At 68.7% G+C, this 54,626-nt stretch carries 58 protein-coding genes, 1 tRNA gene, 1 pseudogene and 1 riboswitch (1 of these 61 running past the window's edge); of the genes and pseudogenes, 29 read left to right on the top strand and 31 right to left on the bottom strand.

Going from position 1 to position 54,626, the window contains the following annotated elements; genetic code table 11:
- The 12 genes and pseudogenes from cobS to HQN59_RS13465 form a co-directional block, all read right to left on the bottom strand.
- A protein-coding gene (gene cobS, locus HQN59_RS13520; protein ID WP_176069642.1) for an adenosylcobinamide-GDP ribazoletransferase crosses the window boundary here: on the bottom strand, positions 1 to 778 show its 5' portion. 53 nt of this gene lie to the left of the window's left edge; 778 of the gene's 831 nt are visible here — the first part of the coding sequence; it begins with the start codon at positions 776 to 778; its stop codon lies off the left edge, out of view.
- Positions 775 to 1,830 carry a nicotinate-nucleotide--dimethylbenzimidazole phosphoribosyltransferase gene (gene cobT, locus HQN59_RS13515; protein WP_176069641.1) on the bottom strand — a complete coding sequence of 352 codons (1,056 nt, stop codon included), beginning with the start codon at positions 1,828 to 1,830 and terminating at the stop codon, positions 775 to 777. Before cobT ends, cobS begins: the two co-directional genes overlap by 4 nt.
- Positions 1,831 to 1,833: 3 nt before the next feature.
- Positions 1,834 to 3,312: a cobyric acid synthase gene (locus tag HQN59_RS13510; protein WP_176069640.1), complete on the bottom strand. Its 1,479-nt coding sequence runs from the start codon at positions 3,310 to 3,312 to the stop codon at positions 1,834 to 1,836.
- Positions 3,309 to 3,842, bottom strand: coding sequence for an aminotransferase class I/II-fold pyridoxal phosphate-dependent enzyme (locus HQN59_RS26820; RefSeq protein ID WP_342451203.1), 534 nt, complete (start codon positions 3,840 to 3,842; stop codon positions 3,309 to 3,311). The genes HQN59_RS13510 and HQN59_RS26820 overlap by 4 nt, the downstream gene beginning before the upstream one ends.
- Before the next feature lie 476 nt (positions 3,843 to 4,318).
- On the bottom strand, positions 4,319 to 5,215 hold the full coding sequence (gene cbiB / locus HQN59_RS13500) for an adenosylcobinamide-phosphate synthase CbiB (RefSeq protein WP_176069639.1): 897 nt from the start codon (positions 5,213 to 5,215) through the stop codon (positions 4,319 to 4,321).
- 4 nt (positions 5,216 to 5,219) lie between these two features.
- The gene (gene cobO, locus HQN59_RS13495) at positions 5,220 to 5,786 is read right to left on the bottom strand and encodes a cob(I)yrinic acid a,c-diamide adenosyltransferase (protein ID WP_176069638.1); all 567 of its coding nucleotides are present in this window, start codon (positions 5,784 to 5,786) and stop codon (positions 5,220 to 5,222) included.
- A gap of 16 nt (positions 5,787 to 5,802) precedes the next feature.
- Entirely contained in the window at positions 5,803 to 6,594 is a 792-nt protein-coding gene (locus HQN59_RS13490; protein WP_176069637.1) for an ATP-binding cassette domain-containing protein, read from the bottom strand.
- Positions 6,591 to 7,637: a FecCD family ABC transporter permease gene (locus HQN59_RS13485; protein WP_176069636.1), complete on the bottom strand. Its 1,047-nt coding sequence runs from the start codon at positions 7,635 to 7,637 to the stop codon at positions 6,591 to 6,593. The genes HQN59_RS13490 and HQN59_RS13485 overlap by 4 nt, the downstream gene beginning before the upstream one ends.
- Before the next feature lie 11 nt (positions 7,638 to 7,648).
- Positions 7,649 to 8,557, bottom strand: coding sequence for an ABC transporter substrate-binding protein (locus HQN59_RS13480; RefSeq protein ID WP_176069635.1), 909 nt, complete (start codon positions 8,555 to 8,557; stop codon positions 7,649 to 7,651).
- Positions 8,554 to 9,120 (bottom strand): bifunctional adenosylcobinamide kinase/adenosylcobinamide-phosphate guanylyltransferase, encoded by a 567-nt coding sequence (locus tag HQN59_RS13475; RefSeq protein ID WP_176069634.1) that lies wholly within the window; start codon positions 9,118 to 9,120, stop codon positions 8,554 to 8,556. Before HQN59_RS13475 ends, HQN59_RS13480 begins: the two co-directional genes overlap by 4 nt.
- Positions 9,117 to 10,435 (bottom strand): annotated as a pseudogene (locus tag HQN59_RS27025) (cobyrinic acid a,c-diamide synthase CobB). The gene HQN59_RS13475 and the pseudogene HQN59_RS27025 overlap by 4 nt, the downstream one beginning before the upstream one ends.
- A 29-nt stretch (positions 10,436 to 10,464) precedes the next feature.
- Positions 10,465 to 12,327 carry a TonB-dependent receptor domain-containing protein gene (locus tag HQN59_RS13465; RefSeq protein ID WP_176069633.1) on the bottom strand — a complete coding sequence of 621 codons (1,863 nt, stop codon included), beginning with the start codon at positions 12,325 to 12,327 and terminating at the stop codon, positions 10,465 to 10,467.
- Positions 12,328 to 12,394: 67 nt separating this feature from the next.
- Positions 12,395 to 12,653, bottom strand: a riboswitch (cobalamin riboswitch).
- A gap of 96 nt (positions 12,654 to 12,749) precedes the next feature.
- On the opposite strand from HQN59_RS13465, the gene HQN59_RS25805 reads away from it, so the two are divergent.
- On the top strand, positions 12,750 to 12,872 hold the full coding sequence (locus tag HQN59_RS25805) for an AbrB/MazE/SpoVT family DNA-binding domain-containing protein (protein WP_217704123.1): 123 nt from the start codon (positions 12,750 to 12,752) through the stop codon (positions 12,870 to 12,872).
- A 179-nt stretch (positions 12,873 to 13,051) separates the two neighbouring features.
- Positions 13,052 to 13,990, top strand: a complete 939-nt coding sequence (locus HQN59_RS13455) for a DMT family transporter (protein WP_176069632.1) — start codon at positions 13,052 to 13,054, stop codon at positions 13,988 to 13,990.
- A 410-nt stretch (positions 13,991 to 14,400) separates the two neighbouring features.
- Here the strand turns inward: HQN59_RS13455 and HQN59_RS13450 are convergent.
- From HQN59_RS13450 to HQN59_RS13440, 3 genes are all read right to left on the bottom strand, one after another.
- Positions 14,401 to 14,490: transfer RNA gene (locus tag HQN59_RS13450), tRNA-Ser, on the bottom strand.
- Between the two features lie 82 nt (positions 14,491 to 14,572).
- Positions 14,573 to 14,938, bottom strand: a complete 366-nt coding sequence (locus tag HQN59_RS13445) for a DMT family protein (RefSeq protein ID WP_425342731.1) — start codon at positions 14,936 to 14,938, stop codon at positions 14,573 to 14,575.
- Between the two features lie 41 nt (positions 14,939 to 14,979).
- On the bottom strand, positions 14,980 to 15,801 hold the full coding sequence (locus tag HQN59_RS13440) for a symmetrical bis(5'-nucleosyl)-tetraphosphatase (protein WP_176069630.1): 822 nt from the start codon (positions 15,799 to 15,801) through the stop codon (positions 14,980 to 14,982).
- A gap of 47 nt (positions 15,802 to 15,848) precedes the next feature.
- Between HQN59_RS13440 and HQN59_RS13435 the strand changes: the two genes are divergently transcribed.
- The 5 genes from HQN59_RS13435 (at position 15,849) to HQN59_RS13415 (ending at position 21,432) form a co-directional block, all read left to right on the top strand.
- Positions 15,849 to 17,156 (top strand): hemolysin family protein, encoded by a 1,308-nt coding sequence (locus HQN59_RS13435; protein ID WP_176069629.1) that lies wholly within the window; start codon positions 15,849 to 15,851, stop codon positions 17,154 to 17,156.
- A 61-nt stretch (positions 17,157 to 17,217) separates the two neighbouring features.
- Complete coding sequence (pcaB, locus tag HQN59_RS13430) at positions 17,218 to 18,624, top strand: 3-carboxy-cis,cis-muconate cycloisomerase (RefSeq protein ID WP_176069628.1); 1,407 nt, start codon at positions 17,218 to 17,220, stop codon at positions 18,622 to 18,624.
- Complete coding sequence (gene pcaCD / locus HQN59_RS13425; protein WP_176069627.1) at positions 18,624 to 20,012, top strand: bifunctional 4-carboxymuconolactone decarboxylase/3-oxoadipate enol-lactonase PcaCD; 1,389 nt, start codon at positions 18,624 to 18,626, stop codon at positions 20,010 to 20,012. Before pcaB ends, pcaCD begins: the two co-directional genes overlap by 1 nt.
- Positions 20,013 to 20,098: 86 nt before the next feature.
- Positions 20,099 to 21,049, top strand: a complete 951-nt coding sequence (locus HQN59_RS13420; RefSeq protein ID WP_176069626.1) for an MBL fold metallo-hydrolase — start codon at positions 20,099 to 20,101, stop codon at positions 21,047 to 21,049.
- 125 nt (positions 21,050 to 21,174) lie between these two features.
- Positions 21,175 to 21,432, top strand: coding sequence for a hypothetical protein (locus HQN59_RS13415; RefSeq protein ID WP_176069625.1), 258 nt, complete (start codon positions 21,175 to 21,177; stop codon positions 21,430 to 21,432).
- Positions 21,433 to 21,526: 94 nt separating this feature from the next.
- On the opposite strand, the gene HQN59_RS26130 is transcribed toward HQN59_RS13415, so the two are convergent.
- Positions 21,527 to 22,525 (bottom strand): hypothetical protein, encoded by a 999-nt coding sequence (locus HQN59_RS26130; protein ID WP_246294907.1) that lies wholly within the window; start codon positions 22,523 to 22,525, stop codon positions 21,527 to 21,529.
- A gap of 338 nt (positions 22,526 to 22,863) precedes the next feature.
- Between HQN59_RS26130 and HQN59_RS13405 the strand changes: the two genes are divergently transcribed.
- Positions 22,864 to 23,742 carry a cytochrome c oxidase assembly protein gene (locus tag HQN59_RS13405; RefSeq protein WP_342451200.1) on the top strand — a complete coding sequence of 293 codons (879 nt, stop codon included), beginning with the start codon at positions 22,864 to 22,866 and terminating at the stop codon, positions 23,740 to 23,742.
- A gap of 47 nt (positions 23,743 to 23,789) precedes the next feature.
- Here the strand turns inward: HQN59_RS13405 and HQN59_RS13400 are convergent, their stop codons facing one another.
- The 8 genes from HQN59_RS13400 to HQN59_RS13365 all read right to left on the bottom strand — a co-directional run bounded on the left by HQN59_RS13400 (position 23,790) and on the right by HQN59_RS13365 (position 31,388).
- Positions 23,790 to 24,167, bottom strand: coding sequence for a hypothetical protein (locus HQN59_RS13400; protein ID WP_176069624.1), 378 nt, complete (start codon positions 24,165 to 24,167; stop codon positions 23,790 to 23,792).
- A gap of 3 nt (positions 24,168 to 24,170) precedes the next feature.
- Positions 24,171 to 24,836 (bottom strand): cytochrome c oxidase subunit 3, encoded by a 666-nt coding sequence (locus HQN59_RS13395; RefSeq protein WP_176069623.1) that lies wholly within the window; start codon positions 24,834 to 24,836, stop codon positions 24,171 to 24,173.
- Positions 24,833 to 26,737 (bottom strand): cytochrome c oxidase subunit I, encoded by a 1,905-nt coding sequence (gene ctaD / locus HQN59_RS13390; protein ID WP_342451214.1) that lies wholly within the window; start codon positions 26,735 to 26,737, stop codon positions 24,833 to 24,835. Before ctaD ends, HQN59_RS13395 begins: the two co-directional genes overlap by 4 nt.
- A gap of 29 nt (positions 26,738 to 26,766) precedes the next feature.
- Positions 26,767 to 27,822: a cytochrome c oxidase subunit II gene (coxB, locus tag HQN59_RS13385; protein WP_342451199.1), complete on the bottom strand. Its 1,056-nt coding sequence runs from the start codon at positions 27,820 to 27,822 to the stop codon at positions 26,767 to 26,769.
- Complete coding sequence (locus HQN59_RS13380; RefSeq protein WP_176069621.1) at positions 27,819 to 28,382, bottom strand: c-type cytochrome; 564 nt, start codon at positions 28,380 to 28,382, stop codon at positions 27,819 to 27,821. Before HQN59_RS13380 ends, coxB begins: the two co-directional genes overlap by 4 nt.
- A complete protein-coding gene (locus HQN59_RS13375; protein WP_176069620.1) occupies positions 28,379 to 29,296 on the bottom strand; it encodes a substrate-binding domain-containing protein in 918 nt (305 codons plus the stop codon). The genes HQN59_RS13380 and HQN59_RS13375 overlap by 4 nt, the downstream gene beginning before the upstream one ends.
- Complete coding sequence (locus HQN59_RS13370) at positions 29,277 to 31,037, bottom strand: methanol/ethanol family PQQ-dependent dehydrogenase (RefSeq protein WP_342451198.1); 1,761 nt, start codon at positions 31,035 to 31,037, stop codon at positions 29,277 to 29,279. The genes HQN59_RS13375 and HQN59_RS13370 overlap by 20 nt, the downstream gene beginning before the upstream one ends.
- A gap of 117 nt (positions 31,038 to 31,154) precedes the next feature.
- Positions 31,155 to 31,388: a hypothetical protein gene (locus HQN59_RS13365; RefSeq protein WP_176069618.1), complete on the bottom strand. Its 234-nt coding sequence runs from the start codon at positions 31,386 to 31,388 to the stop codon at positions 31,155 to 31,157.
- Positions 31,389 to 31,917: 529 nt separating this feature from the next.
- On the opposite strand from HQN59_RS13365, the gene HQN59_RS13360 reads away from it, so the two are divergent.
- The 10 genes from HQN59_RS13360 (at position 31,918) to HQN59_RS13315 (ending at position 39,392) form a co-directional block, all read left to right on the top strand.
- Positions 31,918 to 33,267, top strand: a complete 1,350-nt coding sequence (locus HQN59_RS13360; protein ID WP_176069617.1) for a tyrosine-type recombinase/integrase — start codon at positions 31,918 to 31,920, stop codon at positions 33,265 to 33,267.
- A gap of 332 nt (positions 33,268 to 33,599) precedes the next feature.
- On the top strand, positions 33,600 to 33,917 hold the full coding sequence (locus tag HQN59_RS13355) for a hypothetical protein (RefSeq protein WP_176069616.1): 318 nt from the start codon (positions 33,600 to 33,602) through the stop codon (positions 33,915 to 33,917).
- Positions 33,918 to 33,930: 13 nt separating this feature from the next.
- Positions 33,931 to 34,605, top strand: a complete 675-nt coding sequence (locus HQN59_RS13350; RefSeq protein WP_176069615.1) for a hypothetical protein — start codon at positions 33,931 to 33,933, stop codon at positions 34,603 to 34,605.
- Positions 34,606 to 34,721: 116 nt separating this feature from the next.
- On the top strand, positions 34,722 to 35,141 hold the full coding sequence (locus HQN59_RS27020) for an HNH endonuclease (protein WP_425342730.1): 420 nt from the start codon (positions 34,722 to 34,724) through the stop codon (positions 35,139 to 35,141).
- Complete coding sequence (locus HQN59_RS13340) at positions 35,131 to 36,003, top strand: hypothetical protein (RefSeq protein ID WP_176069613.1); 873 nt, start codon at positions 35,131 to 35,133, stop codon at positions 36,001 to 36,003. Before HQN59_RS27020 ends, HQN59_RS13340 begins: the two co-directional genes overlap by 11 nt.
- Before the next feature lie 424 nt (positions 36,004 to 36,427).
- Entirely contained in the window at positions 36,428 to 36,670 is a 243-nt protein-coding gene (locus tag HQN59_RS13335) for a hypothetical protein (protein WP_176069612.1), read from the top strand.
- Positions 36,667 to 36,858, top strand: a complete 192-nt coding sequence (locus HQN59_RS13330) for a hypothetical protein (RefSeq protein WP_176069611.1) — start codon at positions 36,667 to 36,669, stop codon at positions 36,856 to 36,858. The genes HQN59_RS13335 and HQN59_RS13330 overlap by 4 nt, the downstream gene beginning before the upstream one ends.
- Positions 36,851 to 37,786, top strand: a complete 936-nt coding sequence (locus HQN59_RS13325) for a DUF7146 domain-containing protein (RefSeq protein WP_176069610.1) — start codon at positions 36,851 to 36,853, stop codon at positions 37,784 to 37,786. The genes HQN59_RS13330 and HQN59_RS13325 overlap by 8 nt, the downstream gene beginning before the upstream one ends.
- Entirely contained in the window at positions 37,783 to 38,943 is a 1,161-nt protein-coding gene (locus HQN59_RS13320; RefSeq protein ID WP_176069609.1) for an AAA family ATPase, read from the top strand. The genes HQN59_RS13325 and HQN59_RS13320 overlap by 4 nt, the downstream gene beginning before the upstream one ends.
- The gene (locus HQN59_RS13315) at positions 38,943 to 39,392 is read left to right on the top strand and encodes a hypothetical protein (RefSeq protein ID WP_176069608.1); all 450 of its coding nucleotides are present in this window, start codon (positions 38,943 to 38,945) and stop codon (positions 39,390 to 39,392) included. Before HQN59_RS13320 ends, HQN59_RS13315 begins: the two co-directional genes overlap by 1 nt.
- 243 nt (positions 39,393 to 39,635) lie before the next feature.
- Here the strand turns inward: HQN59_RS13315 and HQN59_RS13310 are convergent, their stop codons facing one another.
- Together HQN59_RS13310 and HQN59_RS13305 are read right to left on the bottom strand one after the other, a co-directional pair.
- Positions 39,636 to 40,604 (bottom strand): hypothetical protein, encoded by a 969-nt coding sequence (locus tag HQN59_RS13310; RefSeq protein WP_176069607.1) that lies wholly within the window; start codon positions 40,602 to 40,604, stop codon positions 39,636 to 39,638.
- Positions 40,605 to 40,621: 17 nt separating this feature from the next.
- Complete coding sequence (locus tag HQN59_RS13305; RefSeq protein ID WP_176069606.1) at positions 40,622 to 40,939, bottom strand: hypothetical protein; 318 nt, start codon at positions 40,937 to 40,939, stop codon at positions 40,622 to 40,624.
- A 254-nt stretch (positions 40,940 to 41,193) separates the two neighbouring features.
- On the opposite strand from HQN59_RS13305, the gene HQN59_RS13300 reads away from it, so the two are divergent.
- The 8 genes from HQN59_RS13300 to HQN59_RS26120 all read left to right on the top strand — a co-directional run bounded on the left by HQN59_RS13300 (position 41,194) and on the right by HQN59_RS26120 (position 47,841).
- Complete coding sequence (locus HQN59_RS13300) at positions 41,194 to 41,406, top strand: helix-turn-helix domain-containing protein (protein WP_176069605.1); 213 nt, start codon at positions 41,194 to 41,196, stop codon at positions 41,404 to 41,406.
- Positions 41,394 to 41,702, top strand: a complete 309-nt coding sequence (locus tag HQN59_RS13295; RefSeq protein WP_176069604.1) for a hypothetical protein — start codon at positions 41,394 to 41,396, stop codon at positions 41,700 to 41,702. Before HQN59_RS13300 ends, HQN59_RS13295 begins: the two co-directional genes overlap by 13 nt.
- Positions 41,703 to 41,763: 61 nt before the next feature.
- Positions 41,764 to 43,173: a hypothetical protein gene (locus HQN59_RS13290; protein WP_176069603.1), complete on the top strand. Its 1,410-nt coding sequence runs from the start codon at positions 41,764 to 41,766 to the stop codon at positions 43,171 to 43,173.
- A complete protein-coding gene (locus HQN59_RS13285) occupies positions 43,170 to 44,816 on the top strand; it encodes a hypothetical protein (protein WP_176069602.1) in 1,647 nt (548 codons plus the stop codon). Before HQN59_RS13290 ends, HQN59_RS13285 begins: the two co-directional genes overlap by 4 nt.
- On the top strand, positions 44,816 to 46,504 hold the full coding sequence (locus HQN59_RS13280; RefSeq protein ID WP_176069601.1) for a hypothetical protein: 1,689 nt from the start codon (positions 44,816 to 44,818) through the stop codon (positions 46,502 to 46,504). Before HQN59_RS13285 ends, HQN59_RS13280 begins: the two co-directional genes overlap by 1 nt.
- A gap of 113 nt (positions 46,505 to 46,617) precedes the next feature.
- On the top strand, positions 46,618 to 46,791 hold the full coding sequence (locus HQN59_RS13275) for a hypothetical protein (protein ID WP_176069600.1): 174 nt from the start codon (positions 46,618 to 46,620) through the stop codon (positions 46,789 to 46,791).
- 101 nt (positions 46,792 to 46,892) lie between these two features.
- Positions 46,893 to 47,411, top strand: coding sequence for a restriction endonuclease (locus HQN59_RS13270; protein WP_176069599.1), 519 nt, complete (start codon positions 46,893 to 46,895; stop codon positions 47,409 to 47,411).
- Positions 47,412 to 47,427: 16 nt separating this feature from the next.
- Positions 47,428 to 47,841, top strand: coding sequence for a DUF5681 domain-containing protein (locus HQN59_RS26120; RefSeq protein ID WP_176069598.1), 414 nt, complete (start codon positions 47,428 to 47,430; stop codon positions 47,839 to 47,841).
- A 279-nt stretch (positions 47,842 to 48,120) separates the two neighbouring features.
- Here HQN59_RS26120 and HQN59_RS13260 read toward each other — a convergent pair whose 3' ends face one another.
- The 4 genes from HQN59_RS13260 to HQN59_RS13245 all read right to left on the bottom strand — a co-directional run bounded on the left by HQN59_RS13260 (position 48,121) and on the right by HQN59_RS13245 (position 49,860).
- Complete coding sequence (locus HQN59_RS13260) at positions 48,121 to 48,420, bottom strand: hypothetical protein (RefSeq protein WP_176069597.1); 300 nt, start codon at positions 48,418 to 48,420, stop codon at positions 48,121 to 48,123.
- A 16-nt stretch (positions 48,421 to 48,436) separates the two neighbouring features.
- Positions 48,437 to 48,739: a YHYH domain-containing protein gene (locus HQN59_RS13255; RefSeq protein ID WP_176069596.1), complete on the bottom strand. Its 303-nt coding sequence runs from the start codon at positions 48,737 to 48,739 to the stop codon at positions 48,437 to 48,439.
- A 145-nt stretch (positions 48,740 to 48,884) separates the two neighbouring features.
- On the bottom strand, positions 48,885 to 49,421 hold the full coding sequence (locus tag HQN59_RS13250; RefSeq protein ID WP_176069595.1) for a hypothetical protein: 537 nt from the start codon (positions 49,419 to 49,421) through the stop codon (positions 48,885 to 48,887).
- Between the two features lie 10 nt (positions 49,422 to 49,431).
- Positions 49,432 to 49,860, bottom strand: a complete 429-nt coding sequence (locus HQN59_RS13245; protein ID WP_176069594.1) for a hypothetical protein — start codon at positions 49,858 to 49,860, stop codon at positions 49,432 to 49,434.
- Between the two features lie 325 nt (positions 49,861 to 50,185).
- On the opposite strand from HQN59_RS13245, the gene HQN59_RS13240 reads away from it, so the two are divergent.
- The 3 genes from HQN59_RS13240 (at position 50,186) to HQN59_RS26530 (ending at position 54,181) form a co-directional block, all read left to right on the top strand.
- The gene (locus HQN59_RS13240) at positions 50,186 to 50,674 is read left to right on the top strand and encodes a hypothetical protein (RefSeq protein WP_176069593.1); all 489 of its coding nucleotides are present in this window, start codon (positions 50,186 to 50,188) and stop codon (positions 50,672 to 50,674) included.
- 189 nt (positions 50,675 to 50,863) lie between these two features.
- A complete protein-coding gene (locus HQN59_RS13235) occupies positions 50,864 to 52,375 on the top strand; it encodes a recombinase family protein (RefSeq protein WP_176069592.1) in 1,512 nt (503 codons plus the stop codon).
- A gap of 1,677 nt (positions 52,376 to 54,052) precedes the next feature.
- Positions 54,053 to 54,181 (top strand): hypothetical protein, encoded by a 129-nt coding sequence (locus HQN59_RS26530; protein WP_259372728.1) that lies wholly within the window; start codon positions 54,053 to 54,055, stop codon positions 54,179 to 54,181.
- Positions 54,182 to 54,420: 239 nt separating this feature from the next.
- On the opposite strand, the gene HQN59_RS25795 is transcribed toward HQN59_RS26530, so the two are convergent.
- A partial coding sequence (locus HQN59_RS25795; protein WP_217704119.1) for a hypothetical protein occupies positions 54,421 to 54,626 on the bottom strand: 206 nt, incomplete at its 5' end.

Here is a 54,626-nt window from a genome sequence, read left to right as displayed (position 1 = left end):
GGGCGGCCGCGCCCAGTGTGTCGCCGGTGTACCCACCCAGACGTCGACGCAGCCAGGCGCGCAGTCCGAGCACGAGGGCGGCGAGCGCGGCGGTCAGGCTCGCGACCCGGAGCAGCGCCGCGATCGGTCCCGACGTCGCTGCCGCGGCGGCGGGCCACAGCCACGCGACGCCGGCGACGGCGGCGGCGACGGCGTCGATCCGTCGCGCATGGCGGGCCAGCGGCTTGGCCTTGGCGTGCGCCTCCTCGCCGGCATACGGCACGCTCGCCATCAGCACGACGGCCGCGGCCCGCCCGCCGGCGTGGGATGCCACCACGGCCAGCGCGGCGACCAGCGGATCCCGCGCGACGAGTTCGGCGACCAGCAGCACCCGCAGCAACAGCGTCACGACCAGCGCGGAGGCGCCGTAGGTGCCGATGCGCGAGTCCTTCATGATCGCCAGCGCCTTCTCGCGCGAAGCCGCCCCCAGCAGCGCGTCGAAGGTATCCGCGAGGCCGTCCTCGTGAAAGGCAGCGGTGAGCCAGACCGTGGCGGTCACCGCCAGGACGGCGGCGACACCGGGCGTCCACAGCTGCTGGGCGACGAAAACCACGCTGCCGCCGACGAAGCCGACGAGTGCGCCGACCTGCGGGAACTGCCGAACGGCGCGGTTCAGCAGCGCGGGCTCGAAGCCGACCCATCCCGGAATCGGGATGCGCGTGAGGAACTGCAGCGCGATGAAGAAGAGCCGCCGCTCGTGCCGCGCAGCGGCCCCGACGCGCCGCAGGGGGCGCGTCATGACACGCGTCGGCTGATGCCGGCCGACTCGAAGCTCGCCATCTGCGCCAGGATGTTCACCGCCGAGACCAGCAACGGCCAGGCGAGCGCCGCGCCCGAGCCTTCGCCCAGGCGCAAGTCCAGGTCGAGCAGCGGCTGCACGCCCAGCGCCTCGAGCCAGCGCCCGTGTGCGGCCTCGCCCGAGCGATGCGAGAACACGCAGCACGCCAGCAGCGCGGGCTGCAGCGCGGCCGCCACCGCCACCGCGGCGGTGCTGATGAAGCCGTCGACGACGATCACGCGGCGCTCGGCGGCCGCCTGCTGCACGGCACCGACCATCGACGCGATCTCGAGCCCGCCGAGCGCCGCGAGTGCCTGCAACGGCGCCAAGGCGTCGGCGTGGCGCGCCAGCGCGTGCTCGAGGACCGACCGCTTGTGCGCGAGCCCGAGGTCGTCGAGGCCGGTGCCGCGGCCGACGCAGTCGGCCAGCCGCGCGCCGGTCAGCCGAGCCATGAGCAGGGCGGCCGCCGAGCTGTTGCCGATGCCCATCTCGCCCAGCAGGAGGGCGTTGCCGGGCAGGGCGGCGACGAGATCGCGTCCCTGCGCGATCGCCACCCGGCACTGCTCCGGACTCATCGCCGGTCCCGCGCTGGCGTCGGCCGAGCCGCGCTCCGCCCCCCGCACCTTGAGGCACGCCAGCCCGGCGGCCGCGGGGAAATCGGCATCGACGCCGCAATCGGCGACCGTGACCGCGATGCCGTGCTGGCGCGCCAGCACCGACACCGCCGCACCGCCAGCGAGGAAGTTGAGCACCATCTGGCGCGTCACCTCCGCGGGATAGGCCGATACGCGGCGGGCCGCGATCCCGTGGTCGGCCGCGAACACCACCAGCTGCGGGTTCACGAGGCGCGGCGATGCGTCGCCCTGAACCAGCGCGATCTGCAACGCCAGCGCTTCGAGGCGGCCGAGCGCGCCCTTGGGCTTGGTCTTGACGTCGAGCGCTGCCTGCACGCGCGAGCGCAGGCCGGCGTCGTCGAAGGCGGGCAGCGGCAGCGTCGGCGCGAACGGGCTCACGCGTCAGGCCTCGAGCAGCGTGCGCAGGGTCGCCGCGCCGAGGTGGTCCTCGACCAGATCGGCCAGTGCGTCGAAGCGGGCGTCGAGCGTGCGCACGTGTCGGCCGAACAGCGCGTGCAGCGTGGCCGCGTCCTCGAACAGGCCGTGCACGGCAAGGCCGAGCGTCGCGCCCGCCTGCCAGCCGATCGGCTGACCGTGGGCGTCGTGCACGACTGCCACGGCGCCGTCGACGTCGACGGTGGTGCGACCACAGCGGATCTCGTAAGCCGGCAGGGATCGGCCGGTCAGCGCCTGCCAGGGCGAGGTCAGGGTGTCGAAATGCACGGCCGCTGCGCGCAGCCGTTTGGGCGCCGCGTATCGCGTGGCGAGCGGCAGCAGCCCGAGCCCCGGCAGCGGTCCGTGCGGCTCGCCGTCGACGCCGCCGGGATCGTCGAGGGTGCGGCCGAGGATCTGCTGGCCTCCGCAGATGCCGAGCAGCGGCCGCCCGCGCCGCACGTGCTCGACGATGCAGCGGTCGAGGCCCTGCTCGCGCAGCCAGGCCAGATCGCCGCTGACCTGCTTGCTGCCCGGCAGGATGATCCAGTCGGCGTCGGCGAGCTCGGCCGCGTTGCGCGCCCAGCGCAGCGTCGCGACTTCGGCGAGCGACTGGAACTCGTCCAGGTTGCTGATGTGCGGCCAGGCGACGATCGCGATGCGCGGTCCGCCCGAGTCCGTGCGGGGCGCAGCGTGGACGCCATCTTCGTCCGGCAGTCCATGGTCGCGCCGCATCGGCAGCACCCCGAGCAGCGGAACGCCGGTCAGCGCCTGCAGCTGAGCGGGCCCGGGTGCCAGCAGCGCGGCGTCGCCGCGAAACTTGTTGAGCACGAAGCCGGCGAGTACCGGGCGCAGGTCGTCGGGCAGCAGGGCCCAGGTCCCGTGCAGATGCGCGAATGCGCCGCCGCGGTCGATGTCCGCCACCAGCATGGCATGCAGCGCGCCGTGCTCGCGCGCCCAGCGGGCGGCGTCGAGGTTGACGTAGTCGTGCGGCGCCAGGTTGATCTCGGCCGGCGAGCCCGCGCCCTCGATCACGATGCGCCCGTGCCGCCCGGTCAGCCGATCGAAGCTCTCCCGCGCGACCGCCGCGAGCACGCGGCTGCGCTCGCGCCACGGCAGGCGAGACAGCTCGGCGTCGACCTGCCCGTGCACCACGACCCGGCTCGCGGTGTCGCGTTCGGGCTTGAGCAGCACGGGGTTCATATCGACGCTCGGCGGCACCCGCGCGGCCAGCGCCTGGAAGTACTGCGCCGAGCCGATCTCGCCGAGCCGGCTGTCCGGATCGGCAGGGTCGACGGGAACCACGCGGGCGTTGTTGCTCATGTTCTGCGCCTTGAACGGCGCCACGTCGAGGCCCTGGCGCGCGGCCCAGCGACACAGCGCCGTCGTGAGCAGGCTCTTGCCGGCGCCGCTGCTCGCGCCCCACACCATCAGGGCAGCGCGCTTCATGGACGACCCCCGACCTCAAGGTCGATCGCCTGCAGCAGCGCACGGGCGGCGCGCGGCGGCTGCGCCGAGACGCGCCACCAGCCCGGCAGGCCGAACGACGCCGCGTCGCGCACCGCGACGCCGTGCCGGCGCAGCCGACGCGGTTCGATGGCCAGCGGCGGTCGCACGCACCGGTACGGCGTCGAGCTGGCGCGCTGGGTGAAGCCGCGGGCGCCGAGTTCCTGCTGCAGGAGCGCCTTCCAGTGCGCCAGCGTCGCGTGCGAATCGGCCACCCACTGCTGCACGTCGCGGCCGGCCCAGCCACGCAGCAGCGCGTCGGCCTGCGCCGACAGCGGCCACGACGGCGCCGCGGCCTCCAGGGCACGGCACCAGGCGGGCACGTCGTAGCCCGCCGTGCCGGGCGCCACGGCGTACGCGCCGCGGATGCCGGTCAGGCCCAGCGCCTTGTTGGGGCTGTGCAGCACGAACGCGCGATCGCAGTCCGCTGCGGTCCAGGTCGAGCGGCCGGCCAGACGCAGCGGCGGGTACACGGCATCGAGAACCGTCGGCCGCGTGCCCGCATCGGGCGGCGGGGCGCATCGATTCCGAGCGGACTCGACGGCTCCGCGACCCAGCGCAGGGTGACGTCGCCGGCAAAGCCGCCGGGACTTGCGCCGTCGGGCGCCAGCGCGCGCCCCCATGCGGCGGCGGCGATCGCGTAGTCGCCGTAGGCGTGCTTCGGCACCGCGACCGCACCCGGCCAGAGCCGTTCGCCGACGCCCGTGATGCGCTGGATGAACTCGCTGGCGCTCGCGGCCGGGAGAATGCGCCAGGGCTCCACCTCGTGCAGCGCGGCGAGCGCCTCGCGCACCGCGTGCGCGGCCGGGTCCGGGGTAGCGCTGCAGGTCGGCGTCGCGCGCCGCCGCCCACGCCGACTCGCACGGCCCCGCCGCGTTGGCGCAGGTGGAGAAGTCCCAGCGGGCAGCGCCGTCGGCGTCGGCCCCGCCGTGAACGCGCGGCGCGGCATTCATCGCGCGGCCCGCCACCACAGCGCGACGCCGGCGCCGACGAAGGCCGCCCGCGCCGCCCGCTCGGCGAGCTGCAAGGATCGCGCGACGACCTTGCCGTCGACGCTGCTGCCCGTCCGGTTGAGCACGTAGACGCCCGGCTTGCCGAGGCGGACGCCGAGCCGCAGCGCCATCGTCGCCATCGGCCAGCCGCCGTTCGGCGAGGGGGTTTGCCGGGCTTCGTCGCGCCATGGCTTGAGCGCGACCGACGGGCTCCACAACAGCGCCGCAGCGAGCCGCGCGGGGATCCAGCCGAGCACGTCGTCGGCGCGTGCGGCCCACTTGCCGGCCCACTCCCAGCGCCCCCGATAGCCCCACATCGCGTCCAGCGTGTTGGCGGTGCGCCAGATCCAGGCGCCCGGCAGACCGGCCACCACGAACCAGAACAGCGGCGCGACGAGCGAGTCGTTGAAGTTCTCGGCGAGCGCCTCGACCGCGGTTTCGCGCACCGCGGTGGCATCGAGCGTGGTCACGTCACGGCTGCACAGCCGCGCGAGGCGCGCCCGCCCCGCGTCCAGCCCGTGTCCGAGCGCGGCCTCGACGGCGCGGACTTCGTCCTTGAGCATCGACCATGCGAATGCCGGCTTCAAGGCCAGCGCCAGCGCAGGCAGCGCGAGCCAGCCCGGGAGGCCATCGATCCAGGCCTGCACGCCCCAGGCCAGCAGCCCCACCGCCACGACCGCGCCGCTCCAGGCGCAGGCGCCGAGGGCGAATGCGGGTCGCGGCGCGAGCGCCGGCAGCCGGGCGCCGAGCGGCCGCAGCGCGCGGCCGAGCCACGCCACGGGATGCCACGCGTTGCGGGGCTCGCCGAAGGCGGCATCGAGCGCCCACGCCAGCAGCAGTGCACCCGCGGCCACGGCGTCAGTCCTCGATGCCGCGCTGGGCCGGCACGCCGGCCTGGTGATGGTGCTTGACCGGCGCCATCTCGGTCACGGTGTCGGCCAGCGCCACCAGTTCGTCCGGTGCGTTGCGGCCGGTCAGCACCACATGCACTTGCGGGGGGCGCTCACGCAGCGCGTCGAGCACCGGCTGCAGCGGCAGCCACCCGTAGCGCAGCGGATACATGATCTCGTCGAGCACGACGAGGAAGTGCGTGCCGGCGCGGATCGTCGCTTCGGCCCGCAGCCAGCCGTCGCGCGCCAGCTGCGCGCTGTGCTCGAGGTCGCGGCTCTTCCAGCTGAAGCCGTCGCCGAGTCCCTCGATCGGCACGCCGAGCGTCTCGAACACGCGGTGCTCGCCGAAGCGTGCCGACGGTACCTTCATGAACTGGTAGATCCTGACCGGCTTGCCGCGTCCGTGGGCACGCAACGCGAGGCCGAACGCGGCGGTGCTCTTGCCCTTCCCGTGGCCGGTATGGACGATCACCAGCCCGCGGCGTTCGCCGGTGGCCTTGGCTCCGGGTGCGGCGGGCGGGGCGACGATGTCCATCAGGGGCTCCTCGGGTTCATTCGGCGTCGAGCGTGAGGCCGACGCGCGGCGCGCCCCGCGCATCGGCCTCGATGCGGATCGCGCCGTCGAAGACGTCGACGAGAGCGGCCTGCACGGCCGCATCGGTCGGCGCGCCACCGGCCCGCAGCCGCCCGCGCTCGAGCACGAGCAGCCGATCGGCCCGCAGCGCGATCGGCAGGTCGTGCAGCACGCTCAGCACGGCGCGGGGTCCGTCCTCGCCGCGGGCGATGCGCCGCAGCAGCCGCGTCAGCATCACCTGGTGCGGCGCGTCGAGGTGCGTGGTCGGCTCGTCGAGCAGCAGCAGTGGCGCCTCGGTCGCCAGCACCCGGGCCAGCAGCACCCGCTGGCGTTCGCCGCCCGAGAGATCGTGCAGGCGCCGACGCTCCCAGGCGCCGCACTCGGTGAGCGCGATGGCGCGATCGACGGCCTCGCGGTCGGCCGGTCCGGGCGTTCCCATGAGGCCCAGGTGGGCGATGCGGCCGAGCTCCACCGTCTCGCGCACGCTGAGCTCGCCGGTGACCTCGCCCTGCTGCGCGAGCCAGGCCAAGCGCGCGGCGCGCCGTGCCGGGCGGATGCGGTGCACGTCCTCGCCGTCCAGCAGAACCGCGCCGCGGGAGAGCGGCTGCAGCCCGGCGAGCGCGCGCAACAGCGTCGACTTGCCGGCGCCGTTCGGTCCGACCAAAGCGGTCCAGCCGGCGCCGATCTCCAGGTTGACGCCGTCGAGCACGAGGCGGCCGCCCAGACGCACGCCGACGTCGCCGGCCCTCAGCGACGCGGGCCGGCTCACGACGCCGCGCGCTGCCTCAGCAGCCCGAACAGGTAGCAACCGCCGAGGACCGCGGTGACGACACCGACCGGCAGCTCCTCTGGCGCGATCACGGCGCGAGAGATCACGTCGGCCACCAGCAGCAACGCCGCACCCATGCCGGCGCTCGCGATCAGCAGCCAGCCGTGCGACCCCGGCGCATGGCGCCGTACCAGGTGCGGCGCCACCAGCCCGACGAAGGCGACAAGACCCGCCTGGGCGACGGCCAGCGCCGTCCCGAGGCTCAGCATCAGCACGAGCGCGAGGCGCACCCGCCCGAGGTCGAGGCCGAGGCTGGTCGCACTGTCCTCGCCGAGCGTGAGCGCGTCGAGCGCGCGCGCGTGGCGCTGCGCCAGGGCGGCGAGCAGCGCCAGCCCGAGACCCATCGTCGCGATGGCGCTCCAGCCGAGAAAGCTGGTGCTGCCGAGCATGAACGCCTGCTTGCCGCGCAGGGCGTCCGGCGAGGCGACCGTGACCAGGTCGCTGATCGCCCCGAGCATCACGCCGACCACGACGCCGGCAAGCAGCAGGCGCAGCGTCTGCACCGCACCCCGGGCGAGCGTCAGCGTCAGGGTGACGCCGATGACGGAGCCCGCGAACGCCGCCGTGACCAGCCCGACACGCTCGATCCACACGACGGTCGCGAGGCTGATCGTCGCGCCGCCCAGCGAGGCGGCGGCGAGCACCAGCACCACGCCGAGTCCCGCGCCGCTGGCACTGCCGAGCAGGTAAGGGTCGGCCAGGGGATTGCGGAAGAGACCCTGCGCGATCGCGCCCGAGAGACCGAGCAGGGCGCCGACGAGCGCGGCGCCCAGCGTGCGCGGCGCGCGGATCTGGCCAAGGATCAGCACCGCGTCGCTGCCGTGCAGGTCGTTCCACAACGCGGCGAGGTCGAAGCCGGTCGAGCCGGTGGCCAGCCCGCCGGCCAGACCCAGCGCGAGAGCCGATGCCACGAAGGCCACCAGGCGCCGGCGGCGTGCCGGATCGAGGTCGGGGTCGCTCGCCGCGCGCTCGACTTCGCTCATCCCCGCGCTCGTCATCGGGCCGCGGGCGTGGCCACCCGCGAGAGGCAGTCCGCGAGCCGCGCGGCCGCCTCGCCGAGGCGCGGCCCGGGCCGGATCAGCATCTCGTAATCGGCCGCGTCGAAACCGCAAAGGCGGCGGTTGCGGACCGCCGCCAGCGCGCCCCAGCCGGGCCGCTGCACGAGCGCCGCCTGCTCGCGCTGCACGCCCATGATCAGATCGGGCCGGGCGCGGACCACGTACTCGGGGTTGAGCTTGGGAAATGGCCCGAGCTCGGGAGGCACGATGTTGTTCATCCCCAGGCGCTTCAAGGTCTCGCCGATGAACGAGCTCGTGCCTGCCGCGTAAGGGCCGCCGCCGATCTCGAAGTAGACCCGCTGACCGCGCACGCTCGCCGGCACGCGCGCGGCGGCCGTCGCGAGCTCCCGCTCGATGCGCGCCCAGACGCGCGCGCCCTCGTCGGGCGTGCCGAGCAGGCGCGCGATCAGGTCGAGCGTGCGCCGCACGTCGGCATGGGTCTCGGACTTCAGGCGCACGATCGTGAATCCGAGCACGTCGAGTCGCTCCATGGCGCGCGACGCGGTGGAAGCCAGGATCACGTCGGGCCTGAGCGCCGCGATCGCCTCGATCTGCGCGTCCTCGAGGCCACCCAGGTGCGGGAGCCGCGCGAGCTCCGCCGGCCAGTTCGAGAAGCGGTCGACGCCGACCAGCCGATGGCCGACCCCGAGCACCCAGGCGGTCTCGGTCAACGACGGCAGCATCGTCACGATGCGCTGCGGAGGCGCGCTGAAGCGATGCTCGGTGCCGCGGTCGTCGCGCACCACGATCGGCTCGGCCGCCGGCACGCGCGCCACGAGGCCGGTGCCGAGCAGGGCGGCCGCCCCGCGCAGCACGGCGCGGCGCGAGAACGGCGCCGTGTTCATGCGAGGTCCTTCACGCGCAGCTCGCAGCCGGCGACCATGAGCGTGACGCGGCCGCAGAGGGCCGCGACGGCCTGGTGGAGCTCGCCGAGCGCGTCGACGCATGCCCGGGCCTCGCGCGAGAGCGGCACGACCCCGAGGCCGATCTCGTTCGAGACCAGCACGACCGGCGACGCGCCGTGTCGCAGCGCCGCCAGCAGCTCCTCCTTCTCCTGCGCCCAGGGCCGGCCCGGGGGCGCGCCTGCAGGCGGAAGCAGGCACTGCGTGAGCCACAGCGTCAGGCAGTCGACCACCAGCAGGCGCCGGGGATGCGCGAGACGCCGGAGCGTGGCGCCGAGCGCCTGCGGCGCCTCGACGGTCTCGAGCGCGGGAACGCGCGCCCCGCGATCGGCGCGATGCCAGGCGATCCGCGCGGCCATCTCGGGGTCGCCGGCGAGCGCCGTCGCCACCAACGTCGCCCGATGGGTCGGATCGCTCGCCAGCCAGCCGCCGGCGCGTGACTCGGCCGTGCGCGACTTTCCGCTGCGCGCACCGCCGAGAAGGAGTTCGTGCGTGACGGCGCTCATGAGGTCGGCGGCGCAGCGTCGAACAGGCGCGCCGCGAGCCGCGGCGACGACGCGAGCCACGGATGGAACCAGCTCGCGCGCACGCTGCCGTGCTCGTAGAACGGCTCGCCGGCGGCGCGCTCGCCGTGCGCCGGGCGGGTGCGTGCGACGGGCACCAGCGGGCTCTCGAAGCGGGACCAGTGGAAGCTGTGACCGCGCAGCGCCGCCTCGCCGGTGCCGCCCAGCGTCAGCTCGTGCGGCCCGATCGCCGCCAGGTGACGGCCCACGGTCGCCACGCCGGGCAGCAGCCCCCACATGCGGTGTGCCGCTCCCGTGCCGTCGATCAGGTGGTCGGCCAGGACCATCATCCCGCCGCATTCGGCCCACACGGGCTTGCCGGCCCGCACGTGGGCGGCAACCTGCTCGCGCAGCCCGGTGCAGGCCGAGAGTTCGGCCGCATGCAGCTCAGGGTAGCCGCCGGGCAGCCACAGCGCATCGCACGGCGGCAGCGTCTCGCCGGCCAGCGGCGCGAAGAACGTCGGCTCGGCACCGAGCGTCTTCAGCAGCTCGATGTCGGCGGCGTGGAGAAACGCGAACGCGGCGTCGCGTGCGATGGCGATTCGGCGCCCCGCAGGCAGCGCGGTAGCGGCGCTGCCGGGGCGGCCACCGGTGCACGCCAGGGCGGCCAGTCGGCGAGGGCACGGCCGAGCGGCGTGCGTTCCAGCCAGTCGGCCGCCGCGTCCAGCGCCCGCGAGGCCTCGGGCGACTCGGACGGCATCGTCAAGCCGAGATGCCGCTCGGGCCATCGGAGCGCCTCGCTCTGCGGCAGGTGACCGTGCCAGTGCATCGGATCGCGCACGGCGCGCTGCAGCATCGCCGCATGCCCCTCGCCACCGACACGGTTGGCGAGAACGCCCGCCCATGGCAGCGACGCACGCCAGGTCTGCAGCCCGTGCGCGACGGCTCCGAACGTGGCCGCCATGGCGCTCGCGTCGATCACCGCGAGCACCGGGAGATCGAACGCGGCCGCGACGTCGGCGCCGCTCGAGTCGCCGTCGAACAGCCCCATCGCGCCTTCGACGACGACGAGGTCGACGTCGGCGGCGGCGTCGGCGAGCCGGCGCGCGCAGTCGGCCTCGCCCTGGATCCACAGGTCGAGCGGATCGGCGGCGTGCCCGCTCGCCGTCTCGAGCCAGAGCGGATCGAGGAAATCGGGCCCGCACTTGAAGCAGCGCACCCGCGCGCCGCGCCGCGCATGCAGACGCGCCAGGCCGGCCGCGACGGTGGTCTTTCCGTGGCCCGACGCGGGCGCGCCGATCAGGAGGGCAGCGGCCATGGGTCGGGCATTCTCCGGTCTCTGGCGACTCAGGGCGTGGTCCAGCGCAGCGTCACCTGCCCGTTGCGCCCGGCCGTCGCGTAGTTGCGCGCCAGCTCGTAGTCCTTGTTGCCGACGTTGTCGATGCGGCCCTCCAGCGTGAGCCCGGGCACCAGCACCTTGCTGACGAACACGTTGAGCAGCGCGTAGCCGCCCATGCGCTGGGTGTTCGCCGCGTCCTCGTAGCGCTTGCCGGCGGCCTGGATGTCGGCCCCGACGTTCCAGCCCGCCAGTTGCGTCTCGGCCCCGAAGGTGGCGAGACGGCGCGCCCGGCGCTGCAGCACCTTGTCGGTGTCCACGTTGCGGGGATCGTGCCAGTCGAGCGAGCCGCGCAGCGTCACCCCGCCCAGCCGCGTGTTGCCGGCAAGCGTGACGCCGCGCAGCCGCGCCCGACCGACGTTGACGTAGCAGCCGAACTCGTCGGGACAGGGGCCGGGGTCGCCGAACGCGATCAGGTTGGTCACCTTGTTGTGCCAGGCCACCAGGCTGACGGCGGTGTCGGTGCCCGCCGCCCAGCGCAGCCCCAGCTCGACGTTGCGGCCGCGTTCCGGAACGAGCGCGGCGTTGCCGTACTGGCTGAAGCGCTGATAAAGCGTCGGCACGCGGAACGAGTTCGCCGCAGCGACCGTCATGCGCCATTGCGGCAGGAACGCCCAGCCCCAAGCCAGGCTGCCGGTGCTCTTGGCGCCGAATTCGCTGTCGTCGTCGCGTCGCACATGCGCCTGGAAGCCGTGCGCGCCGAAGTCGCCGCGCCAGCCGAGTCCGACCGCGTTCTGGTGGCGCTTGCCTTCGAGCGTGACGCCTGGAGCGACAGCCGGGTTCCGGAGTTCGTCGTCGCGCCGCTCCAGCGTTCCGGTGAAGGTGTTGGGGCCGATGCGCTGCTCGTGCTGCAGCGTGTAGTCGCCCAGCGTCGTCTCGGTGCGATAAAAGCTCGGCTGGGTCTCGTAGGTGCTCCTGGTCCGGCCCAGCTGGAGGCGCGTCGTCGCGTCGTCCGTCCAGCGCCCGTGCCAGGCGACGTTGCCGGTGCGCAGCGCGTGGCGGTTCCAGTCGTCGGCCCCCGGCGTGAAGCCGTCGTAGTGAGAACGCAGGTTGCTCGCCAACACCGACGCTTCGATGCGATGCACGGCGTCGATCTCGTAGCCCACCCGCCCTCGCACGGAGTTGCGGCGCCAGCCGTCCTCGTCAGGGTTGTGGCCGGCGGCCCCGGGCGTGCGCGAATCGAACCCGTCGCTGCGACCGTGCGACGCGGACAGCGAGTAGTCGATGCCTTGGGCGGACCCGCTGACGCCCGCCTGGGCGAGGCCCGTGCGGTAGGTGCCGTAGGTCAGCGATGCGCTCGGTTGCGCCGGTCCGCGGCCGCGCCGGGTGAACAACTGGATCACGCCGCCGATGGCGTCGGACCCGTAGACGGCGGCAGCGGGGCCGCGCAGCACTTCGATGCGGTCGATCTGGTCGAGCGGGATCTGTTCCCAGACGGCCCCACCGGTCGACTGCGAATCGACACGCACGCCATCGATGTAGACGGCGGTGTGACGGTTCTCGGCACCGCGCACGAAGACGCTGGTGGCGCTGCCGGGGCCACCGCTGCGGGCGAACTCGATGCCGGGAAGGCGCGCGAGCAGATCCGCGACACCGACGGCACCGCTTCGCTCGATCGTCGTTCGGTCGACGACCGAGATGTCGGCCAGCACCGAAGACAAGGGCTGCGGCGTTCGGTTGGCGGTGACCACCACCGGGTCCAGGGTGGTGGAGGTGGCAGCCTGGGCAAATGCCGCCGAGACGACAACGAATGGCGTGAAACAGACGAACGCAGTGGTGCCGCGACGAGCGCAGCTGCGAAAAGACGAAGTCATGGCAATGGACCGACCAATCGCGCTCTGCCGCTTCCCCGCGGTCTGGCGCCTTCGGCGACCGCCTGCGCGGAACGCCACCTCGTTGGCCGGTATCCGGGCTGACAGAAACGACCCGTGACGCCTTCCCAGAGCGAGGTGCGCAGTGGCGAACCCGATCCAGTGGCTGATGTGTCACGAGATGGAAGCCGAGCCTCTGGCAGCTTCCGTCTGCTTACCGTTGCGGGGGCAGCTCAGGTTGAGGCAGGCCTTGCGACCGCGCCCTCCTGATTCCCGTTGAACTGTCTCGACTGAACGTCTCGACGAGCACCAACGGCGCGCATCATACCTGCGCGGATTCGGGTAGCGACGATGCACCGTCACCCTGACTGCGCTCGTTGCACAGCCGGCGCGTCGGCGTGGTCAGCTGGCCCGGGGAGCTCACCGTGGCCGAGCGACATGCCTCGTCGTGTCGCAACGCACGCAACCGGGCGGTCCGCATTCCGCGCGAGTTGGAGTTCGAGCTCGAGGGCACCGAGGTCGTGATGCGTGAGGAGGCGACCCACTGATCCTCGCTCCTGTTTGCAGGGATCGTCTGGTGCAACTGGTGGCGTCGTGGGAGCCGCTGCTGGGGAAAGCGGCCGCGCGATGGTCACTTCCATGGCTTGGGTGAACGCTGCACCGTCCGCGTGGCACCCCGTACAGTGGCGGCGGACGCCAGCGTCTGCACATCGGCAACTCCACTGGTATGGCACCCCTGAACGCCCCTCGACCTCTGCTCGGCATCGCCCTCGTGATCGCCGCCGCCAGCGCGTTCGCGGTCATGGACACCACGATCCGCTACGTCGGCAGCTACTTCTCGGTGGCCCTGGTCCTGTGGACTCGTTACGGCCTGCACGCGGCGATCATGACGCTGTGGATCGTCGTGTCGAGGCAGCGCTCGTTCCGCACCGCCAACCCGATGTTCCAGATCGCGCGCGGCGCGCTGCTCGCGTTTTCCTCGGCGATGGCCTTCGCCGCGCTGCGCCGCATGCCGGTGGCGGAGTTCACCGCCATCGTCATGTTGACGCCGGTCGTCGCGACGCTCGTGGCACGCGTCTGGCTCAAGGAACGCATCTCGCCGCTGCGCTGGGGCCTGGTGGTCGGCGGCTTCGTCGGTGCGCTGGTCGTGGTCCGTCCCGGCAGCGGCATCATCGGCTGGGCGGCGTTGCTGCCGCTGGCGGCGGCGTTCTCCAACGCGACCTTCCAGATCATGACCAGCCGCTTCGCGCCGCACGAGGACCCGTTCACGACCAACTTCTACACGGGCGCGACGGGCATGGCGATCGCCACGCCGATCCTGCTTGCCAGCGTGGCCGATCCGATCGATGCGCTGATGGCTGCTCCCGGGTCGCAGGTCGCCGCGTTGGCCGCGGTCGCGGTGCTCGGCACCAGCGGGCACCTGATGCTGATCATGGCGCTGAGCAAGGCGCCGCCGTCGACGCTGATGCCGTTCCAGTACGCGCAGCTCGCGGTCGCCGCACTGGCGGGCTACATCGCGTTCGGGGTCGTGCCCGACGGCTGGGGCTGGGTCGGCATGGCGATCATCGGCAGCTGCGGTGCGGCGAGCGCCTGGCTCAACGTGCGCGCCGCGGCCGAGAAGCAGCGCCCGGTCACGGCGGTGGCGGCCGACACGGTCTCGGACTGAGCCGCACGCCCTTCGGTGCCGGGTCCGCCGCAGGAGGCGCAACCACTCGCGCTGCACGCGTCGACTTGGCCGCGGTCCGCTTGCGAACGCGGCGACGATCTCGTCGCGCGTGTTCGTCACCGGCCCGTGCGGCGCCGCCGCCTCGCCGATGCGCCCGAACATCGCGGAGCACGATGGGCACTTCAGGCAGGCCGCGCAGATCGCAGCTCGTCAGCGACGGCGTCGTGCAGTTCGCTGCCCAGGCGCCTTCCAGCCGTCGTCGCACCGGCCGCGCCCATGCAGTGGTCGCCCCACGCTTGCATCGGCCGCGCTCGTGTCCCGAGCCGATCGCTGCGCTGACACGCGACCGATGAAGATGGGGGGAAGCGAGACTGTTCGGGCCAACAGAGAACGCTGCGGGGCGGGCACCTTGGCGGAGACGGTGAGATTCGAACTCACGGAGGGGTTGCCCCCTCGGCAGTTTTCAAGACTGCTGCCTTAAACCGCTCGGCCACGTCTCCGGGGTGCGGCGCGGGCTCTCACGAGCGCGCGGGCGCGGCGATTCTGACACGTGCCCGGCGCGCGGCAGCGCGGTCGGGCGCTTCAGACCGCGAAGATGAACACCGCGGCGGCGAGCATGCACACGCTCGCAGCCAGGTAGTTCCAGCGCAGCGGCTCGCCGAGGAAGGTCACCGAGAACACCGCGAACACCGCGAGGGTGATGATCTCCTGCGTGATCTTGAGCTGCGCGGTGGTGAAGGTCTGGCTGCCGATGCGGTTGGCCGGCACCTGCAGGCAGTACTCGAAGAACGCGATGCCCCACGAGACGACGATCGCGAGCAGGAGCGGCGAGCTTTTGTAGCGCAGGTGCCCGTACCAGGCGAACGTCATGAACACGTTCGAGGCCAGCAGCAGCACGATGGCCACCAGCGAGGGCGGCAGGTTCGAGAGGAAGGTGGGCACGGAAATCTCGTCAGTCGGGCGTGGCGGGATGGCTCGATCGCGTCGCGTCAACCCGGGCGCTGCGCCTCGGCGCATTCGACGCTGATGTGGTCGCGGCGGCCGCCGTCGATGCGCACGGCGGTGAGGCGTCCGCCCCAGACGCAGCCGGTGTCGAGGGCGAGCAGGTCGGGGCGGCTCATGAAGCCGAGCGTCGACCAGTGGCCGAACGCGATCGGCACGCCGGCGGTGCGCCGCCCGGGTGCGTCGAACCACGCGTAGTGGCCGGGCGGGGCGGCGGTGACGCTGTCCTTGAGCCTGAAGTCGAGGCGGCCGTCGGCGTCGACGAAGCGGATCCGGGTCAGCACGTTGAGCGCGAAGCGCAGGCGATCGCCGCCGGCCAGTTGGTCGGACCAGCGCGACGGCTCGTTGCCGTACATCACGTGCAGGAAGTCGGTGAGCGCGGGACTCTGCAGGTGATCCTCGAGCTCGCCCGCGAGCTGCAGCGTGAGCGCGAGGTCCCACTGCGGCACGACGCCGGCGTGCACCATCAGCCAGCCGTGCTCGTGCACCGCCATCGGCCGCTGGCGCAGCCAGTCGATCCACTCGGCGCGGTCGGGCGCGTCGAGGATGTCGTTGAGGGTGTCGCTCGCGTGCAGCGGACGCACGCCGTGCGCGGCGGCGAGCAGGTGCCAGTCGTGATTGCCGAGCAGGCACACCGCCGAGCTGCCGAAGCTCTTCAGGCGCCTCAAGGTGGCGAGCGATTCGGGCCCGCGGTTGACGAGATCGCCAAGCACGTGGATGCGGTCGCGCGACGCGCTGAAACCGATTTCGTCGAGCAGGCGGTCGAGGGCGGAGCAGCAGCCCTGCACGTCTCCGATGAGATAGATCATCGATCGATTCTGCTACGCTCCCCTGCCGTTATCGATGCGCGCCCCGCATGGACGTTGCCCTACTGCTCTTCCTGCTGCTGCTGAACGCGCTGTTTGCGATGTCCGAAATGGCTCTGACGGCGAGCCGCAAGGCCCGTTTGCAGGTGATGGTGGAATCGGGCGACAGCGCCGCCCGCCACGCGATGGACCTGCACGAGAACCCGACCAAGTTCCTTTCGGTGGTGCAGATCGGCATCACCTCGATCAGCATCCTCAACGGCATCGTCGGCGACGCCGCGTTCTCGGCACCGTTCGCACGCTGGATCAACGAAAGCTTCCCGCTCGGCGCGCGTGCCTCCGAGATCACCGCAACCGCGCTGGTCGTCGTGACGATCACCTTCTTCAGCATCGTGCTCGGCGAGCTGGTGCCCAAGCGGCTCGGGCTGCACTTTCCGGAGACGATCGCGCGCCTGGTGGCGCGGCCGATGGAATGGCTGTCGCTGATCGCGTCCCCGTTCGTGCGCCTGCTCTCGACGAGCACCGAAGGCACCTTGCGCCTTCTGGGCGTGCGCGGCGAGCCGGACCGCAGCGTGACCGAGGAGGAGATCGCCGCCAGTCTCGAGGAAGGCCTCGACGCCGGAGTCATCGAGCGGCAGGAGCACCAGATGGTGCGCAACGTGTTCCGCCTCGACGATCGCGAGGTCGGCTCGATGATGATTCCGCGCGCCGAGATCGTCTGGCTCGAATCGACCGGCTCGGCCGAGGACGTGTTGCGCATTCTCGAGAACGACGAGCACGCGCGCTATCCGGTGTGCCGCGGTGGCCTCGACGACGTGCTCGGCGTCATCTCGGCGCAAAGCCTCCTGCAGCAGACGCTGCAGGGCAAGCCGCTCGACCTGACCGAAGGGCTGCAGCCGCCGGTCTACGTTCCCGAGACCTTGTCGGGCATGGAATTGCTCGAGCACTTCCGCGCGTCGAGCGCGCAGATCGTGTTCGTGGTCGACGAGTACGGCGAGGTGCAGGGGATGATCACCGTGCGCGACGTGCTCGAGGCGATCACCGGCGAGTTCACGACCCATCTCGACGACGACTCGTGGGCGGTGCGGCGCGAGGACGGCAGCTGGCTGATCGACGGCCTCATCCCGACCCCGGAGCTGAAGGACCGCCTCGAGCTGCGCGAGCTGCCCGAGGAAGACCGCGGCCGCTACAACACGCTGGCCGGCATGATCATGCTGCTGCTCGGGCGCCTGCCCGAGACCGCCGACTCGGTCGAGTGGGAAGGCTGGCGCTTCGAGGTGGTCGACCTCGACGGCAAGCGCGTCGACAAGGTGCTCGCGACCGCGCTGCCGAAGGAAACCGCCGAGGCCGGCGCATGACGTACGGGCTCGCGCGGCGCGCGCATCCGGCCGCTGCCTCGTCGCCTCTGGGGTGCACGCGATGAGCGCGCCGCTCTTCGAAGGCTTTCTCGCCAGCGCCGAGATGGGCGACGTGTTCGCGGCGCCTGCGCTCGTGCAGGCGATGCTCGACTTCGAGGCGGCGCTCGCGCGCGCCGAGGCCGCAGAGGGCGTGATCCCGGCGGCCGCGGGCAATGCCATCGCCGCCGCGTGCCGCGCCGACCGCATCGATGTCGACGCGCTCGGCGGCGCCGCGCGCAGCGCCGGCAGCCTCGCGATCCCGCTCGTCAAGCAGCTCACCGCGCGCGTGGCGGAAGTCGATGCCGACGCCGCTTCGTACGTGCACTGGGGCAGCACCAGCCAGGACGTGATCGATACCGGCATGGTGCTGGCGACGCGGCGCGCCCTCGCGCTGATCGACGCCGACCTCGACGCCTTGTGCGCGCACCTGTTCGAGCTGGCCGATCGGCACCGCGACGCGCCGATCCTCGGCCGCACCCTGCTGCAGCCGGCACAGGTCGAAAGCTTCGGCTTCAAGCTCGTCGGCTGGCTCGCGCCGCTGGTGCGCACGCGGGCGCGCCTCCACGCGTCCGGTGCGGCGGCGCTGCAGCTGCAGCTCGGCGGTGCGATCGGCACTCTTTCGGCACTCGGCGCGCACGGCCCGGCGATCGCCGAACGCATGGCGCGCGAGCTCGGCCTCGGCGTCGCGCCCGGCGCGTGGCACACGCAGCGCGACACCTGGGTCGCGCTCGCCTGCGACGTGGGGGTGCTGTGCGGCGGGCTCGGCAAGATCGCGCGCGACCTGTCGCTGCTGGCGCAAGGCGAAGTCGGCGAACTTGCCGAGCCGAGCGGCGGCGGCCGCGGCGGGTCGTCGGCGATGCCGAACAAGCGCAACCCGGTGGCGTCGATGATCGCGCTGGCGGCGGCGACGCGCGCGCCGCAGCGCGTGGCGGCGCTGCTCGCGGCGATGCCGCAGGAGCACGAGCGCGGGCTCGGCAATTGGCAGGCCGAACTCGCCGAGTGGCCGTCGCTGTTTCTTTCGGCACACGGCGCGCTGGGCGCCCTCGCCGACGCGATCGGCGGCCTCGACGTCGCGACCGACCGCATGCGCGCCAACATCGACGCGCAGGGCGGGCAGGTGTTCGCCGAGGCGGTCGGGCTGCTCGCCGGGCGCGTGGTCGGCAAGTCGAAGGCGCACGCCTGGCTCGAGCAGCTCTCGCGGCGTGCCTTCGCGGAGCGCCGGCACCTGCGCGAGCTCGTGCGCGAAGCGCTTGCCGCCGACGCGCGTCTGGCCGGTGCGATCGGCGCCGAGGCGCTCGATGCCGCGTTCGACGTCGACGCGGCGGCGCGTGCCGCGGGCGAGCTCGCGGCGCGCCAGCTCGCGCCGTTGCGGGCGACGCATGCGGCCCTCGGCGCGAGCCGACCATTCGAGAGCAGAGGAACCGACTGATGGGACACGATGTGCGCGGGACCGGATCGGCAAGCGGTGCGGCCGGTGACCCGGGCCGGAGCGATGGCATCGCCGGCAGCGCTGCCGCCGGCGACGCCGCGGCGGGCACACTTGGTCAGACCAACCCGCCCGCATCGGCGCATGCGGAGGGCGCCGCATCGCCTGCCGACGACCGCCTCGACGACTTCGCTCGCGGCCTCAGGAACCGTCGCGCGGTGCTCGGCGATGCATGGGTCGAGCAGTCGACCGCCAGGGCGACCGCCTTCAACGCCGATTTCCAGAGCCTGATCACGCAGTACGCGTGGCACAGCATCTGGGGCCGCCCGGGGCTCGACCACACCACGCGGCGCCTGCTGGTGCTCGGCATGACCATGGCGCAGGCGCGCTGGGAGGAATTCGAGCTTCACTGCCGCGCCGCCATCCAGCACGGCGTCTCGCTCGAGCTGATCAAGGAGACGCTGATGCAGGGCGCGATCTACTGCGGCGTGCCGGCGGCCAACACGGCATTCAAGCTGACGCAGGACATCCTTCGTGCCGAGGGGCGGCTGCCCGAGCCGCAGCCGCTCACGCCCGGCCCGCGGGTCGCGCTGCACCACACCTTCAGCCAGCCGCAGCTGAAGGTCGCCGTGCAGGGCCGCAGCGACGCCTCGGCGCTGCCGATCGTGCTGAGCCATGCGCTCGGTCTCGACCTGCACATGTGGGACGCGCTCGCCGCGCGGCTCGGCGCCGACCACGCGGTGCTGCGCTACGACCACCGCGGCCACGGCGGGTCGACGGTGCCGCCGGGGCCGTACACCATGGACCAGCTGGTCGACGACGCCGCGAGGGTGATCCGCGAATGGGGCCGCGGGCCGGTGGTCTGGGTCGGCCTCTCGCTCGGCGGCATGGTCGGGCAGGGCCTGGCGATCCGCCACCCCGAGCTGGTGCGCGGCGCGGTGTTCGCCAACACCACCTCGCGCTATCCCGAAGCCGCGCGCGCGCTCTGGGGCGAACGCATCGCGCGCGTGCAAGAGGGGGGCATCGACGCCATCGCGACGATGGTGATGGAGCGCTACTTCCACCCCGGCTTCCGCGCCGCGCGACCCGACGTGGTCGCCGGCTTTCGTCGCACGCTGCTGGCGAGCGATCGCGCCGGCTACGTGGCGAGCGCGCAGGCGGTCGCCGGGGTCGACTGGACCGACCGGCTCGCTGCGGTGCGCTGCCCGACGCTCGTGATCGCCGGTGCCGACGACGCGGGTGCGCCGGTCGAGATGTCGGAGGCGATCGCGTCGCGGGTGCCGGGCGCCGAGCTCGAGGTGTTGCCGGAGGCGTCGCACCTCAGCGTGATCGAGCAGCCGGAGCGCTTCGCGGCCGCGGTGCAGGCTTTCCTGGCGCGGCTCGCGGCCTGAGCAGGGCGGCGCAGCAGGCGTCGCTCGCGCCCGGTGCGGCTTACGATCGCTCGATCGCCCGCGCGCGGGCATCAACCGACACCGCCATGAGCAAAGCGTTCGCATCGCAGGCCGACCTGCAGGACAAGCAGGTCACGTTCACCCGGCTTTCCGACAATGCCTACGCCTACACCGCCGAAGGCGACCCGAACACCGGCGTCATCGTCGGCGACGACGCGGTGATGGTGGTCGACACCCAGGCGACGCCGCGCATGGCCGAGGACGTGATCCGGCACATCCGCGGCGTCACTGACAAGCCGATCCGCTACGTGCTCATGAGCCACTACCACGCGGTGCGCGTGCTCGGCGCGAGCGCCTACCGCCCGCAGGAGATCATCGCCAGCGAGGACACGCGCGACCTCATCGTCGAGCGCGGCGCGGCCGACATGAAGAGCGAGATCGAGCGCTTTCCGCGCCTCTTTCGCGACGTCGAGTCGATCCCCGGCCTCACCTGGCCGACCATCACGTTCAAGGGCGAGATGACGCTCTGGCTCGGCTCGCTCGAGGTGCGGCTGATCCAGCTCGGGCGTGGTCATACCAAAGGCGACACGGTCGCGTGGCTGCCCGCGCAGCGCATCCTCTTTAGCGGCGATCTCGTCGAGTACGGCGCGACGCCGTACGCCGGCGATGCCTACTTCACCGACTGGCCGCAGACGCTCGACTCCGTCGAGGCGCTGCAGCCGGTGGCCCTGGTGCCGGGGCGCGGCGCGGCGCTCACGTCACCCGAGATGGTGGCGGCCGGCATCTCGGGCACGCGCGACTTCGTGCGTGACGTCTATGCCTCGGTGCAGGCCGGCGTGCGCGCGGGCGCCGACCTGCGCACCGTGTACCGCGACACGCACGCTGCGCTCGCGCCCAAATACGGCCACTGGGTCATCTTCGACCACTGCATGCCGTTCGACGTGACGCGGGCGTACGACGAGGCCACCGGCCATCGCGATCCGCGCATCTGGACCGCCGAGCGCGACAAGGCAATGTGGGAGTCGCTCGCCGCCTGACCGGGGTGACGATGCGGGCGCACCGTCTGCGCCCTCGGCAGCACCGCACGTCGGCGGCCGCGGGCAAGCCCCGGCGCCGCGCACGCCGAATGCCTAAGATCCCTGGCCTACTCATCTGACCTTCCATGGATTCGAACGCGTCGCCGACCTGCCCCGATTGCGGGTTCCGCATCTTCAACCGGCGGTATCCGAAGTGCGAATCGTGCGGCGCGCTGCTGCCCGACTCGATCGTCTACACGAGCGCCGAGCGTTCGGCGATCTTCGAGGCGGAGCGCCTCGGCCGCGAGGCGCGCGAGCGTGAAGCCCGCGCCCGCGAGAGCGACACCGTCAGCGGCGTGCCGGACGAGCTGGCCGCGACCGAGACGATCATCCGCTTGAGCTGAAGGGACGAGCGGCCGCACGAAGAACGAGCGCCCGCAGGCGCTCGCCCGAGCGTGGCGCGGCGCGCGCTGGCGCGCCCCACGCCGCGCGCCGATCTCAGCGCTGCGCGCGATCCCAGGCGGCGCGCGCCGCCGGCCGTGCCTCGTCCCAGCTGAGGCGCGAACTGCCGCGGGTGCGGTTCCACTCGGCGCCGAGGTCGCTGTCGGCGGCATCGAAGTCGCTACCCAAGCGCGAGCGGCTGTTGTAGCCGACGGCATAGGCGGGCCGGTAGTCGTCGTACGTGCGGTCGGCCGACGCGTACGGCGCACGCGCGTGCGCCTCGCTCCAGTAGCGGTCCTCCTCCTGCGGGTTCACGACCTCGGCAGCGCCGTGACCGACCGCGCTGCCGGCCGCGGCGCCGATCGCCGCGCCGGCCGCCATGCCGATCGGACCGCCCGCGGCGCCCACCGCCGCGCCGGCGAGCGCGCCGCCGCCGGTGCCGACGCCGCTCGCCAGGTGATGGTCGCCCAGGTCGTCGCTCGCCTTCGGGTTCACCACTTCGGCGGCGCCCTTGCCGGTCATGCCGCCGGCGATTGCGCCGATCGCGGCACCCGCCGCCATGCCGATCGGACCGCCGGCGGCGCCGATCGCCGCGCCGGTCGCGGCACCGCCGGTGGCGACGGCTCCGGTCGCGAGGTTGTGCTCGTGCAGTTCGTCTTCGGGCTTCGGGTTCACGACCTCGGCGGCGCCCTTGCCGGCCATCCCGCCGGTGGCGGCGCCGATCGCCGCACCGGCGATCGCGCCCACCGGTCCGGCGGCCGCGCCGATCGATGCGCCGGTCACCGCGCCCGCGCCGGCACCGAGTCCGGTGCCGACCTTGTGCTCGTCGGGCGCGCCGCCCTGCGTCGGGTTCGCCGATTCGGCGACGCCCTTGCCGGCAAGGCCGCCGGCGACCGCTCCCACCACCGCACCGGCGATCGTGCCGATCGGGCCGGCGATCGAGCCGGCCGCCGCGCCGGCAAGCGCGCCGCCGGTCGCGCCGACGCCCGTACCCACCGGATGGGAACCGGGCTCGTCGGTCAGCGGGTCACGATTCTGGGGATCTTTCTGGCTCATGTTTTTCTCCTGGGTTGAAGCCGGTTGCAGCGCCATGCCTCGGCCGGCTGCGGGAAGCGCCTCCGCGTCGCCGCGATCGCATGGTGTGGACCCCGCCGCGGCGTTCCGGTCGGACAACGACGAAGATGCTGTAGGCGCCTTCCTCACCCCGACGCGCGGTCGGCGTCGATGCAGGCGGCTCGGGTGACCGCGCCGACGCGCATCGGGCTGCAGCGGGGTCGGGCAACATCGGCTCTTCACGACAGCCGGAGCGATGCCACGTGGCAATGAGACAGGACGAGCGGGCGCGGCTTGCCGCAGGCGGCACGTCGGAGCGAAGGCCGCGCCTTCGATGCGCCGTGGCAGCGCTGCTCGCGGCGTGTCCCGCGCTCGCGTTCGCCCATGCGGCCGAGGCTGGGCGGCCGGCGCTCGCGTGGACCTTCGAGCCGTGGGTGATCGCGCTGCTCGCGCTCAGCGGCGGCGCCTACGCCGTCGGCGTCGCCCGTCTGTGGTCGCATGCGGGCGCTGGTCGGGGCCTCGGCGCGCGTGCGGCGGCGGCGTTCGCGTGCGGCTGGATCGTTCTCGTGATCGCGCTGGTCTCGCCCGTCGACGCGCTCGGCGGGCACCTCTTCGCCGCGCACATGGTGCAGCACGAGCTGTTGATGGTGGTCGCGGCGCCGCTGCTCGTGATGGGGCGCCCGCTCGCCGCGTGGAGCTGGGCGCTGCCGGCGGGCTGGCGCGCGCCGACCGGCCGCTTCTTCCACCGCCCGGCCTGGCGTGCGCCGTGGCTGGTGCTGACGGGTGCGCTCGCGGCCTGGCTGCTGCACGCGCTCGCGCTCTGGCTCTGGCACGTGCCGGCGTGGTTCGACGCGGCGCTCGCGCACCCTGGCATGCACACGCTGCAGCACCTCGCGTTCGTGGTCACCGCGCTGCTGTTCTGGTGGAGCGTGCTCGGCGTCGTCACGCGTCAGGACCGCGCGATCGCGCTGGCGTCGCTGTTCACCACCATGCTGCATACCGGCGCGCTCGGCGCGCTGCTCGCGCTCGCGCCGCTGCCGTGGTACTCGGCCTATGCCGAGACCACGCTCGCGTTCGGCATGACGCCGCTCGAGGACCAGCAGCTGGGCGGACTCGTCATGTGGGTGCCGGCCGGCGTGGTCTACGTCGGCTGCGCGCTGGTGCTCGCGGCGCAGCTGCTCGGCAGGCGCCCGCTCGCGCGGCGCGCGGGCACGGCCTGAAACGCGCGCCGCGGGTCAGTACGTCGCGACCCGCTGCACCGTGCGGATCAGTGGCACGGCGACAGCACCCAGACCGGGAACCACATCGCAGCGATCGCGAGCGACGCGAATGCGCCGACGAGCGTCGCCATCAAGGCGACGAAGCGCGGCCGCGACGCCACCTTGCCGGCATCGCTGTCGGTCACCGGCCGCACGGCGTCGGCGGACCGCGCGCTGCCGGCCCAGGCGCGCCATGCGAGCAACGTCATCGCGACCGACGCCGCGAGCGTCAGCGCCGACACGACGTGCAACGCGGTCGACGACTGGGCCTCGCAGGCCGGCCAGACCATCGCGTAGACGATCGACTGGTAGCCGAGCGCGAGCAGCGGAGCGAGCAGCAGCGCGGGCCACGCCAGCAGGTCGGAAGCGGGCAGGCCGGCGCGCATGGCTCAGCCCCGCGCGCCCCAGTAGACGACCGCGTAGATCGGCAGCCAGCTCAGCACGACGAAGTACCAGTAGAGGGCGTTCTCGCTGACGTCGACGAAGCGCCGGCCTTCGAGCGGCCCGGTGAAGAAGAGCACGTTCAGCACGGTCGTGTCCCAGGTGTCGGTGACGAGGTGGATCGTGTGCAGCATCATCAGCATCCACACGATCGAGCCGTAGGCGTCGCTGTCCCAGCGGCAGTTGAGCGCCTGGAACTCGAGCCAGCGGATGCCGAGGAAGACGAACGAGACCAGCACGCAGACCGTCAGCCAGCGCTTGACGCCTGCGCGGTCGAGGCGCCGGGCCGCCTTCTTGACGAGGTGGTTCGGCCACATGCTGAGCACGAGGATCGCCGTGTTGACGCTGCCCCACAGCAGATCGGGCGCCGGCGTGCTCATCGGCCAGAGGTCGGCATGCGCGCGCAGGTAGAAGTAGGCCATCACCGCGAGCGCGAACACCGTGCTCTCGATGGCCATCAGGCCCGCGGTGCCCCACCACATGAGGCTGCGGTGGCTGAAGCCGAAGGTCGGCAGCTCGCGCACGTCGAGCGCCGAACCGACCTCGCGGGCGAGCGCGAGCGCCTGCGCCTGGCCCTCGGCCGCGCTGTGGTCGACGGGGTGATACGCCTTCATGGCTGGCGTTCCAGCGCGAGGTGCTTGGCGGTGTCGACCCGGCGCGGCCAGAACCAGATGGTGGCGGCGATGCCGACCGGCAGCAGGCCCCAGATCAGCGCCCAGGGCGTGAAGATCGTGCCGACGAAGAGCACCGTGGTCGCGAGCGCGGTGACGAACGGCCAGATCGTCGGCTTCGGGAACGACTCGCGCGAGTCCGGCCGGCCGTCGAGCACGGTCGTCATCAGCACCTCGCGACTCTCGGTGGCGAGGCCCGCGACGTGGGTTGGCTCGGGCCAGGGCTCCCACATCGGGTCGCGTGCGTGCACCACCGGCAGCGCGGGCCAGTTGCAGGCGGGCGGCGGCGATGCGGTCGACCACTCGAGCGTGTTGCCGCCCCACGGGTCGTTGCCGGCGATCTGGCCGTGCCTGAGGCTGCGGAACACGTTCACGACGAAGAGCAGCACGCTGATCGCGATGACGAGCGCGCCCAGCGAGGCCAGTGCATTGAGCGGCCCCCAGCCCATCTCGGCCGAGTAGGTGTACACGCGCCGCGGCATGCCTTGCATGCCGAGCACGTGCATCGGAAAGAAGGCGACATTGAAGCCGATGAAAAAGAGCCAGAAGTTCCACTTGCCGAGGCGCTCGCTCATCAGACGGCCGGTGAACTTGGGGTACCAGTAGTAGATCGCGCCGAACAGCGGGAAGACCGCGCCGCCGATCAGCACGTAATGCAGGTGGGCGACCACGAAGTAGGTGTCGTGCACCTGCAGGTCGATCGGCACGGCAGCCAGCATGAGACCGGTCAACCCGCCCATGACGAGGATGAAGAAGAACGCCAGCACGAAGAGCAGCGGCGTCTTGAAGTTGAGCTTGCCGGTCCAGAGCGTCGCGATCCAGCAGAAGATCTGTACCGCCGACGGGATCGCGATCATCAGGCTCGCCGCCGTGAAGAAGCTCTTGCCGAGCTCGGGCAGGTTGGTCGCGAACATGTGGTGCACCCACAGTCCGAACGCGAGGAAGCCGGTCGCGATGAGCGACAGCACCATCGCCGTGTAGCCGTAGATCGGTCGCCGCGCGAAGGTCGCGATGATGGCCGACAGGAAGCCGAGACCGGGGATGAAGATGAAGTAGACCTCGGGGTGCCCGAAGAACCAGAACAGGTGCTGCCAGAGGATCGGGTCGCCGCCTTCGGCCGGGTTGAAGAAATGGGTGCCGACCAGACGGTCGGTGATCAGCGCGGTGCTGGCGAGCATGACGGCGGGCATCGCGAACATCACCATGAAGGCAGTGACCACCATGCCCCAGACGAAGAGCGGGATGCGGTTCAGGCTCATGCCCGGCGCCCGCAGCTTGAACACCGTGGTCACGAGGATGATGGCTTCGAGCAGCCCCGACAGCTCGGTGAACGTGATGAGCTGGGCCCAGAAATCGACCCGCTTGCCGGGCGAGTACTGGGGGCCGGAAAGCGGCACGTATGCGAACCAGCCCGCGTCGGGGCCGACGTTGAGCACGAACGCGACGTAGAGCATCACGCCGCCGAACAGGAAGATCCAGAACGCGAACGCGTTCATGCGCGGGAAGGCGACGCTGCGCGTGCCGATCATCAGCGGCACCAGGTAGACCGCGACGGCCTGCATCACCGGAACGGCGAACAGGAACATCATGGTCGAGCCATGCATCGTGAAGAGCTGGTTGTAGAGGTCGGGCCCGATCAGCTTGCTTTCGGGCCTCGCGAGCTGCAGCCGCATCAGCGCGGCGAGCAGGCCGCCGGCGACGAAGAAGCCGAATGCGGTGACGATGAAGCGGCGGCCGATCGCCTTGTGGTTGATGGCCGAAAGCCAGCCCACGAAGCCGGGCGGGTCGCTCCAGGCGCGCTCGAGGTTCTCGATGTCCTCGCGCGTCGGTGGCACCGAGTTCACGGCGGGGTGCGGACGAACCGCGGCATCGCTCACTTCAGGCTCTCCAGGTAGGCCGCGAGCGCGCGCAGGTCGGCGTCGGGCAGCGTCGACGCGGGCATGTTGGCGCCCGGCTTGATCTTCTGCGGGTCCTTGATCCAGCGGAACAGGTCCTCGGGCGTGTTGGCCAGCGTGCCCGAGGCGAGAGTGCGGCGCCCGCCGACGTGCGTGAGATCGGGGCCGCTGCGCGCGTGCGCGTTGGTGCCCTGGATCGCGTGGCACATGATGCAGGTGGTGCCGAGGAACACCTGCTGGCCGCGCACGAGCAGCGGGTCGGTCGGCGTACCCGCCTCCTGGCGCTGGCGTGCCGCCCACGCGGCGAACTGCTCGGGCGGATCGGCGACCACCTCGAACGCCATGAACGCGTGCTGGAAGCCGCAGAACTCGGCGCACTGGCCGCGGTAGACGCCGGGCGTGTCGGCGCGGAACTGCAGCACCGTCTCGCGCCCGGGAATCAGGTCCTTCTTGCCCGACAGGTTGGGAACCCAGAGCGTGTGGATGACGTCGTTCGAGGTGAGCTTCACGACGACCGGCCTGCCGACCGGCACGTGCAGCTCGTTGGCGGTGGTGAAGGTCTCGGACTCGGGCTTGCCGGCGTAGGTGACGGACCACCACCACTGATGACCGGTGACCTCGATGTGCACCGCGTCGTCGATCGGCAGATGGGCGAGCGCGCGGTCGGTCCACACGCTCGCGACCAGCAGGGCGAGCAGGCCCACCACCGACAGCAGCGTCGCGACGACGACGCTGCGATAGGGGCCCGGCTCGTGGCGATCGACGCTCGAGACGTCGGGCGGCGTGCCTTCGCCGGCGCGCGGGCTGCGCCAGAGCGCGACGCCGAGCGCGATCAGGATCGCCGCGAACACGATGCTGCAGGTGACGAGGAAGACGTCCCACAGGCGCCCGATGTGGGCCGCCTGCACGCCGGCCGGCGCGAGCATGTCGTGCGCGCCGGTCGGCAGCGGTGCGACGCCTTGCGCGAGCACCAGCGGCGCGGCCAGGCAGCCGGCGCCGAGCAGCGCCAAGGCGACGGGGCGACAGCGTTTCACCGCTTCATCTCCGGTGGCGCCTCGGGAACCACCTTGGGCTTTTCGGTGCGGCGCGTGTTCTCGGGCCCGGCGCCGCCGGACAACGCATCGGCGCGGCTCGGCGCGACATCCTTGCGCAGCTGTCCGCTCATCGAGCGCACGTAGGCCACGATCTGCCAGACCTGGTCGGACGAGATCCGGCCTCCGAACGACGGCATGCCGTTCGGCCGGCCCTGCACGATGGTCGTGTAGATGTCGCCGGGTGCGCTGCCGTAGAGCCACTCGTCGTCCATCAGCGGCGGGCCCATGTTGCCGCCGCCGTTGCCGTGGCAGCCGCTGCAGTTGTACCAGCGGAAGAGCCGCTGGCCCTGCGAGACGGCATAGGCGTTGTACTCGTAGGCCGACGCCTGCGGCACGGGCGTGGTGGCCGGCTGCAGCGGCTCACGAGCGCCGGGCTTGAGCGCCGACTGACGGCCCGCCGCCGGCGCCGAGCCCGCGGCTGGCGACTCGACGAGGCGCTGCTCGCGGTAGCACCCCGCCAGCGCCGCGGCCGCAAGCACCGCGAGCGCCCAGCGCATCATGGCCGGTGCTCCTCGCCGCCGGCGGCGGCGGCCGTGGTGCTCGCGCGGAACGGCCGGCGCGGTACGGCGAAGTCGTCGAGGATCGCGGCGATCTCGGCGGCGCGCCGCTCCAGCGCGTCGTCGAGGCGCTGGCGCAGCGCACGATCGCCCTTGCGCACGCCCATCGCGATCGAGAACTCGAACGGCAGCGCGACGTCGGCCGGCGCCTGGGCCGGTGCCAGGCGCATCGGCACGCTGCTTCGCGCCGCGAAGTAGCCGGCCTGCGGCCCCCACAGCAGGGCAGCGTCGAGACGCCCGGCGGCGAGGTCGTCGACCGCGCGCTGCGCGGCCGGGCCTTCGCCGAACACCGGGTAGCCGACGACGCGCTCGAGCGCGCCATGGCGCGCGAGCGCGTGGCCGGGTGGCGTCGCGGCGGCGTCGTCGCCGATCAGCTGCACGCCGATGCGCAGGCGCGCGAGGCGCGGGTCGTCGAACGACGCGAGCGCCTCGCGCGCGTCGGCACGGTTCACGAACACGTAGCCCGAGCGGTAGTACGGGCGCGTCGTCAGCACGCGATCGAAGCCGGCCGGCACGCCGATGAACACGTCGCACAGACCCGCGCCGATCGACTTGCGCACGAAGCCGCGCACCTGCGGCAGCCACGCGTACTCGAGGCGCCAGCCGAGGTCGTCGGCGATCATCTGCGCGATGCGGTTCTCGAAGCCCGAGCGGTCGGCGCGCGAGAAGGGCAGGTTGTCGGGGTCGGCGCAGACGCGCAGGCGCGCGGGCTGCGGAGCGCCGTCGCTCGCCGCTGCAGCAGGCGCGTCGGCCGCAGGGGCGTCGGCTGCCCGAGCCCCGGGTGCGCTCAGCGCGGCAGCGCAGGCCACCGCGAGCGCCAGCACGCGGCCGAGCGCGTCAGGGCAGCGCGAAGACATAGAGCGTCCCGCCCTTGGTGGTGTGCTGCGGCAGGTCCTTCATCGCGTTGGCGAAGCCCATCGCCGCGGAGCCGTCGCGCACGTCGAGCGCGCCGCTCACCACCGCGCCGGCCCAGCCGCCGACGCCCGACAGCACCGCGATGTACTGCTTGCCGTCGGGGCCGCGATAGCTGACCGGCTGGCCGATGATTCCGGACGCCGTCTTGAACTGCCAGAGCTGCTTGCCGGTCTTCGCGTCGACCGCCTTGAACCAGCCTTCCATCGTCCCGTAGAAGACCACGTCGCCGGCGGTCGCGAGCGCGCCGCTCCAGACCGGGAAGTTCTCCTTGATGCTCCAGGCCTTGCGCCGCGCGACCGGGTCCCATGCGCTGAACTCGCCGCGGTTGCCGCCCGGCCCCGGGTTCATCTTGTTGTCGACGCCGACGTACGGCGTGCCGGCGATGTAGCTGACCTCGAAGGTTTCGGTGTCCTGGCACAGGTTCTGGTGCGGGACGTAGAGCAGCCGGGTACGTGGCGACCACGCCGACGGCTGCCAGTCCTTGCCGCCCGGCGACGTGGGGCAGATGTTGCGAACCACGCGGCCGGCGCGCGGCTCCTTGTCGGGGTTGTAGATGAGGCGGCCCGTCCTGAGGTCGACGCCCTTGGTGGTGGTGATCGGCACGAAGGCGTCGGCCGACAGCACCTGGCCGGTCGCACGGTCGAGCACGTAGATGTAGCCGTTGCGGTCGGGGTGGACCAGCACCTGGCGCGTGCGCCCGCCGATCGGCAGGTCGACCAGCACGTTCTCGTTGACCCCGTCGTAGTCGTGCAGGTCGTGCGGGCTCCATTGGTAATACCAAACGGCCTCGCCGGTGTCGGGCCGGCGCGCGAAGACGCCGGCGGTCCAGTGGTTCGAGCCGGGGCGCTGCTCGGGATTCCACGGCCCGGGGTTGCCGGTGCCGTGGAAGACGAGGTCGAGCGCCGGGTCGTACGAGACGAAGCCCCAGACGTTGCCGCCGCCGAGCTTCCAGGCACCGCCGGGCCACGTGGCGACGCCGAGGTCCTTGCCCCGGTCCTGCGGGTAGAACGGCTTGAAATTCGGGCCGATCAGCACGTCCTTGTCGGGGCCGGTGCTGTAGGCCCGCCACAGCATGCGGCCGCTGGCGACGTCGAGCGCGCTGATCCAGCCGCGCACGCCCATCTCGCCGCCGCTGTTGCCGACCAGCACCTTGTCGCGCACCACCAGCGGCGCCATCGTGACGGTCTCGCCGATGTTGATGTCGCCGAGCCGCGTGCGCCACAGCTCGCGGCCGGTCTTCGCGTCGAGCGCAATGGTGTGGGCGTCGAGCGTGTTGATGATCACGCGCCCGTCCGCGTAGGCGGCGCCGCGGTTGACGAGATCGCAGCAGGCGACACCCCGCGCGTTGGGGTCGGGCTTGGGGTCGAACGACCAGCGCAAGCTCCCGTCGTTCTTCGTCAGGTCGAGCGCGTAGACGTAGTTCGGGAACGCGGTCACCACGTACATGGTGTCGCCGATCACCAGCGGCGCCGCTTCCTGGCCTCGCTCGACGCCGAGCGGGAACGTGAAGGCGAGCCTGAGGTTGGCGACGTTGCCGGTGCCGATCTCGGCGAGCGGGCTGAAGCGCGTGTTGGCGGGGTCGCGCGCCGCCGAGGGCCATTCGCCGTCCGCAGGGTCGGCCGCGCCGGCGAGCTGCGCGAGCGCCACGCCGACCGCAGCCAGCATCGCTTTCCAGGGCTTCACGAGGTCACGCCTCGGCATGCACTCATCGTCGCTCTCGCTTGTCTCACATCACTTGGCCAGCGGGTGGCGAACGTCACCGCCGGGCTAACGCCGGGCGCTGGTGCGTGGCTGACACGCTCACGCGCCCGCGGGCGGCGTCTTCTGCTTCTGGTACGTGGCGTCGGTCGCCTCACCGCGATCGGTCTGGCGCCTGCCTTCGTCGAGGTCGGTCTTGGCCTGCCGGATCACGTCGCGCGGTTCGCTGGTGCCGCTGTCGGACGACTCGTCGCGCTCGTGCGGCTGGCGCGGTGCTTCCTCGCCTTGCACCGCGCTGTTGGTCTTGCCGGGATGATCGCTGGGGTTGGAGGGCATGTCGGTTCCTGCCAGTTGCCTTGCAGCGAAGCGGCAAGCCGTGTGCCGAAACCGGGTGAGAACGCCCCGATGTGGTGCTTCATTGGGGTTTGTCAGAGTGCCACATGTCGCCGCGCGTCTCGCGCCTCGGCGTTTGCGCCGCGCAAGCGGCGTGGCAGGCATGGAGGAGGCTTCCAGGGCGCGGTCGCTGCGGGCGCTCCGGGGCATGGCGGCCGACCTGAGGCCCCAAAAAGAAAAAGCCCCTCGAAAGCGCTCTTCTCGATCGCGCCGTCGGGCGCTGGCTATGTCGCAACCCCGCTACCGGGGCGTCGAGCGTGTGATCTGGTGCCGGTGAGAAGAGTCGAACTCCCGACCTTCGCATTACGAATGCGCGGGATCGGAGGTTGATACGAGTTTTCCCGCGTTGATTTGGGACGGTTGTGGACACGCTCCCTCCTATGGGCGAGGCGTTCGTCTGATCCCGGATCGTTGATTGCCATTCCACGCGATTTCACCGAAACTCTTACACGAACTCTTACAGGGCGTGTTGGTGGCCAAGGTCAAGTTCACTGCAGGACGGCTGGCGGCGTTCGAGTGCCCGGCGGACAAGGCGCAGGCGTTCTTGTGGGATGTCGAGACGCCTGGCCTCGCTGTCAGGGCCACGTCCGCTGGCGTCAAGGCGTTCGTTTTCCAGCGGCCGTTCAACGGGCAGAGCCCTCGGATCACTATCGGCCGTCTGGACGCCTGGCGGATATCGGACGCCCAGTCCAGGGCTCGCGAGCTTCAGCGCCTCATCGACTCGGGGCGCGACCCGCGGCAGGTGAAGGCGGAGAGCCTCGCGGAGGATGCCGCCAAGCGTTCGCGTGACACGGTTGGGGCGCTCACGGTCGCTGAGGTTTGGCCGCGGTACATGGCCGAGGGCAAGCCGCGCCGAAAGGCGGCATGGAAGCCGCGCTACGTTGCTGATCTGCTCAAAGCAGCTGATCCTGGCGGTCGACCCAAGAAGCGAGGCAAGGGGCTGACCAAGCCCGGGCATCTGGCTGCCCTGATGCCGCTGCGACTAGCCGAGATCAACCAGGACGTGATCCGAGATTGGTATCGGTCCGAGGCACGCACGGCCCCCATCCAGGCGGCTCGGGCTGTAGCGATGTTCTCCGGCTTCTTGGGCTGGTGCTCGACCAAGAAGGACCTTCGTGATCTTGTGGATCGGAACGCAGCGCGGGCCAGCGACCTTGGCGACGTGTTGCCGGGGGTCAGCCGCCGACGCGATGCGCTGGAGGTGGATCAGCTTGAAGGGTGGTTTGCTGGCACCGAGAAGCTCCGGAACCGAGTCGCGGCAGCGTACCTGCAGGTGCTCGTGCTCACGGGCGCCCGCCGGGAGGAACTGGCTTCCCTCGCGTGGGCGAACGTGGATTTTCGCTGGAAGAAGCTGACGATTGCCGACAAGGTAGACGCGACAAGGGTGATCCCACTCACCCCATATGTGGCTGCGCTGCTGAGACGGCTCCAAGACCAGCGGTCAACCGATGAGCTTCGAAACCCCTTCGTTTTCGCGAGCAACGTTAGCGATTCTCGGCATATTGCCGAGCCTCGCGGTCCCCATGCGGAGGTCCTCGCAGATGCCGGGATTCCTCACGTGTCGATCCATGGCCTACGGCGTACGTTCTCGCTGTTGGGGGAGGCCGCTGGAGCGCCGGCTGGTGCGATCGCGCAAGTCATGGGGCACAAGCCGAGTGCGGTCGCCGAGGGCTACAGGCCTCGTTCCACGGATGCGCTGAGGCCGTTCCTGCTGCAGATCGAGCGCTTCATTCTGGAGAAGGCCAAGGTTGATGTCCCTGAGGAAGACTCCTCAGCTCTGGCGCTTCGCATCGTTGCAGGGGCCACAAAAAGTAGCACCTAAACAGCTTGACGGCCCGACCCTAAGGATTACGATATCAATCGATGAAGACGAACCCCGCTCAACGCGGAGGCTCCGGGCGAGGGCAGGGGCGTAAGCCTCTTGATCCAGACGATGCGACTGTAGGGGTGAGCCTGAAGATGACCGCTTCGCAGCGCGAAAAGCTCCGGCGCCTGGGCGGAGCTTCGTGGGTGAGGGAGCGCATCGACAAGGCCAAGGAGCCGGAATGATTTCCAAAGCGCCACCGCCCGCTAGGCGGTAAGTCGGGGACGGACGCTGGTGACACAGCAACCGCCCCCTAACCACAACGTGCAACCTGAAAGGACGCGCACATCATGGCTGAAACGAAGTCTATCGGAGCCTCGGAGCGTGGCTTGTATCTCACCGGTACGTCCGACCGCAAGGTTTCCGACCGCGAGGTACAGGAGCGCGCGTATTTGGCGCTACACGCTACGTGGGAGATTGACGGGTTGGCCGAGTCCGCTCTCCGCGAGCTTGGTGACGACATCGAGGCGCTAGCTGTCCGGGGCATGCTCGTGCGTATCCGCGGTCTCACCAGCATTCAGATGGACGCCGCTGACGCGGCCTCTTCTATCGAGGACGGCTACGAACGGCTACGCGGCTACCCCGTGGAACGGCTCCAGCGGGCCTGAGGGAGGCGCGCCCATGAGCAAAAAGACACCTGATCGAGCCTCAGCTAACCAGCCGCTCGAAATCGACTGCGCGGCTCTGGCTCTGCGCAAGCTCATGACTGAGCAGTGCCGCATGCCCGACGGCATCGCTACGTATTACAGCGGCACCCGCGCTCAGTTCATGGCGGCCGGGTTCCCGGAGCGGAGCTTGCCGACTCCGAAGGGAAGGCGCACGAAGCTCCGACTAGCACCCGGGGGAAGCGCCTACCAGCCCCAAGCAGACGCGTGGATCTCTCCCGACGAGGACGGCAACATTGAACTTGAGATTCACTGGAGTGGCAACCTAGGAAACTGTGGCCATCTAGCACTGACCGAGATCGCCCGCACGGCGTCGAGAGCTGTCGCCGGTTGGGCACTACCAAGAGGCTGGAATTCCAAGGAGGTTCCTACGGACCGGCTCTTTGACTATCCGGAGATCGTCAAGAACTACGGGCTCCCGCGCGACAGGCGCTTCAAGTACACGCCAGAGTTTTTGCGGCAGCTGCACAATCTCGCCCACACCGTATTCCTTACCATCTGTGCGGGGGAAGTGTTACCGATCGAGGCCGCGCCGGCCGTTCCGATGGAGGTTCCGGAAGCCGACACGCTCGGTGCAGAGAGATTGGCTCGAGCACTCATTGCAAGCGCCAAAGGCCAGCACGGGGCATAGGCGTGGAGGACATAAGCCTGCTATCTCGGCCTTTGATCGGCGGGCCCTTCGGAGCTGGTCGTTATGTGCTCGCCTCTCGGCCATGCGTGGTGAATGGCCTGCACGCCGTCCGATTCATGGTCCTAGACCCAGCCGCCGGGGCCGTGCTTAGCATCGCAGACGAGAAGACGGCGGCTCTGCGAGGCGCGCGTAACCTGCTCAGGGTTGAGGCCTGTCGGTCAGCGGACGCAGCGCGCGAGGCCGGCCAGTTCGAGCTGTGGCCTGCCGACTTGGTGGCGCCAATTCAGCCATCGCCGCGAGCTAAGCCGGTTTCACGGCGGCGCCGCGAAATCTTCCAGAAGTGCGCTGGCTGCTGCCACTACTGCGCGCGACCCCTTGAGCTTGCTGGCTCGTGGCACATCGAGCACATGCTGCCGCGAGCGCTTGGAGGAGCCGACGAGATCAGCAACCTTGTGGCGGCCTGCATTCCGTGCAACCTTTCGAAGAGCGACCGTACGGCGATCGAGTTCGTCTTGGAGGCAAAGGGTGGACGCTAAGAGCGCCGACAAAGCTAAAGGCTCTCCGGTGCTCTTAGAGAAACAGTCGATCTCGGCGGCGGGCGAGCGCGAGGCCGGAGGGCGCTTTACCTTCCATCGCTCGGCTCGGCCTCGGCACATACCGCAGCAGCTGCGGGCCCTGAGCCCCGAAACAGAAATCTTGTGTGAGTGGGAATTCAGCGGGTGGAGCGGTGCGGCCGCAGGTCGGGCGGACGAATATGTCGCGTACCTTGAAAGCATCATGGAACGCCAAGCTGAAGGCTTCTTTACGATACTGGAAGCCGCTCAGGTTCTTGCAGACGCCCGCTCGGGAAGCGACCCCACGACGATCATGAAGCAGATGCTTCGCGCCTTCCACAGAGGGGAGCTTGCGATTCGCGATCCCAACGACCGCATCAGGAAGGCGAACACGGATGTTGTTCGGGAATACTTAGATTTGGTGAGCGTCTCCGACATCAACGCGTGGCTCAAGCGAGACGGAGCTGGGTATTCCTTCCCAGCGCTGCTGGACGAAGTGGACGGTGACGACGCTTGGCGCTCCCGAGATGCGCTACTGGACGAACCGGCGCCGGTACTCCCAAGTGTTTCGATAGATGCTACGGCTGTGGGACAGGAGCAGGGTCTCACGAGACGGGAGAGGCAAATCAGGGCCATCCTCGACGAGATCGTGAGTAGCGGGCAAGATCCCATGGCTGTGCCCAGCAAGGGGGCAGTCCGCAACGCTTGCCTGGCGAATCGCAAGGATCTGTTCGGAAGTCCCTCGCAGTTTGATGAAGCGTGGAAGGACGCTGGCACTGGCAGTCGGCTGAAGCACAAGAACCACGCAGACTTCACAAGGGGCCGACCGCTCCGACGGAAGTAGGGGAAAGATGCCCGAGTACCGAGACTTGCGACCCCACTAGCACCCGAGTTGACGATCAGTCCATCGAAACACGCCGGAACCGGCGTAAGGATTGATCGATGCAACGCAGCATTCCCGAAAGCAAAGCCGGCGCACAGGAGCACCGCTCGCCGTATCCGTCGCTGGACGATGAGAAGCGGGCAGCCGTAGACACGCCGTGCGCCGCTTGGCACCTGAACCGTAGCGCCCAAACGCTCCGCATATGGGCTTGCCGAGATAGTGGCCCCGTTAGACCTATTCGCGTTAACGGCAGGCTTGCTTGGCCCGTTTCGCAGATCCGTAGCGTTCTGGGAGTGGGGCGATGACGGGCCGCTTAGTTCTAAGCTCGCAGCCCACAAGCGCGGCGGCTTCCAACCACAGCGAGGGCCAGTCGTCGTCTGAACCCTTGGTTGACGAAACCCGGGCCGTTGCGAGCGGCGCCGGGCTTCAAGAAAAAAAGCAAGCAACGTCGATTCTAGGTACCGCGAAGGAACTCGCAACCCTGCAAGCGCGCTTCGCCCTCTCGGGCTACCAACTCCATCGCCTGGCATCGGGGAGGCTTCTGATGACTCGTTGGGGACTCACACGCGAGTTCGAAGACGAGGCCGCGGCAGCGGCCTTCCTTCCGCAGATCGGCGGTGCCGTATGAGCGCCCTCGACCTGAAGCCAACCCTCGAGGAAGAAGGCCGGTACTACGCCGAGGCGATGCTGGAGCGATTCCTAGCCGGCAAGGCCGTGCCTGACGAGCTGGAAACGATCGTGAGCTTCATGCGCGGCGACATGCTGCGCGGGTTCTGCCACGTGCTGCAGCGTGCCCTGGGAGGCGCCCATGGATGACTTCCGCAACGCCATCCACGCGGCGCTTGGTGCTGCCCCCGATGACATCGAGCCAGGCCGTCTGCATCGCTTTGCCACGAGCGGCAAGCGCTCCGATCAGTCTGGCTGGTGCCGGCTGTTCGAGGACGAACGCGCAGGCGTCTTCGGGTGCTTTCGCCTTGGCGTGTCGGAGGTCTGGACTTCGACACCTCGCGAACGGATGACGCCCGCCGAGCGAGCCGCCCTGCAACGCCGAATTCCCGCAGACCGCGCAACGCGCGAACGTGAGCAGCAAGCTCAGTGGCGCCGTAACGCCGACCGCATCGCGTACCTGTGGCGCCAGAGCCGGCCCATCGTCGAAGGCGATGCAGCACATCGGTACCTATGTGCTCGGCTGGCTGCGTCAGCGTTTGATGCTCCGACGTGCCTCCGCCTGCACGTTGCCATGCCTTACGTGCACGATGGCGAGACGGTGGGCACCTGGCCTGCGCTCGTTGCGCCACTAGTGGGACGCGACGGCAGGACGTTGGCGCTGCACCGCACGTATATCGACCTCAACGGCAGGAAGGCCGACGTTCCAGGGCCCGTCAAAAAGCTAACGCCGGCCGCGGGCCTGCTCAAGGGAGCGTCGATCCCGCTCCACGCGCCGAAGAACGGCGCGATCGGGGCGGCCGAAGGCATCGAGACCGCGTTGGCGGCCGCGTGCGGGTCAGGCGTACCAACGGTCGCCGCATACAGCGCCGGCGCGTTGGCTAGCTACGTGTGGCCGTCTACGGTTCGCAAGCTGTATGTATTCGCTGATCACGACCCTGCTGGCGCGGCCGGCGCGCGTGAGTTGGAGCAGCGTGCCATAGGGTCGGGGATCTTCGTCAAGGTCCTGGCGCCAGACGAGCCAGGCACCGACTGGTGCGACGCCTGGGCCACGCGAGCGGCGGAGGTGTGCCAATGAGCGGCGTCGACAAGATCGCGCGGCTAACAGACGATGGCGTCGTCCTCGTGCGTGGCTCGGACATTAGCCCTCAGCCCATCTCCTGGCTATGGCGCGACTGGCTTGCCCGGGGCAAGGTGCACATCCTTGCCGGGGCCGCTGGTCAAGGCAAGACGACCATCGCCATGGCTCTCGTCGCGACCGTCACCAGCGGAGGCCGCTGGCCTGATGGGTCGCGCGCTGAGCAAGGAAACGTCCTGATCTGGAGCGGGGAGGACGATCCGGCCGACACCCTGCTTCCGCGCCTGATGGCGGCCGGCGCTGATCGGAGCCGCGTGTACTTCGTCAGGGGCGCCAGGATCGCCGGCGAAGAAGTGCCGTTCGACCCGGCCCGGGACCTTGTGCAGCTCACCTCTCAGGCGAAGGCCATTGGGGACGTACGGCTTGTGATCGTGGATCCCGTCGTTTCGGCGGTCGCTGGTGATACGCACAAGAACGGTGAGGTCCGCCGCGGGCTCCAACCGCTTGTTGATCTGGCGGCGAACGTCGGCGCGGCTCTCCTCGGGATCTCGCATTTCAGCAAGGGGAGCGCTGGTCGAGAGCCTACCGAACGCGTCACAGGCTCTCTGGCCTTCGGCGCTGTCGCCCGGGTAGTTATGTACGCCGCGAAGGCAAAGTCGGAGGAGGAAGGAACGGATCGCCGCGTATTCGGGCGCTCGAAGAGCAACATTGGCCCCGACTCGGGAGGCTTCGAGTACTCGCTAGAGCAGGTCGAGGCGTCGCCCGGCATTGAGGCGTCTCGCGTCCTCTGGGGGCGCTCGGTTGAGGGGTCAGCCCGGGAGTTGCTTGCGGAGGCGGAAGCCGAAGACGAGCCTCACGAGCGGAATGAGCGAGAGGAGGCATGCGACTTTCTTCGTGACCTGCTTGCGGCCGGGCCGGTGGCAGCGAAGCAGGTCCAAGCAGAGGCCAGGGACGCCGGCGTTTCGACCGCGACCCTGCGGAGGGCTCAGCTTGAACTCGAAATCAAGCCGTACAAGGACGGCGTTCCCGGTGGTCGCGGCGGCTGGTTTTGGTCGCTGCCCGACCCAAGGTGCTCACCAAGCGCCAAAGATGCTCACGCAAATGGGGTGAGCATCTTGGGAAAAGGTGAGCATCTTGAGGCTGGGGAGGACTTCTGATGGGAGCCTCCGACCTTCTCCAGGCGCTCCGTGGCGATGGGTTCCGGCTCTCAGTCGCTCTCGACGGCCGCCTCAACGTTGCTCCGGCCAAGAACCTCACTGAGCACCATCGCGGCGAGATCAGAGAACAGCGGAACGAGTTGCTCGCGCTCCTGCGGCAAGAGCAGCCGCTACCGACGCCCTGGTCAGCCGACGAGATCCAGACCTTCAGTGCCACGCACGCCAGGCTCCGGGGCTTGGGGATGAGCGAGGACCAAGCCGAGGAGCTTGCAGAGCGGCTGATCCAACGCGATTGCGAGCAGGACGATCGTCGGTCGTGCGCCGAGTGCCGGCACCTGCAGAGGGGGAACTGCTCGAACTGGCGAGCGGCAGGCTACCCGGAGCCGGCCAACGCGCTTGTTCGCATCCTCCAACGCTGCCCGGGCTTCGCATCGCGAGGGGCAGTCTGATGCGTAAGCCGGACGCCAAGCGAATTGACTACACGCCCGGCCCTGCCGCACTGGCCGCCCTGGAGGAGGCAGCCCGCCTCACTGGGCACGGGCTGAGCAAGCAGGCGCTGATCGACAAGTTAGTTTTGTGGGGTTTGTGGTGCGCCAAGAAAGAAGAGGACCGACCGCCTCCGCTGTTTGGCACGAACCGTGGACGCTGGCGCAGATAACTCGCACCCTCTTGAGCAAGCATCCGCGCCTGCGTTAGTTGAACTTCAACCGGAAACCTGCAGTTGTCTTGTTCGTCTTTTCCACTCCCGAAAGGAAGTCGGTCCCCACCTCGCGAGTGATAAACAGCGACGGCTGCAGGGCGGCACCCTTGTCTTCAGGGTTGAAGAAGTAGTAGTCAAGTGAAACGTCCACATACTTGTCTCGGCGCTTCGTGTTTTTTCCCGGCACGTCGATGTCGTAGAGTTTGCGAGCCAGCAACGAAGCCTTAAAACGTTGCTGGCCTATGCCAAAGGGCTTGCTCACCGCCACCCCAGCGTAGCCGCTGCTCCAGTTCCCATCTTCGGCTCCGCCACCGGTGCGCTTGTGCCACAGCGCTGCAACGTGGGGCACTACGCTGAAGCCCCCCAGCAGTGAGCCGCTAGCGAGAGGAACCCAAACGAGATCGAAGTGCGTGCGCAGCAGGTGGCCGTCGCCTTTCCCGTGAAGGTCTTCGCGATGTGTCAGCTGGAGTGTGCTGAGCAGCGAAAACAGCTCGTGCCCTGGGCCGGAGCTCTCCCACAGGGGACCAACGCTGCCGACGGTCAGATCCCGGATGTCGCTCTTGCCCGCATCTGTTCCGTCGCGCAACCAAGATGCCCCAATGAATGGCTGAACGCGCCCTCCAAAGTAAGCACCCCAGCGGCCAAAAACAGCCGCCTTAACCATGGACGCGTCCTCACCCTTCTCCCGCTGTACGCTAATGCTGGCGCCCTTTTCGCCAAGCTCTACCCCGGTGAAGTCGGCCACCGAAGTCGAGGTATCACGTACCGAGACGCGGAATCCAAGCGCTTTAGGCTGATTTGCCTCAGACGCACGTCGTTCCTCCTCCCGTTGCTTTGCAGCGTTTGCACGTACGCAGGCAGCTATAGCGGCATCGCTTGGCTCTTTCTCGCAGCTAGTTACCACACTTCGCCAGTCGACCTGCGCGACCGCAGTCACGCTGAATGTCAGCAGAACGAGCATGGACAAGCTCCGCTGAGTCATTTCGGTTCTCCTGCTGGCAGCTCGATGCCGCTGTGTGCACACGCCAACGCGATCACCTCTCCGATAGTCGCCAGCGCAACAAGGTCGAGCGACCCGACGTCTCGCCATTTGCTGCCTACCAATGTTCGCATGGCTTTGTTAAAACGAATGGGCATCACCGCCAGCACCGGCTCGTTGATGTACAGCTTGGCGAGCTTGACCTTCGCGTTGTACGAGCGCGACCCTTTGGGATCGTAGTTGAGTGCGACGTCATGCTTCGTGAAGTCGTCAATGACGTCGATCACCACCGCCTTCAATGCATCGAAAGAAGCCATCGCGCAAACTCCGTTGGTAGAGACGAGACTCTAGAGCGTTCGATTTCAACCGTCCTCATCAAGCTTGCGGAGCTGGTGGTCGCGCCGGTCTCGCTATCCCGGGTGTCTTTGACAGTACGGGCACACGCGAGTGTTGGTTCCGGACCTACGGGTGCCCCTCTAGAGGTGGAACGTCTGGTCGGTTCCAGACCGGCTAGTCTCTGACGCATCGCTTGCTCTAGCCTGCGCAACATTGACGCAGCTAGACGCAGACCATGCACCAAGCCGGCGAGGTTGAACCGCTCCTCACGTCCGAGGACGTGGCAGCGCGCCTGCGGGTCTCACCCGCGACGGTGACGACCTGGCGCAGCAGAGGCAGCCAGGCCATTCCCTTCATCAAGGTTGGCCGGCTGGTGCGATATCGGGCGAGCGACCTTGCGGCGTACCTCGAAGGCCGTTCGCGGGAAGCAAAGCCATGTTCGACCTGATCGGCCAGCAGGTTCTCCGCGAGCGTGAGGCCCAGCGCGTGGCCGCGGACTTCGCAACCATGGCCGGCATGCTGGCGGCGCTCTACGCCGATCCTGAGCAGCCGCAGCTAGAGCTGGCCACCTTCATCCCTGGCCTCCAGGATCTTGCCGAGGCTCTCGTCACAGCACATGAGGCCGGCCGCGTCGACAGCGCTCGGGCTATCGCTGCCGAGATCGAGCGCGTCACAGGGCGTTATCACGAAGCGCCGCCAGCCGTGATCTTCGGTAGCCGGGCCGGGCTCTGGCGCCTGCACTAGGACAGCCATGTTTGACACGTACACCATCGGAACAGGAGCCTCGCGGCCAGGCGAGTGGATCTTGAACGATTCGCTCGTGGGCATGGACCCTGACGGGACGCCCTACGCCAATCGGCAGTGGGTGCCGTGGAACTACGAGGACGAGGCGTGGCTTAAGAGCATCGGCTACGCGGGTGGCCCGATCTACGAAACCACGGGTGGTGATGTAGAGAACGGCTACACCCAAGGCGAATCGCAAGCCTGGAAGGACTTCAAAGCCAACAGCGGCCTTCGCTTCGCCACGATGGCCGATCACGGTCAGTACCGGCTCCAAGCCTTCGACAAGGACGGCAAGAAGGTCGGCATCGAGCAGTCGAAGTCGCAGGATGACGGCGGTGATGCGTTCGGCTTGGCGATCCTCGCTGCTGTTGGTGGTGTGGCCTTCATGGCGGCGAGTGCTGCCGGTGCCGGCGCGGCTGCTGGCGCTGGCAGCGCAGCCGGGGGTGGAACGGCCGGGGCGACGAGCGCGGGTCTAGGCGCGGCCGAACTGGGCGGGCTCTCCGGTATGGAGCTGGCAGCGGATGCCGGCTTCATGGGCGCCAACGGCATTGGTGGCGCAGCGGCGTCGTTCGGAGGCGCTGGAAGCGCTGGGCTGGGGGCGGGTCTGTCGGGGATGGATCTCGCGGCTGATGCGGGCTACATGGGCGCGAATGGCATCGGTGGGGCGGCAGGCTCGTTCGGTGGTGCGGCGGGCTCCGGACTGACGGCCGCGCAGCAGGCTTATGGGCAGCTTGAGGCCGCGAACGCTGCTGCTGGTGGCGGTGGCAATCTGCTCGCGGGCACGTCGGCTGCAGTTGGTGCGGGTAGTTCGCTCATCCCAGGCGTCAGCAACGGCGCGCTCCTGAGTGCTGGAACGCAGCTCGCTGGCGGACTCATCGGCCAGAACGCCATTAACAAGGGGCTCGATGCTCAGCTGGAGGGCATCGACAAGGCCAACGCGCTGCAGAAGTACATGTTTGACACCATCCGCGCCGACAACGCGCCATGGAGGACGGCAGGTACCAACGCGCTCGCAAGAATCGAAGGGCTGCAGAGCAACCCCGGCAGCATCGTGAACGATCCCGGGTATGCGTGGCAGCGGGACCAGGGACAGCAAGCCCTGGACAGGCGTGCAGCGGCTCATGGCGGCCTGTACTCGGGCGCGGCACTGAAGGACGCCAGCCGCTTCAACACCGACTACGCCACGACGAAGCTGGACCAAAGCTACAACCGGCTGCTTTCCATGGCGGGGCTCGGGCAGGTGGGGCTAAACAACACCTCGCAGGCCGGCCAGAACTACGCCAACAACGCCAGCCAGAACATGATCGGTGCGGGCAACGCCGCAGCCTCAGGCTACGTCGGCTCCGCCAACACCTGGCAGAACGCGCTTTCTGGCCTGTTCAACAACTACCAGATGAACGACTGGCTGGAGAAGTACGGGAGGAAGCCATGACGGTGGACGCACGCATTCTGCTGGGGCTCCAACCGATGAAGCTCGACAGCCCGGTGAACGCGCTGGCCCAGATCGCGCAGCTGCAGGCCGCGCGACAACAAGCAGAGGCCGGCGCGCTGGAGCTGCAGACCAAGCGCCAAGCCCTCACGGATGACGCGACGGCACGCAGGGTCTACAGCGAATCGACCGACGATGCGTCGCTCATCAGCGGGCTGAACAAGGCGGGCTTGGGCAAGCAAGCCATGACGGTTCGGGAGAAGCTGGCCGAGCTGGCGGAGAAGCAGACCCAAGCGCAGAGGCACCAGATGGAGGCCTCGAAGCTGGCGCTTGGGAGCAAGCGCGATCTGCTCACCATGGTGCAGAACCCGCAGCAGATGGCCCAATGGATGCAGGCGGGTTACGCGGACCCGCTCACGAAGCCGCTGTTCGAGCAGATGGGGCCGCTGGACCGCTCGCTAGAGAACATCCCGACCGAGCCTGCCGCCTTCCAGACGTTCCTGCAGAAGAACGCCATGGGCTTCGACGCGTTCATCAAGGACCAGACCTCGCGAGAGAACAACGCGGCCACGAACGCCTCCCGCGAGCGCGCTGCCGCCACCATGGCTGCCGGCGCCAACATGCGGGCCAACCAGCGGGCTCAGGTCGAGTACGGCATCAACGCGCTCGATCCGACCACGGCGCCGATGATTCCTGCCTCGCCTCTGATGGCGCAGCCGCGCGGGCTCCCCGCCGCACCTCGACAGGTTCCCGCCTCGGTAGCCACGCCCGCGGCCCCAGCGCTGCCTATCGGCGGCCGCTCCGTGCCTCCAAGCGTTCAAGCTGGCCGCGATAGCGAGCGCCTGCGCATCCTTCAAGAGGAACTCGCCAAGGAGCAGGACCCCGCCTCCCGACAGGCGATCCAGGCCGAGATCAGCCGGCTCTCTCCTGGCCCATCGGCTGCACTCACCGGAGCAAGCCCGCTGGCCGGCATCGTAGAGGCGATCGGCACTGGCAAGGTACCTGCTGAGACGGCACTGTCGGGGCTCAAGCCTGGCGCGAAGGCGCAGGTGCTCGCCGAGCTCCAGCAGCGGTTCCCCAACTACGATCCTGCCAAGGTCAAGGCTGCAGGCACCGCGGCTAAGCCACTCCCCACTGCGATTGCCAAGCAGCAGAACGAGGAGCTACAGGCGGTCGGCACGTTCGCTGGGCTCAACGCGGACCTCGCTGCGCTGGGCCAGCAGCTCGAGAGCGGCAAGCTCAAGCTTGGGCCTGTCAGCAATCTGGCGAACGAGGCACGAAACCTCGTCGGCATGAGCACTGAGGAAAGCCGGAACCTCGCATCCTTCAAGGCGAAGCTCGAAAACCTCCGCAACGGCGTCCTGCTGCTGAACAAGGGCGTTCAGACGGAGGGCGACGCCAAGCGCGCCATGAACGAGATCCTGGCGAACCCGAACGACACCAGGCTCGTGGCGCAGCGGCTGCGCGAGATCCAAGCACTGAACGAGCGGGCGGTCGAGCTGCGAAAGAACCAGGTCAACCAGCTTCGCGCGGAGTTCGGTCACCCGCCAATGGACTTCGGCAAGTTCCAGACGCAGCCGGCGTCGGTGGGGCTCGGCAAGCGTGACATTCACGCCGAGGCCGAAGCGATCCTTAGGGGCAAGTGATGGCTACCGCTGACGAATACGCCGCTTGGATCGTCGCCAACAAGGACAAGAAAGGCACGCCCGAGTTCGAGACGGTGGCGGCTGCCTATGCGGACGCACGGAGGGGCACTACCGCGCCGGCAGAGCCGTCGATGGGCCAGCGGATCGCAGACCAGACCCGAGCGATCGGGACGGAACTGAAGAACAACCTGGGCGGATTCGTATCGAGCGCGGCCAACGTCGGGGACACCCTATTGCGTCACTCGATCACGCCCGCAAAGGGCTTGTTTGTGACGCCGGACAGCCGCGCACAAACGGGCGAGTTTTTCAAGGAGAACTTCGACCCTCAGTCGATGGCATTCAAGGGTGGTCAGCTTGCTGGCGACATCGCTGCAACCGCCGGCGTTGGAGGCGCTCTGGGTGGCGCTGCGAAGGTCCTCGGCGCTCCTGCACCCTTTGTCAACGCGCTGTCCTCGGCCGGTATGCGCACAGGCGCGGTGCCCGCGAACGCCCTCGCCCGCATCGGCGACATGGGAACCCGCATGGCAGCCGGGGGCGCTGTGGGTGGCGTTGCCGCTGGTCTGGTCGACCCCAGCAACGTCGGTACAGGAGCGGCTATTGGAGCGGCGCTGCCAGCGGGTCTGCGCGCCGTCGGAGCGGTATCGGGCGCCGCAGGCCGTACCGCCGGGAAGGTTCTGGGCAACCCGGTGTCCACGGAGGTGAAGGATCTGGCGAAGGTCGCCAAAGACAAATGGGGCATCGACATTCCCGCCGATCGGATCGCCAACAGCAAGCCGCTGAATGCCGCTGCCGCCAGCCTGAGCTACGTCCCATTCAGTGGGCGCCAGGCTGTCGAGGCGCGGATGCAGGATCAGCTGAACGTGGCGCTCACCAAAACGTTCGGCCAGAACTCGCCCAACGTCACGATGGCGCTTCGGAAGGCCGAGGCCGACCTCGGGCAGAAGTTCGAGGCGACGCTAAGCGGCAACACGGTCAAGGTCGATCAGCAGTTCCTAGGTGACCTGGCTGATGCAGCCAACAAGGCATCCCGTGAGCTCGGCACAGAAGGCGCCCGCATCATCGGCAATCAGGTGGACGACATCATCGCGAAGGCTGGCACGGGCCAGATCAGCGGGCAGGCTGCGTACAACATCAAGAAGGCACTTGATCGCATCGGCGCGCGGAACAGCCCGGAAGCCCACTACGCAACCGAGCTGAAGCGATCCCTGATGGGTGCTTTGGACCGCAGCCTCGGGCCGCAGGAGGCTGCCAAGTTCAAGACTGTTCGTCAGCAGTACGGGAACATGCTCGACCTGCAGAAGCTCGCCGGCAACGGAGCCGAAGGCGATATCTCGATTGCTCGTCTGGCGAACATGAAGAACATCGGCAACGCCGATATGCAGGAACTCGCGGACATCGCGGCCCAGTTCCTGAAGCCTCGGGAGAGCAACCATGGGGCCATGCAGCGCGTCAGTGCTGGCGGCCTAGCAACGATGCTCGGTGGCTTCGGTGGAGGCCCGCTAGGTGCCGTAGCCGCCCTCGGGGGAACCGCCGCTGTCGGACGAGGAACGAACGCCCTGCTCGACAGTCAACTGCTGCGGAACGCGCTGTTCAGGGCTCCGGGCCAGACAAACGGGATTGAGGAGCTGAACCGTCTGGTTGGGCCGGGGCTGTATCGGACCCTTCCCGTGGCCGGCTCGCGGAACTGAAACCCTCCCGAAAGCCGTTCCAGAAGCCGTAGATCGCCGCCAGCACGAGTAACGCACCGGCCTTCCACCACAGGTAGTCAGTGAACTCCATCGCTCATCCTAGAGCAGCCGCCATGAAGAATCTAGACGCCCGCCTCGTCCTGCTTGAAGCACCGTTCGTGCAAACGGGGCCTGTCCTTTTGGCGATCGACGACCCGCAAACGCCGGAGCAGGACGCCCGGATCAAGGAGGCGGAAGCAGCCGGGCTGACGGTCATTTTGGTGACTGCGTTAGAGCTCTCCCTCTAGCCAACGGCGCCGACCGTCGCGTCATCAGATACAAGCCGCCTCGTCAGACTGACCACCCACAGCTGGAACCCAGCGGGTAGTGCGGCACGCCGGAGCAAGTCATGGACTCAACAGAATGGCGCTCATACGAAGAGGTTGCGGCGCACCTGCTGACCCAGTTCGCTGGACACTTTGGGTTGGGAGAAGTTCAGGGCAAGCAGATTCTTGCTGGCGCCAGTGGCACGTCTTGGGAGATCGATGCGAAGGGCGTTAACACCATAGACGGAACGTTTGTGGTTGTTGAGTGCAAGCGCTACCCGCACAGGAAAGTCGATCAGGGCAAGCTGGGCAACCTCGCTTACTGCATCCGCGACCTCGGTGCCACTGGCGGCATTGTCGTCACCCCTGTCGGGCTACAGAAAGGGGCAGAGAAAATCGCCGCACACGAACGCATTGTCACTGTGCGTCTCGCGCCTGAATCCACATCGACGGAGTACATGTTGCGCTTTCTCAACCAGATTTTTGTCGGCGTGGAGGATCGTCTGCAAATCACGGATACCGCTACTGCAGTACTGCGGGACAAGGACGGGCACATCATCGAGGTGTCGCCACACCGGAGCGGACGAGGGACGTGTTGTTAAATCAAGGCAGCATCAAGTGACGTGGCAAGCAGGTCAGAGCGGGAATGCAGCCGGACGCCCACGGGGTACGGGCCAGGTGGCGAAGCTGCGCGCGTCCATCGCCGAGCACATTCCGGGGATCGTCGCCAAGCTTGTCGAGCAGGCCAAGGCCGGCGACGTAGGGGCCGCTAGGCTGCTTCTGGAGCGCGTGCTGCCGCCGATCAAGGCATCGGAGCAGGAGACGCCGATCGCGCTCCCTGAGGGCTCCCTCACCGACCAGGGCCGCGCCGTGATGGCTGCAGCGGGCTCGGGCGAGATTCCGCCCAGCCAGGCCGCTCAGCTACTGACAGGCCTTGGCGCGCTCGCGAAGCTGCTGGAGACCGATGAGCTGGCGAGCCGTGTCAAGGCTCTGGAGGAACGCAGTGGGAACGCTGCAGCGAAGGCTCAATGATCTGGAGCGGAGCCGGCGCGACCTGCGCGATCCTCGGGAGATGACGTGGGCGGAGCTTGCAAGCCTCAGGAACACCATGCGCTATCGGCCACGCGCTGACGATGACGGGTGGGAGGTCCCTAGCGAGCAGGTGTACCGCATAGCCTGCTGCGATTGTGGGCTTGTGCATGACTTCGTATTTGTCAGCCACGACGGAAAACCCATCGGCATTGCGGCTCGGCGGAACAAACGGGCTACCTCACAGAGGCGCCGTGCGCGAGTGATGCAGCCCGGGTCGGGCTAGCTGCTCTTCTTGGCTGTGGCGCGTTTGGCTGACTTCCGAGGGGCGTCGGCCGCTTGGGTGAGCACCGATGCGGCAATGCTCCGCCCCTTCGCTCCAGTCGTGCTGCTGGCCAGCTTCTTGGAGGCCGTCTTGGCCACCGGCTTGCTGGTCTCCTTGCCGGGCTTGACCTGCGAGAGGGCGGAACCCGCCACCTTCTTGCTGGCAGCGTTGGTCGCGCCGCTTCGAAGATGTGAACTAGCCTTCTTGGCTACGGCTGAAGAGGTTTTCTCGCCTGCTGACTTCTTAGATGTGGCCATTGGTCGTCCTCGTAGGTCAGCAGCCGCTGTAGTTCTTGCGGCCGCTCGCGGTGATCGTGTAGGTCCCGCCACGAGGCCCAACATGACACGTCGGCGACAACAGGACGGGGGCCGGCGTCGTCCGTACTGAAGCTAGCGCATATTGGCGACTAGGTCGCGCGCCCAGGGCGGCGCTCGGCGTCGGCGCGACCACTGCCCGGTGGCAGTGATAGCCGCCGTTCTTGCGATCATGGTGACAGCCGTTGCTATCCAAGCCGCCCCCGTGAGCGTAGGCGCCGGTTGCCGCGAATAGCCAAAGGCAGATGGAAAGGTGGCGCATGGCACGTCCTGTGATAGCGACCGCTCAGTAGGTTCGGGAACACCGCATGAAGCAGGCGTGGATTACCCGCGCTCAACGTGAACATTTCACGGATGGACGGTGCAGCAGCATCCACGTGGCCGCTCGGCGACGGATATAGCCCCGCCTATTCTTCGGCGGGTTCCGCCGAAACCGCTTCCGCGGCATCCTCAAACTCCGATGAGCTTTCGGACAGATCTGGCGCGACGTGCCGCCAGTTCTCGATCTTCAGTCGGTCCATGTGACCGGCCATCGTGTCGAGGTGGTCGCGCGCTGCCATGACTGCAGGATCACCCGGCTTCAACCCCTCAAGGGCGGTTAACGAGTCATCGGCCTCTTGGAGGCGATGCCTGATCTCAGTCATCTGCTCGGCCCAGCGATTGTGATCAAGGTCCTGCACCGCCGCGCTTAGCTCTTCGGACTTCTCCTCGAACTCTGCCTTGGCGACTTCAATTTCTACTTTCAGTTCAGACCGTTGGTTGTCCTCTTCGGTCGCCATTGACACCACGATGTCGGGTGACGCGTGCCCGCTGGCCGCACCATCAGAACCCGTGCTGGCGTCGCAAGCCGTCAAAGCGATGGTCAGGAAAAGACTGGACCACTTCACGGCCCCGAACCATGCCGAGCAACCGCCGTGCGGCAGGCTCAAACGTGCACCACTCATGGCATGACTCTCAACAGCGAAGCCGATACTGCGCGTCAGTAATCTTGCGCTTCTCTCGTGTGATCCAGTCTTGCTGCTGGCCGGTCTGAGCCTGGCGCGCCATGGAATCGTAGTTCGCCGCTTGCGCTGACAGAGCGGCACATTCAGCCTGCTTCGCGGACGCAGCCGCAGCGCTCCCGTTGGTCTGCCCCGAGTACGTCGTAGAGCCATCTCGCGTGGCCCTGGCACGCTGGGCGGCGTCTTGCTCAGCAAGTTGGACCTGCTGCTCCCAGGGCAAGGAATCAGGCACGCTGACGATTCGCTCGACCAGTGCGTTGTGTTGGCCGCAGAAGGCTTTGGACCAGAAGGTGCCGCCGCTGTATGCCCGGCAGAGGTAGATCGAGCCGGCGTACGAGTGACATGGCAGCAGGCAGCAGGCTAAAGCCAAGATCCAGCGCATAGAGGGTCTCCGAAGGGGATGCCGCGCATGATATGCAAGCGTTGCGGTGCTCGCGTGCGGCGGCAAGGCGGCGCGCATAGTTGCTCGGCGGGAGCTAGGCATCCAGTCTTGACTGCCGTTGAGCGGGGATCGCCTCCACACTCCTTCAAGCAACCTTGGACCGCATGAGGCCGGTTGGGTACCAGTCTCCGCCGATAGACGGAGTACCGCTGGAGTGCCACCATCTTCCGACCGCTACCGGCCGTGGCGGTGCGCAGCCGTCGCCGCGGCCCAGTACCGCCGCCGGCGTGGCAGAGCCATGACAGCAACGTGGATAGGAGATCAGATGACGCAAGCCGACCCAGCCGCCTGGTACTTGAACCCGCAGGTCTATAGCACCGTCTTTGCCGCATTGGCCCTAGTCATCAGTGTTGTTAGCTTGCTTAACGTGCTGCGTCTCCACCGAGACAACGCACGTCAGAAGGTCTTTTCTGAACTTCAGTCCACAGCGAATCAGATCAACGAGTCCTTCTTGAAGTACAAGGTTGATACACCGTACCAAATAGCCCTAGGGTTCGCCGGAAATGAGGAGGCTCGCGGAAAAGTGATTCTCTTGATACTGCAGCTCAACCTGCTGCGATCTGTGCATACCAACATCGGTATTCTCAAGAACGGCGAGGTTGAGACTTACACGGCATGGGCAGAAACAGTTCTCCGACCGTGGATTCAGCGCGGCCCTCAGATACTGGCGGCCTACGACAGGTGGATCAAGACAGCCGATGCTGGCCCGGACTACACGGCATGGCTTCAACGCGTGATGAAAATCGTTCCTTGATCAAGCGTATTGTGCTACGGGCATCTATCAGATGGACGTTGGGCAGCCCAGCAGGTTGCCTCACCGCTTGCGGCCGGCCACGGCAGCGTGCTCGCCGGGCAGGCGACGCCACCCACCATGATGCCGAGACAGCATGTTGACCCTGGCACTGCGTCGGCGCCTAGTCGCGTCCTCGCCCACGGAGGCCGCATGAACGCATCGCCCACCGCCGCCGCTCAGTACATCAGGATGTCGACCGACAAGCAAGACCTCTCTCCTGTGACCCAGCGCGAGGCGATCGCCGCCTACGCCGAGGCGCGGGGCATCAAGATCGTCGCCACCTATGAAGATGAAGGCCGGAGCGGCGTCCACATCAAGAACCGCCCAGGGCTCCTGAAACTGCTGAAGGACGTCGTGGAGGACAAGCGATTCGGCGCGGTGCTTGTCTACGACGTGAGCCGGTGGGGTCGCTTTCAGGACACGGATGCTGCCGCGTACTACGAGTATCACTGCCGCCTGCATGGCGCGGAGGTGATCTACGTCGGCGAGATGTTCGGCGCAGAGGTGAACCCGATTACGGCGCTCCTCAAAAGCATGAAGCGCGCAATGGCTGCCGAGTACAGCCGCGAATTGTCGAAGAAGGCTCGCGCTGGCCAGGCGCAGGTTATTGCCCGGGGTCACCAGATGGGCGCGCTGCCCCCACTGGGATACCGACGCTGCTCAGTGTCTGCTGACGGTCAGCACCGCGTGGTGCTTGCCCACCGTCAACGCAAGCTGGCCGCGACCGATCGCATCGAGTGGGTGCTGGCGGAACCCGCCGAGGTCGAGCTGGTCAAGCGAATCTGCGACCTGTACACGCGCCAGGGCCTCACCTTCGCGGACATCGCCAGGCTTGGCACGGTCGAGGGTTGGCGCGACCACCGCGGGCGCGCGCTGAGCGGAAGAAGTCTCGCTACCCTGCTCCGGAATGAGGCGCTCGTCGGCAACTTCGTCTGGGGCCGGGGCACGCACCGAGGCCGGGTCGCTGACTTCGAGGCGACACGGCAGGACGGCGGGGTTCCGCGGCTGATCGACGACGAGAGCTGGCGGCAGATCCAGCGACGAGCGGAGTTCGAGCTGAGCAAGAAGCAGAGCAACGAACAGATGCTCGGCAAGCTGCGGACACGGCTGCAAGAGGGATCGACGCTCGCAAGCAGGGATCTCCGCGTTCTTGGTCTTGCCAGCAGGCAGACGCTGCGCAAGCGGCTCGGCCCCTGGGAAGAGTGCATCAAGCTCGCCGGAGGCGACCCAGTGCAACTGAGCCGCGCACTCTCAGCGCAGGCCGCAGCACGGATCGCCAACGCGCGCCAACTCGGGAGAGCGCTTGCCGACCGGCTTAGTGAAGCGGGCCACGTGGTTTCCTACGACGGGAAGTTGCACGCGGTTCTTTTCCCGTCCTTCACCATGGGTGTACTGCTCTTGTGGCCAGCTCTCGGCGAGCACGGTCAGACGTGGCAGCTCCAGATGCGCAGGGTGAGGCGTGACATCGACTTCGGCCTAGTCGTCAGGATGGAGGAGGCCTACCGCCCGAGGGACTTCTTCCTGGCGTCCTCGGCCGACCTTGCGGCGCGCTTCCCGAACTTCCTTACCGATCCGACACCGAAGCACCTGCATCGTTTCCGCTGCGAGGCCCCAGAGCAGCTTTTAGAGCGCATCGGTTCGATCGCCGCGCGGGCTTCCTGACCAATCCGAGGGCCAAGATGCTCACGTTCGACCAAAGATGCTCGCCCTGTCTAGGTGAGCATCTTGAGGTTCGGTGAGCACCTTGCGCGTAAATGGGCAGGCCGGAGCCGCGCGCTCTTACGTCGGGCCGGGGAATTGCCCTGACCCTCGCGCGGAGCGCCTTGCGTCAGGTTCCCGCGCGGACCGCTTCGTGGTCCCGGCTTGGCGAAAGCGACTTCTCTCACCAAGCCGTCCAAGCCGCCCGAGGCCGGCGAGCATTAGCAGGACGAGGGCCGTCGTCACTTTCAATTGCTTACTCAACGCTGCCCCTTCGCGCTCTCAATTTATTGTCGGCATCCCTCGCCCGACGACGCCCGAACGCGATAAGTCCGATGGAGGCGGCAATCAGCAGAGGCGGCGTGGAAGGTTCTGGGAGTCCAGGAACCGTACTCAAGTCAAGCGTCCAGATTCCTGTTCCGCCTGCGCAAAGATGGTAGTAACAGTCGTTTGGGGCGTCGGTGCTGTAAGCTGAAATGGTCCACAAAGGCCCGGTGCTGGCCATGGCAACATTAGAGTCGAAGTCGTAGGCAGAGATGAAGCCCGTCAGGAAGCTGCCAAGCGTTAGGTCGAATTGAAAACTCCCCTCCACGTATACCGTCTGTGTGGGTCCACAGAGCCCTGGAGAAGACGTTGCACAGGTGAGTACTACAAGGTCTATGGCCGGCGCATCGAACGTGACAACGGGTGTAAGCTGGAGAGCAGGGCCGTGGAAAGAGAACCGCTGAACCCCGGCAGGGGCGCGGCTTAGAGTACTGCTCGCAGTCAGATGTGCCCCGGGACTCCAGTAGGCTGGATCAATCTCGATTAAACCCGTGGACCTGCCCACGTTGGCGTCTGGTGCTATATCGGTCCATCGGTAAATTACCCCCGCGCTTGCATGCAGCGATACCAGGGTAAGCAATGCCATGGCAGCGCAGAGGCGCGCGTTCTTAAGGATCGACAGCACGGGTGTTCTCCCCACAGTTGTGGGTACACGCTAAGCTGTGGGAGGGCTGAATTCAGCTACGGGTGTGCCCTTGCTGCCGTGACATTTGTCACACGCGGGGTGCTCGCCCAAGAGGGCGCGATCGACGAGGTATGCTGAGGCGCATGCAGGATCGCATCACCCTCCCGACCGATAACAAGACCCGGCGAAGCTGGGGGGACAACGGATGAATGGGATTCAAGGATTGTCCGCGAGCCTTGCGCTGCTGCTGGTAGGTTGCGCTGCCCCGCAGATCGACGAGTTGCGCTCGCGACAGCCCAACACAGTGTTCCGTGTCGAGGCACAGTTGGGTTGCTTGTACGACAAGGGTGTCGAACACGCTAGCTCATACCTCGGAATGAACGAGCCACGATTCACGTGGTACATCGATTCGGAGCGCAAGTACGCCTGGTTTCGCCAGCCGCTGACGCTTGTAGAACTTCGCTCTACCGGTCCCACGTCCACGGAGGTGCGTCGCTTGCAAACGCCGTCGGCAAGCGCCTTAGGTCAGGGCAACGACTTGGTGGCTCTCCTTCGGTCCAGTCCCTGCCCGGCCAAGTAGCGCGCCGCCGGACGGATTCGGCTTGCTGCTCGCGGCCCGGGTTCAGGTCGGCTCCGACGTCATGGGCAACGCACCAGCGGGTCTGCCCAAGCGACCCAGTATTCCATGAGGAATGTCCAGCCTGCAGCTCCTGCACAACCTGCGCGAGCCGCGCCCACTCGTTCTCGGCTTTCCGAAGGTCCTCAAGTGGGTCCGGAGCGCAGCCGGCGTGATCTGCGAGATCCACGGTGGCTTGCGCTGAGCTATTTGCGCTGGGTCAGCTTCGCCTGGAGCTCCCTGGCCTGCGGCACGCTGGCTTACTTCGTCGTGCGCTGGTTGACGGAACCGTTGAACCCGATGCGCGACGAACTGCTTGAGGGCGCATCGATCGGTGGTCTTGTCGGCGCACCGGCTTGGCTAGCGCTATTCCTCTCCGTCGGAGCGGCCTGGCGGCAGTTCGGCCCAGCCAAGCGGACAGTCCTTCTCGCCCCTGTCATCGCCTCAGCAGCGCTCCTGCTCGCCGTTGCCGTCGGAGGCGGTCTGTGATTCTGCCCGCCGTCGCGACGGGTGCCGCATAGGGCGCGTGCGCATTTCAGCGATCGTGGACGTCCGTTTCGACGTGATCGCAGACGCTGTTTCAGCGCGATCGTGGACGATCACGGAAGCACGCGAGTGAATGAGTTCATCGTATCCCAGCCGTCCACGAT

Source organism: Rhizobacter koreensis, from assembly GCF_013366375.1.
Lineage (GTDB): Bacteria > Pseudomonadota > Gammaproteobacteria > Burkholderiales > Burkholderiaceae_C > Schlegelella_A > Schlegelella_A koreensis.
Note: the sequence above shows the minus strand (reverse complement) of the source record. Positions and strands in the feature narration are given on the sequence as shown.

Excerpts from the sequence above, each read along its gene's own strand:
- HQN59_RS13330 (WP_176069611.1), top strand. The coding sequence starts at position 36,667 with ATGAGCGCCCTCGACCTGAAGCCAACCCTCGAGGAAGAAGGCCGGTAC.
- HQN59_RS26130 (WP_246294907.1), bottom strand. The coding sequence starts at position 22,525 with ATGAGCCAGAAAGATCCCCAGAATCGTGACCCGCTGACCGACGAGCCC.
- HQN59_RS13240 (WP_176069593.1), top strand. The coding sequence starts at position 50,186 with ATGACGCAAGCCGACCCAGCCGCCTGGTACTTGAACCCGCAGGTCTAT.
- HQN59_RS13245 (WP_176069594.1), bottom strand. The coding sequence starts at position 49,860 with ATGCGCTGGATCTTGGCTTTAGCCTGCTGCCTGCTGCCATGTCACTCG.
- pcaB (WP_176069628.1), top strand. The coding sequence starts at position 17,218 with ATGAGCGCGCCGCTCTTCGAAGGCTTTCTCGCCAGCGCCGAGATGGGC.
- HQN59_RS13510 (WP_176069640.1), bottom strand. The coding sequence starts at position 3,312 with ATGAAGCGCGCTGCCCTGATGGTGTGGGGCGCGAGCAGCGGCGCCGGC.
- HQN59_RS13480 (WP_176069635.1), bottom strand. The coding sequence starts at position 8,557 with ATGAACACGGCGCCGTTCTCGCGCCGCGCCGTGCTGCGCGGGGCGGCC.
- pcaCD (WP_176069627.1), top strand. The coding sequence starts at position 18,624 with ATGGGACACGATGTGCGCGGGACCGGATCGGCAAGCGGTGCGGCCGGT.
- HQN59_RS13280 (WP_176069601.1), top strand. The coding sequence starts at position 44,816 with ATGGCTACCGCTGACGAATACGCCGCTTGGATCGTCGCCAACAAGGAC.
- HQN59_RS13310 (WP_176069607.1), bottom strand. The coding sequence starts at position 40,604 with ATGCTCGTTCTGCTGACATTCAGCGTGACTGCGGTCGCGCAGGTCGAC.
- HQN59_RS13320 (WP_176069609.1), top strand. The coding sequence starts at position 37,783 with ATGAGCGGCGTCGACAAGATCGCGCGGCTAACAGACGATGGCGTCGTC.
- HQN59_RS27020 (WP_425342730.1), top strand. The coding sequence starts at position 34,722 with ATGGTCCTAGACCCAGCCGCCGGGGCCGTGCTTAGCATCGCAGACGAG.
- HQN59_RS13395 (WP_176069623.1), bottom strand. The coding sequence starts at position 24,836 with ATGAAGGCGTATCACCCCGTCGACCACAGCGCGGCCGAGGGCCAGGCG.
- HQN59_RS13305 (WP_176069606.1), bottom strand. The coding sequence starts at position 40,939 with ATGGCTTCTTTCGATGCATTGAAGGCGGTGGTGATCGACGTCATTGAC.
- HQN59_RS13275 (WP_176069600.1), top strand. The coding sequence starts at position 46,618 with ATGAAGAATCTAGACGCCCGCCTCGTCCTGCTTGAAGCACCGTTCGTG.
- HQN59_RS13285 (WP_176069602.1), top strand. The coding sequence starts at position 43,170 with ATGACGGTGGACGCACGCATTCTGCTGGGGCTCCAACCGATGAAGCTC.
- HQN59_RS13315 (WP_176069608.1), top strand. The coding sequence starts at position 38,943 with ATGGGAGCCTCCGACCTTCTCCAGGCGCTCCGTGGCGATGGGTTCCGG.
- cobO (WP_176069638.1), bottom strand. The coding sequence starts at position 5,786 with ATGGACATCGTCGCCCCGCCCGCCGCACCCGGAGCCAAGGCCACCGGC.
- HQN59_RS13455 (WP_176069632.1), top strand. The coding sequence starts at position 13,052 with ATGGCACCCCTGAACGCCCCTCGACCTCTGCTCGGCATCGCCCTCGTG.
- HQN59_RS13295 (WP_176069604.1), top strand. The coding sequence starts at position 41,394 with ATGTTCGACCTGATCGGCCAGCAGGTTCTCCGCGAGCGTGAGGCCCAG.
- HQN59_RS13260 (WP_176069597.1), bottom strand. The coding sequence starts at position 48,420 with ATGGCCACATCTAAGAAGTCAGCAGGCGAGAAAACCTCTTCAGCCGTA.
- HQN59_RS13440 (WP_176069630.1), bottom strand. The coding sequence starts at position 15,801 with ATGATCTATCTCATCGGAGACGTGCAGGGCTGCTGCTCCGCCCTCGAC.
- HQN59_RS13420 (WP_176069626.1), top strand. The coding sequence starts at position 20,099 with ATGAGCAAAGCGTTCGCATCGCAGGCCGACCTGCAGGACAAGCAGGTC.
- HQN59_RS26530 (WP_259372728.1), top strand. The coding sequence starts at position 54,053 with ATGTCCAGCCTGCAGCTCCTGCACAACCTGCGCGAGCCGCGCCCACTC.
- HQN59_RS13255 (WP_176069596.1), bottom strand. The coding sequence starts at position 48,739 with ATGCGCCACCTTTCCATCTGCCTTTGGCTATTCGCGGCAACCGGCGCC.
- HQN59_RS13400 (WP_176069624.1), bottom strand. The coding sequence starts at position 24,167 with ATGCGCGCCGGCCTGCCCGCTTCCGACCTGCTGGCGTGGCCCGCGCTG.
- HQN59_RS13415 (WP_176069625.1), top strand. The coding sequence starts at position 21,175 with ATGGATTCGAACGCGTCGCCGACCTGCCCCGATTGCGGGTTCCGCATC.
- HQN59_RS13365 (WP_176069618.1), bottom strand. The coding sequence starts at position 31,388 with ATGCCCTCCAACCCCAGCGATCATCCCGGCAAGACCAACAGCGCGGTG.
- HQN59_RS13270 (WP_176069599.1), top strand. The coding sequence starts at position 46,893 with ATGGACTCAACAGAATGGCGCTCATACGAAGAGGTTGCGGCGCACCTG.
- HQN59_RS13475 (WP_176069634.1), bottom strand. The coding sequence starts at position 9,120 with ATGAGCGCCGTCACGCACGAACTCCTTCTCGGCGGTGCGCGCAGCGGA.
- HQN59_RS13375 (WP_176069620.1), bottom strand. The coding sequence starts at position 29,296 with ATGTCTTCGCGCTGCCCTGACGCGCTCGGCCGCGTGCTGGCGCTCGCG.
- HQN59_RS13355 (WP_176069616.1), top strand. The coding sequence starts at position 33,600 with ATGGCTGAAACGAAGTCTATCGGAGCCTCGGAGCGTGGCTTGTATCTC.
- HQN59_RS13465 (WP_176069633.1), bottom strand. The coding sequence starts at position 12,327 with ATGACTTCGTCTTTTCGCAGCTGCGCTCGTCGCGGCACCACTGCGTTC.
- HQN59_RS13485 (WP_176069636.1), bottom strand. The coding sequence starts at position 7,637 with ATGAGCGAAGTCGAGCGCGCGGCGAGCGACCCCGACCTCGATCCGGCA.
- HQN59_RS13300 (WP_176069605.1), top strand. The coding sequence starts at position 41,194 with ATGCACCAAGCCGGCGAGGTTGAACCGCTCCTCACGTCCGAGGACGTG.
- HQN59_RS13350 (WP_176069615.1), top strand. The coding sequence starts at position 33,931 with ATGAGCAAAAAGACACCTGATCGAGCCTCAGCTAACCAGCCGCTCGAA.
- HQN59_RS13435 (WP_176069629.1), top strand. The coding sequence starts at position 15,849 with ATGGACGTTGCCCTACTGCTCTTCCTGCTGCTGCTGAACGCGCTGTTT.
- HQN59_RS13325 (WP_176069610.1), top strand. The coding sequence starts at position 36,851 with ATGGATGACTTCCGCAACGCCATCCACGCGGCGCTTGGTGCTGCCCCC.
- HQN59_RS13250 (WP_176069595.1), bottom strand. The coding sequence starts at position 49,421 with ATGAGTGGTGCACGTTTGAGCCTGCCGCACGGCGGTTGCTCGGCATGG.
- HQN59_RS13235 (WP_176069592.1), top strand. The coding sequence starts at position 50,864 with ATGAACGCATCGCCCACCGCCGCCGCTCAGTACATCAGGATGTCGACC.
- HQN59_RS13380 (WP_176069621.1), bottom strand. The coding sequence starts at position 28,382 with ATGATGCGCTGGGCGCTCGCGGTGCTTGCGGCCGCGGCGCTGGCGGGG.